The sequence below is a fragment of the Pseudomonas sp. NFACC42-2 genome (assembly GCF_900116055.1).
Taxonomy (GTDB): domain Bacteria; phylum Pseudomonadota; class Gammaproteobacteria; order Pseudomonadales; family Pseudomonadaceae; genus Aquipseudomonas; species Aquipseudomonas marginalis.
The window spans coordinates 1-57,671 of record NZ_FOZO01000024.1 but is presented as its reverse complement, the minus strand read 5'-3'; the positions used below and the strand labels follow the sequence as shown (position 1 = coordinate 57,671).

The window sequence follows — 57,671 nt, the reverse complement described above, 5'->3', positions numbered from 1 at the left end:
TCATGTATTTCTTCCTTGTGGGTAGCGGTGGGGCGGTTTCGAAAACGCTGGCGAAGGCCGATTCAGATTTTTGATGCGTCTGGGCATCGCCAGTGTGTCGGCAGTGGGTGGCATTGCATGAGGCATTGTGCCACTACCCTGATGCCTTGCGCGGTTTTGGGTGAGGGGCTTATAGTCCGGCCGTCGTCCAAATGGCGATCAGGTTTGGCGACCTGACAACAGAGTGCAAAAGCAATCCGCTTTCATGCAGGTGTTTTTGCACCCGCAAAGCCGTGCCTTTTATGGCGGCTGTGCGCGGGAGACCTTCGGGTCTGCCGGTTTACTCTGTTGCCGGTTCGCCAACCTGCGTACAGCTGCCACCCATTCGTTTGGCGACGATTGAGTGGTGGTCTCAACCACTTAACAGAGTGCCAATTATGAACCGATACATGCCCCTGACCGGCCACGACTGCACCGTCCCCGCCCTGCTCATCGACACCCAAGCCCCCCTCGACGTCCTCCACGACGCCGCCGTGCACCGCATCCAAGCCGTCACCCAACTCCTGGAAAACCTGGCCTTCCGCGATCAGCTCAGCAGCGATGCCGTGGTGCTGCAGGACTTTGCCCATCTGCTGGCGATTCCGCTGCGCGACGGCTGTGATTTGTTGGATGCGATCAGTCGCAGGCTGAACGCCAACCCGTCCTGAGTTAAACCGGGCGGCCCGTCCAGGCCGCCCTGCTCAGGCATTGATAACAATCGTCTTGGCCAACATATCGCCCAAGCGACGACGCAGGCCGAACAGTACAAAAAGACCGTCCAGCACACTGAACAGCAGCTTCGGAACATTGCGCAGGAACGACTGGAACAACGTGCAGTTCATGGGGTACGGATAACCCACCACGGCCGTGCGGCACACCCGCTTGCCCAGGCTCTGGCCATTGGGCAAGGCATCGCAAAACAGGTAGTACCCGAAGGCTGAAAACAGCAGCACATAGTGGAGGCCATCAAACAATGCCGGGCCTCCTGCAGAGCCCAGATAGAAATAGGCATAGTCCAGGTTTCGGTTCAAAAACAGCAGGAAAAGCACCACGGCCATATCGATGAAATAGCCGAGCAGGCGCTTGCCTGGGCTGGCGAGGTTCCAGGTGCCTGCGGCCGATACTGATTCGCTCATACCGTCATTTATCCAAAAGTCGAAGAGATGTCATCGAGGACGGCACACGTTGTACATGCCCGCTCGCGTCCATACGCGGTGGCTCTAACCTCACGGCGTTTGTGGCGGTTCTGAATGTGAACGGGCGCAGATTTGCTCCCACCCCTTCTCAATCGTGCCCGTGTACTTACCGCACGACGCGCCCTTTAGCTGAGCGTCCATAAAGTCCTGCTCCGGCCCGACCCACAGCAGGCCAACCAGATAGGCCACCCCGGCCGCAAACACCAGCAACGCCGATGTCCAAGTCAGCATGAATCGCAGCGTGGCGGCGGCGGTTCGAGACCGTTCAAACACACACGCGAACAACAACCCGATCCCACCCCAGACGAAACCCGCCGCGGCCGTGCCCAACCAAGACGAATCACGATCGAGGTAGGCCCAGGCCAGGATGAATGCGATGGCGCTGACGCACATCAGCAGCAGGCACAGCCACTGGGCGATCCGACAGCCGATACTCGAAAAGCTCATGGGAACGTCGTGCCGATACGCGCTCGTTCATTCGAGAACCAGATGCCGGTGACCTTGCCCACCACATCCTCAACCGCGACCTGCCCCATGAAGCGGCTGTCGTTGCTGACATCCCGGTTGTCGCCCAACAGGTACACATGCCCCGGCGCTACCTGGAGTGGCGCCAACTCAAGGGAGTAGTCCTTTTTGACGCGCTCAGCCGGTGCGTGAAACAAACCCAGGTTCTCACCGTTGCGGATCAGCTCGCCATGGACGATGGCCAGAGTGTCACCACCGATTCCCGCCACCCGTTTGACCGCCTCGGTGCCGTTCCAGCGATACACCACGATATCCCCCACTTTGGGCACGCCAGCCCGCAGGTCCGACATGATGTAGTCGCCAATCGACAACGTCGGCACCATCGACCCCGACGGAATGTAATAGTTTTTGAAGCCCAGCAACGGCACCCGAAAGACGTCGAGCGTCAGCACCAGGATCACCACCACACCGACGTAAAGAGCGTGGAAGCGTTTACGCGGCACATTGGGCGGACCGCTGTAGCGACGGGCCAACACGGCGGACACGATGGCAGAGGTCAGTTTGACCGTGATGACGAAAGCGAAGAATGCATACAGCCCAAGGGGCGTAGTGACCAACCCCAAGGCGCCCATCAGCGCGACCCCGCCGAGCAACAACGCTGCGACCCGGATACCCCACTGCGTACGGCCTACATACACCAGGCCCCAGCCGGGTATGAGGCAGGCCATCAGGAAGGCCTGGAGGGAGAATTTTGCGGGTTTCATTGATCATCCTTAATAATGCAAATGCTGGCGCCGCGCATATTACTGCTGGGCTCGCCAATCCACATAACCTTTAATCGCCGTTAACTGGCTAAGGATTGTGACGGTGGTGCCCTGATTTCCCTTTCTCCATAATCATTAATCAACTGTAAGCCATTATTCTTTTTTCTAAGAAATCGATAAAATTTTTCGCGTACACACTAGAAGCTTGATTAGAAAGATCAAGCCTATAAACAGGATACTCCCCATCATTAAGACCATCGTCCGTGCCTCTCCTTCCCACACAACCCATTTCGACCGTTAACGATTGACATATAAACGATATCACCACCATTTACACTGTCAAAATCCATTTCGTAAATACTATAAATCTCCTCCCCAGATATTTCCCCGCCAGAATAACACTTCAGCCACCATTTATAGCTATCAGGCAGTTTCAACCCAAGACGAGTTTCAGCTTTATAAATCCACTCATCAGCAATCTCGTCACCACAATCAGAAAACTCAACGAATTCCGACTCTCCAATAAGATTAATTATTCTCGAATAATCCACGCCTAATTACTCCCGCTCCGAGCCCGCAACGTCCAACAATCCGACTGAGAAGAGTTAAATTCTTTGGCCTGCTTTGTCAAAGTTTTTGCATTCAAATCCGTAGGAACTGAAACAGGAGAAATAGGGCTCAGACCATCATTAAAGCGTGGTCTGATTCCGATTTCGGGACCCCGATTTCGTGCCGAAGGTAAATTAAAAGCCATGCGAATTAAACTTATAAAACTATCCACTTCACCTCAAAATCAACTAACTGAGCCTGAAGACCTGCCTCACGCTCGAACCAATATTCAAACCCTTCAATATCACCTTTTTTCAAGTAAAGATAATACCCACCGGTATCGCCATCACGGTCGTCCGCAACAACAATTTCCCAGCCAGAATATTCGCCAGTGACAACAACACCCTTCCGAACGATAGACATATTCATATTTTAGTCTGCATAGGGAACATGATTGTTAGAAGCAGGGAAATAGAGGTCAAACCACCATTAATGTAACCGTGGTCTGCCCCCTATTTTCATTGACTAAATTCCAATACAAACCCCAACAAATAAATAACAAAAGACACGCACGCCAGTGATGCCCGCCCCACAGGGCTTGCATCTTTGCCTAAACCACCTGGACCTATAGAGATCCAGCCGCCTCTCAGATATGCAAACACAGCTTGCCCAAACCACAACTGAAGCATCAGAGCGCTGAAAAATGGCCTTGCATCGCCCCAAAAACGAAGAAAACAATTGAGTAACGCGGCGATCAACAACAATGCCCCCAATAGATACCGGTATTTGTACAAAGCCGACTTCATACTAATTTCCCTTGAAAGCACCAATATCCCTTTCGGCCAGTTCATCTCAGACTTTAGCAACACCCAGTGCATTGGATACTCTCGCAGCCTCACTGACAGGAATACCTTTACAGCGGCTGCGCCTCCCGTCGTGAATACTGCTATGCCACCCATGGCCGTTCCAACATCGGAGACTATCTTGGCATCGGCCGCTTTTATCCATTTCAACGTATTGGCATCAACCAGATCGATATTGGCACCCGATGAAATACACTCTGCCGTACCGCAGCAGAAATAGGGGGCAAACCGCCAATATACATTGGTGCACTAATCGTGGCCTGATCCCTATCCCAACATTAACCCCTTAAAATTTCAGAGACTTAAGCATAGCCGCATATAAAAATCACGAAAAACAATTTAAAAAAATGGATTTTTAAAGAGCATCAATAACTACAGTAATTACGCCCGCCACGCCACCAAGAAAATTTTCCCGCTTATTTGGAAGCTTTATAAAAATGTGGTCTGCCCCCCGACTTCTGATTTCTCGACCTATCAACTAGAAAAAGACACCGACGGGCGACTTTCCGTTAGTAAAGTGCCTCATTCAACAGCTCAAGCCATAAAGCGGAAGCATCCGCCTTAATTCCAAGATTCACTAAGCGCAAAGAAAACTCCTGCACGCCGGATTCTGGTTCTTCCTCATAATCCATTGAGACCTCATGCAAATTGCCCGCGACGATAATCAGTTGTTCAAAAGAGTCTGCCATTGGCCGCAAACTCAATTTATGACCAGAACTTATATCCAAGAAGTAGGCCCTGCTGTTATTACTGGAGTCTTTTCGCCCTAAACAAATAATATTGGCTTCCCAACGTGCAACCTCAACAATTTCGTTATCATTGTAAAATGTAAGCCATGGATTTTCAGGGCTTCTGTTTGCCTCTATCAGGACTGACGATAACTCGCGCCGCCCGTAAGGTACTGGCCATAAATTCAATTGGCCGATTGAAACGCCGAGCACTTGCACGCGCTCAAGCAACACCAGATAGTCATCAGGAAAATGTTGTCCATCCTCCCTCAGCGAGGACAAATAATTCTTTGAGTAACCAGGAGAACACAGCTTTATTTCTGAGGCAATGACGGAAAACCTAGCAGCCATTTTTTCGGAATATTTTATTAGTCCATCTAAATCATTAATCATCACGTGACCTATTGACCTGAATGTTCGGGATGCCAAATACCCCATCCCGGTTGCTTACTATGAACCGAGCTAGGGAGCGGAATCGCGTTTTTACCATAGTCCAAATGGTGGTGAATAATGGTTTCATCAAGAAAAGACTGATGTTCCGGAAATTTATCCACCCAATGCTGATCGACCACTGGAGACTGCTTTGCCTCAATACGGAGTAAGTTTTGTGGACTAAGGGTATCACCGTAGTTATTTTTCCACTCCGCCCAGAATTGTTTGGAGTTCCGAACGCCTCCATCCATCGTTTTTGGACCGGACGTAAATAAAGATGAGTCAATCGCCATCGGCCCTTGACCTTTAATGGGATCGATTCGAATGAAATAAGGGCTACCTACTACCTGAGGAGGAAGAAAAACACCTTCAGCACCAAGGCTACCCTTGGCGAAATTTGGGCCTGCTTGCAGAACGTTTCTATCAACCAGAATGCCGAGCTCTGCGTCGGGTATTGCCCCAACCACGCTCTCATTTTTGGGTATCGTCACCTTCGTGCTGCCAGCGACTGACTGTCCCTTAAACAAACTTGGCAACCCCGCAGCCGACGCGTTCAAAAGCCCAAGAAAAATGTTCTTGGTACCGTCACCCGCATCACCGTTGCTGGCCTGTACTCCACCATAAGTGATCTGCAATATCCCACTTTCAGCAGTCACCAACCGTATTGCCAAGCCTACCGACCCGCCCAATGCATACAAGGCAGGAGTGCCAACTGCAGCTTCTGCCTGATAGTTCTGTTCGAAGCGCCATATATGTTGCGCTTCGCGGTAAAGCTGTTCGTTTTCGCTAGGAGAGCGGTTCATCTGCGCCGACAGATCGCCGGGATAGAGCCGTTCCAGGGAAGCGTCTTTGATGGAATTCCCAGCTGCGTACGCCACATCGTTGCTTTGCCGCAGAGGACCGGGTCGCATAAGCGCGTAGATGCGACGAGCTGCCTCATCCTTCCCGTACGCCACAACGAGTGCGTTTGCGTAATCCGCGAGATACGCCTGCGCCGCGGCTTTATCGGCAGCCGACATCGAGTCTGGGTTGCGGCGCAGGCGCTCAACCAAAGCATCTGAAATCTGATCTTGTTGATCGAGCGCAATCAGCGTCTTTGCGTCCTCGGAGGTGTACTTGTTGCGTTTGATCGCATCGCGAGCCTTTTGAAGCAAAGATTCGTTGGCTGGACTCAAAAGGTTATTTTCAACCGCATTCTTCCCAACCTGCGCGGCTGCCACCGCATTCAGCGCGTCCTTGCCAACCAACGATCCGGAGAGTCCAGCCGCCAACGTCGATAGGCTGGAGATCGTCTGCTTTTGCTCTTGGGTCAAATTTTCGTTACTGACATCGCCATACAGCGTCTCTTTGATCAGCTGTGCGGTTTTCTCCGCCACCACGGCCCCGGCTGCTCCTGCCAGCGCGGAGTTACCACCGGCCCGCGCCAACACCGCACCCAACACTGCGTGAGCCATCAAGTTGGCGTTCGGGTCACCATCGGTCATCTTCTTGACCGTCTGCGCCAGATACGGCGCTGCCGCACCCGCCAACGCACCGCCCACGCTGCCGCCCATCGCCGCTTGCACCACGGCAGTCACCGCCTGGCTGGCCTTCTGGAAGCTGCTGCCAACGCCGTAATCCTGTTGGGCACGCTGGCTGACTTGTTCCGGTGTCGGGTTGGCGATACCGTCCTCAATCAGCTTCTGCCGCGTAGCTTTACTGACGTCGCTGTTTGGATCGTTGGCGGCCTTGATCCGCGCCGCAGCAATCGCATCGCCAATGCCCTTGGTCAACTCCATCGAACTCTTGATCAGATCCATGCGTTCCTGCATGGCCTTTTCATCAGGCTTGTCGAGACGCTGGTTGGCGTTGGCCGTGTCACGGTTAAGGCCGACCAGATCACCCGCACCCTCGGGGTTACGCACCACGATCGTGCCTTCGCTGACGGCACTGCGCGTGTAGCTGTGGTCCGAATCGTTCAGCGACATTCCATACAAGGCACCCGGCGTGAGGGTAGTCGCGCCGCCACTGTAGGAACCGGAGACGCTGACGCCGGCCGATTGGCTCTTGATCTCGCTCTTATTCTTGATGTCGCTGACAAGCAGTCGGTCGGTGAGCAGCAGGTTTTTGTCGGCCGTGGCTTCACTGGCAATCACCGCACCTTGCAGGGTGGTGTTTTTCGCCACATCGATGGTGTAGCCACCCTTACCGGCAAAGAAGCCGCTCTGGTCGGTCACCGCCTGGTAGTCGCTGTTCATCTTCGACGCCGCCAGGTTCGCGGACGCGGTTACTGGGGAGCCATAACAGATCGGCGGAATGCAGATGCTCGCACCGAAGCCCGCACTGTTCTGCTTGCTCTTGGACGTTTCGGTGTCTTGGCGCGACAGGATGTTGAGGTTGCCGCCGATGTTGGCATCGATACGGTCAGCGCGTACCTGCGCGCCGATCAGGCTGGTGTCCTGGCCGCTGCGCAGCACCAGCGAGCCGGTGTCCAGAGTGGTGTTGACCTGGGTAACCGAGCCACCCGAGCCAAGGTTTTTGGCGGTTTGTGCACCGAGGTCGATGGTGAAACCGTTTTGCTCGCCTATGTTGAAGCTGGCACCGATAGCGGTCCTGTTGCGTGAACCGTCGTTTTTGCAGTCGGTGGTGTTCTGTGCGCTTTGCATCAGGATGTTGTTTTTCGCGGACAGCAACGTGCTGTCGGCTTTCAACGTACTGCCGGTAATCGTCAAGTCACCCACAGTGCCCGGCGCATCGCCCGCGGCGATGATCGACAGTTTGCCCCCGGCGTTGAGGTTGCTCTGGTGAGAGGTCTGCGCCGTGTATTCGCTGCTGCTTTTGGTACGGGTGTTGGCCAGTTCGGTACCGATCTTGATCAGCGATCCGTTGCCGGCAGAGCCACCAGTCTTGTCCTTGAAGCCGGTACTTTGTTTAGCGAGATCGCCCGCCTGGTTATTCAGGTTGTACATCGACAGCGCCGCCTGGGCGATCTTCACGGCCTTGAGGCGTGGATCGTCGGAGCTGCGCGCCGCCTCGGCTGCGTCGCGGATGCTGTTGGCGGTGTCGACCACGGTGCCCGCAATCACTCGCCCAACCGCCAAGCTTCTTGAGCTGTCCTTACTGGTCTGACTGGCAGTCTCCATCCCTGAAGTAACGGTGACATTCGCCCCACCCAACTCCATGTTCTTGGTGCTCACCAGATCACTGGCCACCACCTTCAACTCACGCCCTGCCGTCAGCGACACATTGCCCGCACTCGATCCAATAGTGCTGCCGGTCAAGGTCATTTCATTGGCCGTGCCGTTGTGCTTCGAGCTGTTTATGTACAGCTTCTGGTTGCCGGTCATGTCATCCAGACCGAGCTTGTTACCGGTCAGCACGCCGGTGAGGTCGCGATTTTTTTCCTTGTGCATGTCGGTGCGGGCGAAGGTGTTCTGCGCCGCGTCGATGGTCAGGTCGCGGCCGGCCTGGACGGCGAGGTCGCCGGTGCTGACCAGGTTGGAACCGGTGACCGTGGCGTCGCGCTTGGCGGCGACGGTGACGGTTTCGCCGGAGACCATGCTGCCCAGGGCGGTGGTGCGTTTTTCGTCGACTTTGTCCTGGACTTTGCTCGACTTCAGGCCGCCCCAGCTGCTTTTGCTTTCCTTGCGTTCGTGGCGGGCGCTGTCGGCGTTGCTGACGGCGAGGATGTTCACGTCCTGGCCGGCGACCAGTTGGGTGGCGCCTTTTTCGGCAGTGACGGCACTGCCGGCCAGCAGCAGGTCTGCACCGGCGACGACGGTGCTGTTCGTCCCCGCGCTGACCAGGCTGCCGACGTTGTTCACGACGTCGGTTTCATCCAGGCGGAATTTCTTGCCCTGGGAGGTTTTCTTGGTCTTGCTGTAGAAGCTGTAGTCCTGGTCTTGCGCGGCTTTGAGCTCGAGGTTTTTACCCGAGACCAGGTAAGCCTCGTTGCCGGCATTGACCTGGCTGGCGACCAGTTGCAGGTTCTGCCCGGCGCTCAGGGTGGCGTCGCCGCCGGCCTTGATCACGCTGGACACTTGCTGCACGTGGTCTTCGATGCTCTTGACCTTTTTCGTGTTGGTCGTGGAGTGCTGCTCGTTGGCCGCCGCGATGGCGTTGAGGTCGCGGGTGGCAATCAGGTTGACGTCGCGTTTGGCATTGATCTGGCTGGCCACGGCGCTGATGTCGCGCCCGCCAATCACATGCAGGTCGCGGCCGGCCTCGACCACCGAGCCTTGCTGGGCGATGGTGGTGAAGCTGGAGCGGTTGCCGATGGCGCCGCTGTCGAGGCTTTTCGAGGCGGTGATGTTGACGTCGCCCACGGCTTTGACCGTGGTGTCGGCACCGCTCTTGAGCACGCCGCCGACGTTGTTGATGTTGCCGCCAGCCTGCATGGCCAGATCGTTGGCCGATTCGATGCGCGCGGCGCTGTCGACGAAGTCGCTGCGTTCGGTGCGGTAGCTGCTGGCGCTTTCGTGGGTGGTGACGCTGCGTTCGTTGAGCAGGTCGGCGCCGGCGGCGAGGTTGACGTTGCCCGCGCTGATCACACCGCCTGCGCGGTTGGTCAGATTGTTGCCGCTGAGCAGGTCGAGGCGACCACCGGCTTCCATCAACCCACTGTTGGTGAGGTTGCCGCCGACGTTCGCCAGCAGGCTGCCGGTAGCGCGCAAGGTGCCGGCGTTGTTGAGGTGGCTGCCGGTGATCAGGTTGACGTCAGTGCCGGAAATCAACGCGCCGTTGGGTGCCAGGCGGTTGCTGGCCTGGGCGAGGTACAGCACCGGCACCAGCACTTGTTGGCCGGCGACGGTGGCGTTTTCCAGCCACACGATGTCGTGGGTCAGGGCGGCGACTTGTTCGGCGGTGAGGCTCACGCCTACGGACAAATTCAGCGCGCTTTTGCTGCTGATGGCGTTGTCCATCAGGTGCTTGAACAGGTCGGCGTCGCTGGTCTGGCCATCGATGAAGCGCTGGCCGGTGCGGGCGAGCACGGCTTGCTGAATCAGGCGTTGTTCATAGAAGCCATCGCCCAGGCGACGTTGCGCGGTGTCGGGGTCGTAGCCGAGCTTGGTCAGCATGTAGTCCGAGCTCATGAACTGGCGCATGTCGGTGAGCAGCGGGTTGGTTTCGATCAAGTACTTGTGCGGGTTGGCCGCGAACTGGCTGGTGGGCAGCCCGGTTGCGCCATCGCGGTCGTTGAGGTGGAACAGGCCGTTCTGGCCGGTGGGCAGGTCGAAGCCGGGCAGGCCCAGCGGGTTGACCTGTTGCTGGGCAACGTCCGGCGGCAATTGCGGGTTGAGCGTGACCTGGGTCGAGTAACCCGGCGCTTTGGTGTTGGCGCCGCTGCCGACGTAGGTGTAGCCACCTTGCACGACGCTGTTGTCGATGCCGGCCTGGGCCTTCACGTCTACGCTGCCGCCGGCCTGGATGACGGCGGCGTAGCTCTGGTCGGGCACCATCAGTTGGGTGGTTTTGCGCAGGTCGGTCTTTTCGCTCTCCATTTTGCCGATGAACGCGGCCATGGCGGCTTCCACACCGTCCATGTTGTTGCCCGCCGAATAGCGCTGGGTGAAGGCCGCCGCCTCGCGGTTCCAGCCCCCCGGCTTGCGCTCGCGCTCGGAAGTGAAGATGCGGTCGTATTGGGTGTCGTGGGTCACCAGGCCGACGTTGCTCAGTTGGTCGACGCGCACGGTCATGGCGCCACCGGCAGCGATGCTACTGCTGCTGTTGAGCAGCTCGCCGCCGGTGAGCAGCATGTTGCCGCCCGAGGTAATGCTGGACGCTGCCGTGGCATCGCTGACGATGAAGTGATCACGCTGGGTAATCTGGAACGGCCGGTTCTGCTTGCCGCCTTCGCAGTCGCCACCGGTCACCCCGTCGATACAGGCGATGGGCGTGATGGAGGCGCTGTAGATGCCGGACTCGGTGGTGAGCACAGTACGGATGTTCTGGATCGTGCTGGCCGCCAGGATCAGGTTGCGCTCGCTCTCGATCGTCCCCGAGCTGTTGATGATGCTGGTGGCCAGGCCGCCCTGGCCGTCGCGGTCGACACGCAGGTTGCCCATGGCGTAGATCGCGGCGCCGAGGTTTTTCAGGCGGTCGACCTTGAGGTTCATATCGCCGCCGCTGAAGATCAGGCCGTGGTCGTTGAGCAGGTTGTCCACCGAAAGATCCAGGCTGCCCTGGCTGGCGACGCTGCCGCCCACGGCCCAGTCCTTGCCACTGCCGACCAGGGCGCGGGTGCCGAGCAGTTTGCCGGTGGCGGTCTGTTGCAGGTTATCGACGTTGACGGTCAGGCGCCCGGCCTGGATCGCGGTGCTGTTGGTCCAGTTGGCTTTATCGAGGATCAGGTCGCCATTGGTCACCAGGCTGCCGCCGACATCGTCGAGGCTGATGCCGCTGAGGTCGAGTGCACCCGTGCCCACGTGCAATACCTTGCCGCCGGTGTTCTGGAAGCGGGTGGCGGCGAGGCTCAATTGGTCGTTGGCGGTCTCGAGGCTACCGCTGTTGTTGAGCAGGCCGCCGATGGCGTAGCGGGTCTTGCCGGTGGTGCCGAGGGCGCGCATCTGGCCGCTGTTGGTGAGGCTGGCAGTGTCGACGTCGAGGGCGGTGGCGCTCTCGATCAGGCCACGGTTAACCAGGGCCCCCGTCAGGCTGACGTCGATCCGGTTGCCGGCGATCTCGCCGCCGCTATCCACATTCATACCGGTCAGGTGCACGCGATCCCGAGCAAACAGCGCGCCGCTGCCGTTGTTGAAATCCGTGGCGTCGATCTGCGCATCACCGGCTTTGGCGGCGATGCGGCCACCGTCGTTGTCGAGCGTACCGGCGGTGATGGTCACGCCGGACTTTTCACTGTGGATCAGGCCGTTGCCGCCGTTTTGCAGCAGGCCGCTGGTGGTCAGGGTCAGGCCATCGTTGGCGGCCAGGGTGCCGTTGTTGCGGTTGTCGATGCTGTTGGCGAACAGGGTCAGCAAACCTTGGCTGGCGAGCTTGCCTCCCTGGTTGTCAACGTGGGCGGCGCGCTGGATCAGCAACGGGCCGGCACTCGCCAGCTTGCCGTTGCGATTGATCAGGTCGCCGATCAGGTCCAGGGTGATTGCGCCGCCACCGGTGAGGCTGCCGGCGCTGTTGTCCAGGGTATCGCCGTGCAGAGTGAAGGCACCGGTGCTGTCGATGATGCCGCCCTGGCTGTTGTCCAGCAGGCCGCTGACGGTGAGGGTCTGCGTGCCGTCGCTGAGCAGGCGACCGTTGTTGCGGTTGTCGACGCTGGCGGCGGTGACGTTCAGTACCTGCTTGGCGTTCATGGTACCGCCCTGGTTGTCCAGGGTATTGGCGGTGGCGCCGAGCTCGCGATTGGCGATCACCGTGCCGGTATTGCTGATGTGCCGGGCCTCGAGCTTGACGTCGCCGACGGTGTTGCGCGTGTTATCAGCGTTGACCCCGGCCTCGACGATGCCGCTGTTGGTCAGTTGGCCGTTGCTGGTCAGTGTGATGCTGTCGCGGGCGGCGAGGGTCTTGCTGTTTTTCAGGGTGCCCTTGGTCTGTGCCTTGAGGGTGGTGCCCGCGTACACGGCGCCCTTGGTCTCCAGGCTCGCGGCCTTGATGTCCACCGCACCGCTGGCGGCGGCCTGGGCCATGCTCAGGTGGCCGTTGGCGTCGAGCTGAATATCGCCAGCACTGGCAGCGAGCGTGCCGTCGAGCTTCACGCCCACGCCGGCTTCGGTGCCCACCAGTTTGATCGCACCGGCATACATGCCGCCCAGGGCCGACGAGTCGATGGCCAGTTCCGGCTTGGTGCTGCCGTCGTCGGCGCGCGCGGTGGTTTTCAGGCTTTGGGCGTCGACGTCATTGCGTCCGGCAATCACGGTGAGCTGGCGCGCATTGATCTTGGCGTTGATCTTGGCCGAACGGGTAATGATCTCGAAGCGGTCGACGTTGCTGGCGTTCAAGCCCTGGCCGTCGATGGTCACCGCACCGCCGTCCACCTGGTAGCGATCCAGGCGCCCGGCCTGGTCAAGAATCGGCTTGCCGGTGGTCAGGGTGACGTTGGGGGTATTGATAAAGCCGCAACCGTTGCAGCTCACGCCATACGGGTTGGCCACGATGACCTTGGCGGACTGCCCCGCCACTTCGGTGTAGCCGCGCAACTGGCTGGGGCTGCCGCCGTTGACTTCGTTGAGGATGACATTCGCAGCGCCGCCCTTGAGGTTCGGGTTGCCGACGATGATCCCGCCCAGCTGCGTGCTCTGCACCATGCCCGTGGCGTTGTTGAGGATCACGCCGTTGGGACCGACGTTGTAGTCCTTGAACTGGTTATGGGACAGCCCGCTGCCATTGGGCGTGGCGATGTTCACCACCGGAACGCCGTTGCCCGCCTGCCCGAGGGTAGTGCCGGGGCCGCTGACCACAATGCCCTCGGCCTGGGCCAGCAGCGGCTGCCAGAACAACGCGTTGGCCAGGATCAGGGCCAGGCCGCGTTGGCTCAGGCTTTTCAGGGCAGTAACAGGGCGAACGTCCATATTCAAAATCTCAAGGCAGCGGTGTTGAATTACAGGAAGAAATCCAGGCGGAAATAGATCGGCGCTTCGCGCTCGGTCACGACGCCAGGCCTTTCCAGCGAATGGGCGAACGTCACGCTGGTGCTGACGTGCTTGCCACGGGCAAACAGCTCCAGGGAGTTACTCGATACCCGGCCGTGCTGGTCATCGTTGTAGCGATCGTTGCGAATCACACCCTGGTCGTAGCCGACGCTGGCGCCGTACTCGGCGAAGGCCGGGCGCATCCAGTCGAGGGTCACCGGGCGCGCCCAACGCACTTCGTTGCGCCAGTAGCCGCCGCTGTCGCCGTTCAACTGCTGGTCCTTGAAACCCCGCACCGAGTACGAGCCGCCAAGACTCATGCGTTGCGGCGCGTACAGCACGTCTTCACTGCGCTGCCCGGTGGCCAGGCTGGAAAAACTCAATGACTCGCCCCACAGCGTGAACGGCTGCAGGTAGCTCAGGGTGGCGGTGTATTTGCGGTAGCGCGGCGTGGGCGTGAGGTTGCCGCGGATACGGGTCTGCTCATCCTTTTGCGCATCGAAGGCACCGATACCGTTTTGCATGCCCACATCAAGGTTGACGAACGCGCTGCCAATACGGCGCCCGTGGCTGATACCCACCTGGAATTCGCTGAGGCGGTTGCTGCTGACGCCCAGGCGTGTGTCGTTGATGTAGTTGTTGGTGCGCAAATGAGTGAGGCCGACATTGACCGACGTCTTGCTCACGTCATCGCGATGCACCACGCGCTCGGCGCGCAGCTGGTGATTCTGGCTGTCGCCCCATTGCTTGTATTTGAAGTCATCGACGCTGCCCGGGGTGCGGTAATCGCTCTCACTGTAGGTGTAACTGAAGTTCCACCAGCCCCACGGCACGTTGTAGTAGAGCATGCTGTTTTTCGAGGTTTTCTGGTGGTCGCTGATGGCGTCGTGGCCGCCGCGCAGGATCAGTTGGTCGGCCAGGCCTAGTGGGCTGTCCCATTCCAGGCCAGCGCCCCACTGCTGTTCACCGGTGCTTTTCTGGCCGTCGTTGTTGCGCGACAGGCTGGCGCGCCAGGGTTTTTGCGGCTGGTTTTTGACCAGCACTTCGCTGCCGCCGATCTGGGTGCCGGGGGTCAGTTCCATTTGCGCCTGCTTGGAAGGCAGGCGGCTCAGTTGATCCACCAGTTGCTCGACCTCACGCAGATTGAGGGCCTCGCCGACCTTGCCGGGAAACGCCATGGCCAGCTCGCGGTCGGTGACCGTGCTGCCCTGGGCGCCCTTCAGGCCTTCGAGTTTGCCTTCGACCACCAGCACTTGCAGGTGGCCGCTGGAAAGGTCCTGTTGCGGCAGGTAGGCCCGGCTGGTGACGCGGCCCTTGGCAATGTAGTAATCGGTGATGACCTTGAGCAGTTCATTGAGCTGCGTAACGCCCAGGCATTGGCCGATATAGGGTTTGAGCAGGCGGTTACGGTCGGCAGCGGAAAGGCTGTCGGCGCCCTTGAGTTCGATGTCCTGGATGGGGAAGCAGCGGGTGTCAGCAGGCTGTGCCGGGGCCTGTGGCTGATTGCTCTTGCCGGGCAGGTCCTGGAGCTCTTCCAGGCGCCGACGCTGCTCTTCGAGAAGCCGGTTCTGGCGGTCGCGGATAAGGTCCTGATCCCCTGGCGTAGGGGCGGCCAAGGCACTGTTGCCGCTCAAATAAGCAAGCAGCAAAGTGCATAGCAAGTACCGAGTCCGTGGCAATAAAAAAGACATGTTCGGTCCGTCGAAAATCAGGGGCCGCGAAACTAACATCGAACTAGCAGTAACCCAAGAAACAGAGTCAATTGCATGCCCGTGCTAGTTATTCACGCAACATATTGATTAATAACAATAAAAATCATCAAAAAGATACACGGCCTGAAACTGGAAGTATTATTCCGACAGGCGGCAGCTGTTCTGATAGCGATTCGTCGGAGAACTTATAAGTTGCCATTATTTGGCCATCAAGTTCTTGCCGCGATAAGTTAGTACCGAAAAAAGCAGATAAGTTCGCGGGGGTTTTGTGAATTGGATCCCAATAATCGGGATCGGAAGGGTAAGAGCCCCATGTGGGGGGCGGTGCGACGATTCGACTTGCTCCCGATAGGGGGTGTCAGCCAAGTATTCATTAGCTGATCCACCGCAATCGGGGGCAAGCCCCCTCCCACATTGGATTGTGGTTTACACCACTAGCTGGCGTCTTTGTTCTGAGGCGCGCCAGGCACGAGGGTCAAGCCTGGTTTTTCCACGTCGCGGGAGACGTGGGCTTTGACTTCCGACACACCGCCGTCTTCGTCGTTGTGGATCACCAGTACGCCCGGGCGGCGCAGTTGCTCCAGGTCACCCTCGGCGAGGCTGAAGCTCTCGCTCAGGTTCTTGTCGGTGAGAGCCTTGGCTTCGGCGCGGCGCTGGGCGAACTTGCGCCCCTTGCGTTGCTGGTAGCGTGCCCAGGTGACCAGGATCACGGCGTTGAACAGTGCGATCCACAGGTAGATCTGCAAGGTATTGAGCGCCGCGAAAATCGGCGCCTCGATACGCGGGCCGCCGTGGGTTTCAAGCATCGAAGTGATCCCGCGCGCCAGCAGCCAGACCAGTCCGGCCCAGGCCATCAAGGTCAGGATCACGTCGATGATCCACATCACGGTACTTTGGCGAGTTCTGACCAGTTTCATGCTCACGCCTCCTCTTCAACAGGTTTGATACCGCGATCCGGGCTGACCCAGCGCGCGCGCTTCTGGTGCTGGTTGAACAGCACCTTGGGGAAACTGACCAGGGTGGTGAACAGGCTGACCAGCCAGAACACCATCGGGTACCACACGGTCCAGAACAGGGTTTTCCACAGGTCTTTCTCGTAGCGGCGGTCGATCAGGATGCTCACCGCGAATTGCACCAGGCACACCATCGCCAGCACCAGGCCGGTAAAGGCCGGCGGGACCAGGGAGTCCACCGTGATTGCCGGCGGCAGCACGATGAATTTGCCCAGGCCCCAGAAAATCACCGAGAGCAGGAAGGTGAAGGCCCAACCGGTGGACAGGCAGTATTCGAACAGCAGCGGCCACAGGTAGCGATGGCGCCATTGCCAGATGCCACGGATATTCTTGAACAGCACTTCGGCACCGCCCTGGGCCCAGCGCAGGCGCTGTTTCCACAGGCCGCCGACGGTTTCGGGCATCAGGATCCAGCACAGCGCGCGCGGCTCGTAGAAGATGCTCCAGTGATCGAGCTGCAGCTTCCAACTGACATCGATGTCCTCGGTGATCATGTCGGTGCTCCAGTAGTCGATGCGGTCCAGCGCCTTTTTACGGAACGCCACCACCACACCCGACACCGTGAAGATCCGCCCGAACACGCGCTGGGTGCGCTTGATCAAGCCGATGATCGAGGAGAATTCGCCCACCTGCACGCGGCCGATCAAGGTCGAGCGTGTGCGAATGCGTGGGTTGCCGGTGACGGCGCCCAGGCGCGGGTTGTCGAGCATCGGCGCGACCATGTAGGCCGCCGCGTTTTTATCCAGCAGCGCATCGCCGTCGATGCACACCAGATATTCGCTGCGCGAGGCCACCGCCCCCATGCGCAAGGCCACGGCCTTGCCCTGGTTCTGCGCCAGGTGCAGCACCCGCAGGCGCGGATGTTCCAGCGCCAGGGCGTCGAGGACGGCGGCGGTGTTGTCCTTGGAGCCGTCGTTGACCGCGATCACTTCGATGTTCGGGTACAGCTGGCCCAGCGCCGCATGAATGGTGTCGGCGGCGTTATCGCCCTCGTTGTAGCAAGGGATGATGATCGAGATCAGCGGGTTGCCGGCCAGGGTCGGTGCCGGAGTGTCTTCCTCCCAGGGCCAGTGGCGCTCCCAATGCAGCCAGAAGTACAAGCCACCGGCGATCCACAGCGCCGACATGAACAGCGGGTAGAAAAACACGAAGTCCATCAGGAACTGCCCGGTGACCAGGAAGATCAGGCCCAGGGGCACGCCTAATACCAGTGCCAGCACGAATAACGCCAGGATTCTGTCGAACATGGTCAAGGATTCCATTGGTTGGAAAGGGCCGGACGCACAGTCTTCAGGTCCGGGGAATTTTCCAGGAAGTTGTCCGGGTAGTAGCCAAAACTCGTGACACCCTGGCGCTTGAGCACACCCATCCATTCAGCCATCTGCACAGCGTCGATATCCGGCGCGGCCTTGGTGCGCCAGTCTTTGGCCTGCAGTTCGAATACGGTGCGGTCCATCGCGCCGGGACGCGCCTTGACCGTCGCCACCAGCTTCTCCAGCCAGGCATTGGAGGTCTTGTACTCCTGGCCTTCCATCAGCGGCATGGCCATCGGCGCGGTCCAGTCGTAGGTCTGGAGGAAATCATCGAGGTTCTGGGCGAACCAGGCCTCGCTCGCCGGGTTGAGCATCGGCTCGGCGAAGATATTGCGCGCGGTCTGCACCTGCGGCCCACCGATGGCGTGGACCTTGGCGGTCAGCTCTTTGGTGAAGTCGATCAAGTAGCGACTCTTGAAGCGCGTCCAGCGCTGCATCACGGCCGGGTCGGCGCGCAGGGCCTGGATGCTGCCCGGCAGGCCGTTGGCGGCATAGGCCTTGAGCGCGGCGGGGCTGGCGTCTTCGAAGTCCGAGAGCACTGCGTCGTCGTGGTACAGCACGCCGTCGATGGCATTGTTGCGCGCCAGGTCTTCATAGATCTCGCCAATGATCCTGCGCACCTGCGGGTCGAACGGCGACAGGCGTTTGTATTGGTCAGGGTCGGTGCCGACCTGGCCGGTTTCCGGGTCCCAACGCGTCACGCGGGGCAGCTTGGGATCGAGGGCAAAACTCAACACCGGCATCCACGCGTACACGGCGGCATGGGCACGGGTGTGCAACTGCCAGGAGACGCGGTTGAACAGGTCGGCGCGCACCGGCAAGTGACGGTTGGGGAAGTACAGTTCGTGCACCAGGCCATCCCCCTTGGGGTCGGCGAAGGCTTGCAGGAACACCGTACCGGCGCCCATGTCCACCACGCGCTGCACCAGTTGGTCGAGGTTGCGCGCCTGCTGGGCCGGGTCCGGGTCGTAGACGTTGTCCAGGTCCACATGCAACACCCGCAGCGGTGCCGGGGTTTGCACGGCGACGATGCTGTTGGCGAAATGCTCGCCGTCCGGGTCGGAGGCCACCAGGAAGCGGGGGCTGTTCATCAGATCACTGGAGCTGTCGAGGCCGTCTTCCAGGGTCAGGGCCATCTGGTAGCCCTGCTCGCCGACGATCGCCAGCGAGGTGCCCTTGGCGGCGCCGTACGGCCACACCCATACCCGTGGTTTCTTGCCGGTCACGGTTTGGATCTTGTTGGAGATCGCCGAGACATCCGCCCGCATCCGCGCCTGGAACTGGGCCTGGCTTTCATAACGGCCCGTGGCCGGGTCATAGCGCAGCGAGGTCGCCGCCGGCTCGAGGTTGCCCTGGGGGTTGGCGAGGATCCCGGTGTGGCTGGCATCGGTGTGCGCGGCGATTTCCACCAGGCCGGACTGGGACACTTCGCGGATCTGCTGCCAGGTGAGGAACTCGCCGCGCGGCCGTGGCGAGCCGGCGAAGTCCACCGGTTTGTTCATCGGCGTGTCGATCCAGTAGCCCACCGGCGCCAGCAAGGCCGGCCAGCGATAGGCGCGCAGGATCGGCATCACGCGGGTATAGAAGCTCGAATAGCCGTCATCGAAGCTGAGCATGATGGCTTTGGGCGGCAACGCGGGGCCGCCACGGCGGGCAGCCAGGATCTGGTCGACGCTGACCGCCTGGTAGCCGTTCTCCCGCAGCCAGGCCAACTGTTCGATCAATCGCTCGGTGCGTACCGCCACCACGGCCTGGTCAGGATCACGGTCCGACACGTCATGGTAGGCAATACCCAGGAAATGGTTTTTCGGCCACGCCGTCTCGTTGGCCGGTGTCGGCCGCTCGGCGGGTGGAGTGAAAGGCGCGGGTTGCTGGGCGCAGGCACTGGCCAGCAATACGCCCAGAACCAACAAGCAACGGCTGAGGAAGGTCATGGTCAGGCTCTTTTAGAAACGGTAAGTGAGGTCGACGAGCAGACGCAGATCGCGTTCGCGATCCCCGTCATAAGGTCGGCTGATCAGGCTCAGGTTGGCGCCGGCGTCCAGCACGTCGTTCCAGCGAAAGCGTTGGCCGTAGCCCACCAGACCGATGCCACCGGTGGAATAATCCCGCTGGCTATAGGTACCCGCACCGACCTGGAACTGCTGACTCCACTGGGTCTCGTAGCGGTGATAGAGCACATGGTTGATGTTGAGGACGGGCAGCACGGTGAAATCCGACTTCGGGTTGAAGTACACCGTGTCTTCCTTGCTGTTACGGCTGGCGCCGACTTCCAGGCCCAGGTCCACTTGTACTTTCGGCGAGCTGTAGAGGCCTTCGCGGCCGCTGAGCAAGGCTTCGAAGCGGTCGTTGCCATCGCTGAAATGGGAGGGGCTGAGGGTCAGTTTCCATTCGCGGCTTTCGTTGGCGCGCCAGCGGATAAAGCCGCTGCCACCGTTGGCCGTGACACCGTCATTCAAGGCCCGCAGCGGCGTGGTGCTCAGGAGGTAGCCCAGGCTGCCGCCGTATTGCCAGTTGTCGTTGATGTCACGGGCAATCGACACCGCGGCGCCTTGTTTGGCGCCATCGCCGTAGGAGTGGTTGGACACCTCGGCTTCAATGGTCATGTCGCGGGTACGCCGCTCCACGCCCACCACCTGCCAGCGATGCTGGCCCGTGCCTTCGCTGAAGTCGGCCTTGGCGTACCCGGCGCCGGCGAATACACGCCAGTCTTCGTCGATGGGCGGCGTGTAGATCCGACTCTCAATGCCCCAATCGCGGCTCCCCGCAACGGCGCCCGCGTCACTGTCATTGCCGCCGCCAAAGCTTTTGCCGGTATACGCCTCGACACGCAGTTCGGCCATGTCATGCACGTCGCGCAGGCGGCTCAGGCGCTGCACCTGGCGATTGTCCGGGTTGCGGGCGAGCACATCGTCGGTGAGCACGTCGAGCTGGCGCCACTCCTGCAGGTCCATGGCGGTGTAGGCCTGGCTCACTTCCAGGCCGATATCCCGTGGGGCCTGGGCTTCGGTTTCCTTCAGGATGCCTTCGGCACGCCGTGGCAGGTCGCGGGCGCGGTACATGTCAGCCTGGGCCAGGCGCAGGCCGACGTTGCCAGGGGCTTTCGCCACCAGCGCTTCGAGGCCGGCTTCGCTGCCCGGCAGGTCGCCGCCGTAGACGCCGGCCTGGGCCGACAGTTGCTGAGCGTCCATCCACGCGTCGTTGGGGTTGCCGATGGGCAAGCCCTTGAGTTCGACCCGCGGGTTCTGGCTGTTGGCGAGGCCCTTGGCGACCTCGTTGGCGTCCTCGGCTTTATCGCTTTCCTGCAAGGCGTAGAACAGCGCAGTGGTGTCTTCGACCCGATCATCGGGCTCGGCGTCGGGGGCGCTCAGGGCCTGGCGATACAGCGGCTCGGCTTTTTCCGGCTGGCGCTGGTCCAGGTAGGCCGCAGCCACCCAACGCACGGCGTAGGTCGGCAGTTGCACGCCTTCGGCCTTAAGCGTCTCGTATTCGCGGATCACCTCGGCGGTACGCGCCCGAGCCTTGAGTGCACCGAGACGGTCGATGCGCCAGCGCACCACGTCGTCATGGGCGCTGGCGTCCGGGGTCCAACGGGCGAGCAATTTGTCGTAATCCGCCAGGGCGCGGTCGGCAATCACGTAGCGTTCTTTTTCGCTGCGTGTGGCGAACTCGGCCATGCGCACACGCTCGGCAGCGAGGTCGCCTTCCAGGCGGCGCTGGGTCACCGGGTCCAGCAGGCCAGGACGCTGGGCCGACAGGCGCAACGCGGCTTCCGGCAGGCGGGCCTTTTGCAGGGCGACGATGTATTCGCGGGCGACGTCAGGCTTGTCGCCGGCGCGGATAAACGCCTGGTCGAACTCGAACAGCGCGTCGTAGTTCAAGCCGGCACGGGTCAGTGCATAACCCAGGGCCATGCGGCGATTGGGGTCATCGGGCTTGGCGGCGACCAATGCGCGGGTACGTTGTACCGCTTCGTCCGCCTTGCCGCCGTCGGCCTGGGTCAGGGCCAGGCCCAGTTGCAGGTCGATGTTATTCGGCTCACGCAGCAACGCCTGGCGATAGACCGCCTCGGCCTGGGCCCATTGCTTCTGGTTGCGATAGGTCCGCGCGACAGTGGCGAGCGCCTGGGTGCTGAGGTTGCGATGTTTACCCTGGGCCTCGTACACCTTCAGCACTTCGGCGTCCTGGCCGGCCCAACCGGCGATCACCACATGATCGCTGACCTGGCCTGGCGTCTGGCGCTCGGCGGACAGTTGGCGCAATTGAGTCAGGGCCGGGGTGAAGTTGCCGTTGCGCGCCTGAATGATCAGCGCGTCATAGGCCGGATCGGCCATGGCGAAGGCGGGCATCAGTAATTGGCTGCATAAGGCGGCCCCGACGAGCAGTCGCAACCGGCCTGATGCACTGAGTGGTAGGTTTCGCAACATATCGTGAGCTTCCTTACACACGGAAAGCTGTAACGATAGGTGGTCCTGAGCGAATTGCCGCAGGGTGCCGGCGTCCAATGACCCGGCCTAGCTTTCCTGTGTGAACTATCTCTCAGGAAAGTAGGAAAAAGACCAATCCGGAACAATTGTTCAGAATTGCGCGGCCCGCCTGAAATGTGAATGTGGGAGCGGACTTGCCTGCGATAACGGGGTGCCGGCCGACAGGTGCGTCGACTGTTTGACCCTTATCGCGGGCACTCCCGCTCCCACATTATTTATTTCCGGGCGATGGCGAAATCTTTACTGCGCGCCGCTGACCGCGCCGAACTTGGCCATCACAAACCCAATGAACTGCTCGACGGTCATTTTCTGGCCGTTGAAGGTCACTTCATTGTTGGCGTAGTGCAACTTGGACACCACATCGCTGCCGACCAGGGTCGCCAACTGAGTACCGACCGCCATGCCGCTGACCATCTCGGCGGCCATCTGGGACTGCTGCTCGATGGCTTTCGGGTCGGTCACGCCACCGAGTTGCGCCTGCAGGGCAGCCACGTCACCGATCATCGGCTTGGACAAGGTCAGGTTGGCATCCAGCAATGCAATCATCTGCTTGCCCAGCTCAACCGGCGGCAACTCCATGGAGGCCGGCTTGGCCAGGTCCACCAGCAGGTTGAACTTGCTTTCGCCATGGGTGGTTTTCAGCGACAGGTTTTCCACAGCGATCTGCGGCTTGGCGGCCAATACCTGGTTGACGTTCGCTTCGGCCAGGGCCTGCTCGGCTTCGGTCAATTGCAGCTCAGGCGCTGGCTGGCCCGCTGCGGCAGCGGCTTGCACCGGCTGCATCTTGTCCTGGTACAGCTTGGTCAACACCAGCATGGCCGGGATGTCGACGTTCTTCATGCTCAGGGCCATGGCCGCCGAACCCACGGGTTTGCCCTGGTAACCGATCTCGTCGATCTTGTAGTCGACACGGCCGGCCAGGTTGTTGTCCTTGGTTTCGCTGGAGTCTTTCTGCTCGAAGCCTTTGACCGTCAGCACGGCTTTCTGCGGGCCGAAGGTGAATGTGCTGTCGGTCAGCTCAACGGTGTTTTGCCCGGTGTAGAAGCCAAAGGTGGATTTTTCCAGGTTGCTGGCGATGGTCAGGCCAGCCAGTTCGGCCTCGAAGGCGTCGCCCTTGGCATCTACCGCTGCGATCTTGAGGCTGTTCATGAAGCCGTCGGCCTTGACCTTCTGGCCTTCGGCGGTGCTGTCGAAATTCATGTTGGCGCCGGAGAAGTTCACCGAAGACGTGTCGTCCTTGAACGCCAGGGGCAGCAATTCGATGTTGCCGTTGACCGAGCGGCTGTAGCCGATATTGGCCACGCCCTTGAGCGGCGACACGTCTTTGGCGGCGGCGAACCACTTCTCGGTGGTGGGGTTCTTTTCCAGTTCGTAGTGACTGGTGGCCATGACCGGCAGCCATTTGAGCGTCACCAGGCGCGAGAACGGCAGCGGGCCGTGTTCGATATGGTCGACGAAGAGCAATTCGGGATTGGGGTTTTCTTCGCCGAACACCGAGCCTTGGCCCTTCAGGCGGTAGTGCGCGGTGCTGCTGAACACGCCACGCTCCAGGGACACCAGCTCCAGGGCCACGGTGCCGTCGACGCCGGCCATGGAGGTCTGCAGTTCCTTGTTGGCGTTCTGGATCGCGGTTTGCAGCACCGGTTCCAGTTGTTTACCGGTGTACCAGGCGCCGCCTGCACTGACGACGCCTACGGCGACAACTAAACCCAAAAGAACGACTGCTGGCTTATTCATGAAGTGACCTGATCAAATCCTGTGAGAAGTGGGCTGTCTTCCTTGAACCCCGTAAGGGTTGGCTCAAGCCCGCCGAAAAATCCGGGAGAGGTTAGCATAGGCTCCGTAGCAGCGGTCGAGCACAGCGAGGCCGCGTTCGACTGCGAAGCAGTCGTAAAACCAGGCACCTTGGCTTATCAAAAACCGTGCGTGCTGGTTTTACGAGGACTTCGTCCTCGAACGCGGCCTCGTTCTACTCGACCACTGCTACGTCAGGAATACTCCAACTCGATCTCGTCGAGCTGGTGGTCAAAACTCTTCAGGCGCGCCGTCCAGGTGTACACCAGCACCTCAAACTCGCGGTGTATCACCGCATTGCCGGGCGTGTCGGACTTGGGGTCGCAGAAGTCCAGCTGGTAGCGCTCCCGGGCCATCTGCGTGGCGACGTCGGACAATTCCCGCGCATTATTCAGCCAATGCCGGCCATCGGCGACCTGCCGATCGAGGGCCACACACTGTTTTTTCAGGACTTCGAGGCTTTTTTCCAGGGGCGTGCCGGTAAGGTCGCCCATGACTTCCTGGAAGGTGCGCCCCGGCTGCCAATAGCTGCCCCAGAAATAGCGGTCGAACACGGTTTCGACCCGACGCAGGGCGACCTTGGTGTCCCAGATCGCTACGCGGGTCTTGCCTTGTTCGAGGAGTTTTTTCTTCACGCGCTGGTTCTGGTAGGACGCCCAGGCCACCACGCCGATGGACAGGGAGCCGATCACCAGGCAGGCGCTGTCGAGAAACACCATGGCCTTGTCGAGTTGATGGGCGAGCATGACGCCGTAGAAATACGCGGCCGATAACAACACCAGTGCGAAGAGCACGCACCAGAAAGCGGGAGCATAAGGGTTTTTCATTATTGGAATCCCCATGAGCAAACGCGAGCAGTGTCAGGCGAGTCGTCACGGCGACCCGCCTGTCCAAGCATAGCTATTCGCTCAGGGTTTGCCGGGCTGTGACGCTTGCGTTCGTCCGCTTTCCCAGCCGCCGCCCAGGGCCAGGAACAGATCGATCTGGCTCATGGCAACCTGGGTATTGGCCGCCGCCAGTTGCGCGCGCATCGCGGTGTAGGTGCGGGTGGCTTGCAGGTCGGCGAGGAACGATTCGCGGCCGGCCTGGAAGAAGCGGTGGGTCTGGTCTGCCGCCTCTTGGGCCGAGCGCTCGGCGTCCGCCAGCGCCTCGCGCCGTTGCAGCACGGCGGTGTATTGCGCCAGGCCGGTCTGGGTTTCGCGGATGGCGTTGAGGACCACCCCGTCGAAATGCGCCAGGGCGCCCTGGGTCGCGGCTTCGGCCTCGTGGATGCGTGCACGGGCGCCGTTGGTCGGCACCGTCCAACTGATCATCGGGCCGAAGCCCCAGCGGTTGGTCGCCGGCTGGCCGAGGTTGTCGAGCAGACCTACGGTGCCCACCGTGGCGCCGATGGCGATGTCCGGGTACAAGGCGCCGGTGGCCACGCCGATACGCGCGGTAGCAGCGGCCAGTTGGCGTTCGGCCTGGCGCACGTCGGGGCGACGCTTAAGCAGCGCCGCACCATCGCCCACCGGCAACAGCTGGGCGATGTGCGGCAGCTCGGCGCAGGTGCCGGTGCCCGCCGGCAGTTGGTCCACTGGCTTGGCCAGCAGCATCGACAGGCGGAACAGCCCGGCCTGGCGCGCCGCTTCGTAGCGCGGCATGTCGGCGCGCAGGGATTTGTATTGGGTTTGCGAGCGGGTGACCTGGGTTTCATCGCCACGGCCCGCGTCACGCAGGCGTTGGGTCAGTTTGGTGCTCTGGGCTTGCAGGTCGAGGGATTCGTTGGCAATCGCCAGTTCTTCGTTGGCCGCGCAGACCTGGGTGTAGGAGCGCACCACATCGGCCACCAGGGTGATGCGTGCGGTATCGGCGGCGGCCTGGGCCGCATCGGCGCTGGCCTGGGCGCTTTCGATGCCACGTTGCAAGGTGCCGAACAGGTCGAATTGATACGAGGTGGTAATGCCGACGCTGCCGATGTTATCCACCGGCACTTTGTCCGCCTGCAAAAACGCTTCGCCGGATTCCTGCAGGCGCTGCACCTCGGCCTTGGCGCCGGCACTCCAGCCGCCGGCGGATTCAGCCTGTTGGGTCTGATAACGGGCGCGCTGCAGGTTGGCTGCGGCCACCCGCAGGTCGGTGTTGGAGGCCATGGCCTGGCGCACCAGCTCGTCCAGGCGCGGGTCTTTGTACAGCTTCCACCAGTCCGCCGGCACCGGCGCCGACACCACGTCGCCGCCCTTGCCCGCCAGTTGCCCTTGCAGGTCAGCGCGGTTGACGGCAGACGTTTGCGGCAGCTGGTAATCCGGCCCCACCACTTGGCAGGCCGACAGCAACACCCCCAGCGCAGCGGTTGCCCACAGCCGCTTCATGGCCTGGCTCCCTCATTGGGTTTGTCGCCAATGATCGACACCGTGGCGGTACGCCCGGCGATCATGCGGAAGTCCGCCGGGACATCGTCAAAGGCAATACGCACCGGAATCCGCTGGGCCAGGCGCACCCAGCTGAACGCCGGGTTGACGTTGGGCAGCAGGTTCGAGCCGCTGCTGCGGTCACGGTCTTCGATACCGGCGACGATGCTCTGCACATGCCCGTGCAGGCGGGCGTTGTCGCCGATCACACGGATGTCGACGCCCATGCCGACGTGGATGCCGTCGAGCTTGGTCTCTTCGAAGTAGCCGTCGATATGGAAGGAATTGCTGTCCACCACCGACAGCACCGGCCGCCCGGCGGTGACGAACTCCTGGGTACGCGGTGCGCGGTCGTTGACGTAGCCGTCCACCGGGCTGCGGATTACCGAGCGATCGAGGTTGAGTTGGGCCGAATCCACCGTCACTTGCGCTTCGGCCAGGGCCGATTGGGCGCGGGCAACGCGGGACTGGCTTTCTTCCAGCTGCTCGCTGGGCACCAGGTTGCCGAGGCCACGGTTACGCTTGTACTCGCGGCTTGCCTGGGCCAGGGTTTCCTGGCGGTCGGCCACGGCGGCCTGGGCCTGGCGCAGGGCCAGCTTGAAGCGGTCTTGGTCGACGGCAAACAGTACCTGGCCCTTGGTCACCAGCTGGTTGTCGTGCACATCGACGCGCTGGATCAGCCCGGACACGTCCGGCGCGATCTGCACGATGTCGGCACGGATGTGACCGTCACGGGTCCAGGGCGCAAACATGTAGTACATGACCATGCGCCACACAACGACGACCGCGAAGCTCACGATCAACAACGTCAGGACTACACGGCCGATGGTCAAAAAAGGTTTTTTCATGTCATCAGGTATCGACTGAGTGAGTCCACCGCGCCCAGCAACAGCGCGTAGAGCCCCACATTGAACAATGCCCGGTGCCAGACCAGGCGATAGAAGTGAACGCGGGTCAACAGCCCGTGCACCACCAGAAACAACACGTACGTAATGCCCATCAGCACCAGCAGCGTGGGCAGGAACACCCCGCTGATATCCAGATCACCGATCATAAAGGCGCTCCATCGGGTAGCGGCGCTTCCATCTCCGTGCCGCCAATGAATTCCACACCCGGCAACAACGCCAGGCGCAGGCCGGCCAGCGCGTGCAGCAGGTGCAGGCGGGTATCGTCTTCGTCTTGCAGGCCCTGGCCGTTGAGGGCGCGGCGCGTGCGGTCGAGGGTCATCAGCAGACCGCTGGGCGCAGGCAAGCGTTCACCCGCCTTGAGGCAGGCCTTGAAGTAACCGCCCACGCCTTCCACCACTTGGTTGAGCAGCACCCGCGGCACGCCGAGGATGCGCGGCGAATAGGCCAGCAAGTCGAGCAGGTTGAGCGCCACGCGCAGGTCGCGCAGGGCGATGCCGGTGTCCTGGCCGATCATCGCCAGGCGCGGCAGGTGCTGCATCAGGCGGTCGAGCATCTGTGCGGCGAGGTGCCGGTGTTCGTTCAGGGTGGCGGGCTCGGTCAGGCCGACGATATCGCGCCAGCTGAAACGGGTCAGGCGCTTGGCCGCCAGTTCGGCGCCGAAGGGCCGGGCGATCAACGTCCACACAAAGGCGAACAGCAGGCCCACCGGCCCGGCCAGGTTGACGTTGGCGAAGTTGAGGAAGTCCGCGTCGTAGGCGCCCTGGATGCTGATGAACGACGAGGTGTTCACCAGCGTCAGCAGCATGCCCAGGTAAAAACGCGGCTGCACGGTCAGCGTGCCGATGCAGATGAACGGCACCGCGAACGCCAGTACCAGCATCGGGAAATCGTGCAGGTTAGGCAGGACCAGGAACAGGTAGAGGCTGGCGAACAGCACCGACATGGCGGTCCAGAAAAAGAACCGATAGATCTGCGGCGCCGGGTCGTCCATAGAAGCGAAAAAACTGCAGGCCACGGCTGCCAGGATCACCGCGCTGCCGCCATCGGTCCAGCCCAGCAGGATCCACAGCACCGACGCGACGATGATCGCGGTGACGGTGGAAAACGCCGAATAGAGCATCAGGCCATGGTCGAGGAACGGTGTGAGCCGGCCCAGGCGCCAGTGACGGTACACGGCACGCCAGGTGTCCTGGCTTTCGCACTGGATGGCGGCTTGCAGGCTGCGGCAGTCCTGCCACAGGTCGATCCACTCGCCCAGGCGGTAGAGGGCGTTGGAGAACAACAGCGTGTGGCGCTCGTCCAGCGCTTCGCCTTGGGGTTGCAGGGCGTCGACCTGGTCACGCAGGGCGCGCCAGCGTTCCAGCGGTGCGCTTTCGGTGGTGTTTTCCAGCCACTGCCGGGTAGCTTCCAGCAGCGGCGTCAGTTGCTCGAGAAACTGCGGCGCACGCTGTTCGACGGCATACAGCGCATCGTCGAGTTCCTCCACCAACGGCAGCAGGTGGATCATGCGCCCGCGCAGTTCCTTGGTATTGCGCACCGTCTGCGGCCGCGCGCCTTCGTGGGGCAACTGGCCGATCATCAATTCAAGGGTATTGAAGGTGGCGACCATGCCGCCGCGCAGGGCGCTGACTTCTTCCGGCTGCACATTGCGGGAAAGAAAACGCTGGCTGTAGACCTGGGCGTCGCTGAACCACTTGGCCACCGCGCCATCGAACACCGGCATCAGCCGCCGCGGCCAGAACATCGCGCCCACCACCGCCGCGACCGCAATGCCGAGGAAGATTTCCTCGGTCCGCGCCTCGGCCACATCCCACACCGCCAGCGGGTTATCCACCACCGGCAGGGCGATCAGCGGCAAGGTGTAGCCGGCGAGCATCAAGGCATAGTTGTTGGCGGTGCGCAGGTGCATGGAGAGGAACAGCAAGGTGCCCGTCCACAATGCGATCACCACCGCCAGGATGTACGGCGATTGCACGAACATCGGCACAAAAAACACCGCCGCCGCCGCCCCCATCAAGGTGCCGATGGCGCGGTACAACGCCTTGGAACTGGTAGGCCCGACAAACGGGCTGGAGACGATATACACCGTGGCCATCGCCCAGTACGGACGCGGCATTTGCATCAGCATGGCGATGTACAACGCGATCATCGACGCGGCGAAGGTACGAACCCCATAGAACCAGTCACGGGCGGGCGGAAAGCCGGTAAAAAATCCGTTCAAAGCGTCGCCGCCTCAAAGGCCCGCAGTACGCGCAGCGCGGCTTCCATGTCGGCGGTTGGAAGGTCCGCCAGCACTTCGCGGCGCAGGCGCACCAACTGTACCTCCACCGCCTGCACCAACTCGCGACCACGCTCGGTGAGGCTCAGGGCCTTGGCGCGGCGGTCGTGGATGTCTTCGGTACGGCACACATAGCCGTCATGGCACAGCCGGTCGAGCAGGCGCACCAGGGACGGGCTTTCCATCCCGGAGGCCTGGGCCACTTTGACCTGGTGCACCCCGTCGCCCAAGCGGCCGATCATCAACAGCGGCACGGCGCAGGCTTCGGAGATGCCATAGCTGACCAGCGTGCTCTGGCAGATTTTGCGCCAGTTACGGGCGCCCACCACCATGCTGCTGCTGAGGTTCATCTGGAGTTGTTCGAGGGATTGAGGCACTGGATAGTTCGCATACAGTTAGTTTGCTAACTATCAATATGGCCGAGGGATCGAATTGCGTCAAGTTTTGAAACAATTTAGCGGATGGGTGGAGCGATATCAGTGGCGACACCGCAGGACGAATGCTGGAGGGGGCTTGTTCCCGATAGCGGAGTGTCAATGAACCGATTCATTAGCTGATCCACCGCCATCGGGGGCAAGCCCCCTCCCACATTTGGGTCGGTGTCGGCTTCAGGATTGCTGTGCAGCCTGGCCATCCAGGCGGCGCTGTTTTTGGCCCACCATGTCCAGGCCATCGCGCGACCTCAGAAAAAATCACTCAGGCGATCAAAACCCAGATTTTTTTACTGCTCACCTTTTTTTTACAAAAACACGATTTTCAAAAGATTTTTTTACACCCCTCGCCCACCCCGCAACATCAGATTCAACTCATCCACCACCTCCGCCCAATCCGCATCGTCCAAGATTTCCTCACGCAAAAATGCTTTCTGGCTGTCTGTCCAGAAAAACGCCTCTGCCAACTTCAAATCCGGCTTGAGTGGCGAGTGGGCGGTCACAAACTGATCAATACTGACCGGGTCATCCGGCAGCCCAAGCTGTTTGAACAGTGACGGCAAACTGTGCACGGGCGATTCCATGACGGGCTCCTGAAAAAAGGTATTTAACCGAGTCTAGCGGCAGCCCTCGGGTTGTGGTGGCGGCACGTTGCACAACACGAACAAACGCGCCCTGGCACCACCACCGTCCTGGCGACTGAGTTCGCGCCAGCCCTGGGGCAGTGGCGCGAAATCGTCCGGCACTTCGTTGCTGCTGATCAGCCATACGCGGCGGGTGTCGGCGGGCAGTGCCGACAGACGGTCAAGGTAAATGCGCCCGCCGTCCTGGTCCACCAGGGTGCCGAAGCCGTAGGCGTTGGGCCGGGTCGGCGTGCCATCGGGCTTGGGCGGGGTGTAGAGCTGCAGTTGGGCGTCGGTCTGGTCGTAATACACATAGCTGAGGTACCACATCATGTCGCTGAGGACGATGCGATCGTCTTCCTGGTAATTGCGATTGACGAACTCCACCGGCACGTTGAATTGGTCGTGCTCATCCACCGTGAAGTTGTTTTTGAGGCCCACCAGCTCCACGCCGACAAACAGCACGAACAGCGCCGCCCCCAGCAGCGACCAGCGCGCAGGCAGGCGGTCGATAGCCATGGCGACAAGGATCGGCAAACCCAAGGCGTACACCGTAAGGTAGCGCTCGATGAACACCGGGGAGATAAACGACACCCCGTAGACCAGCAACAGCGGCAGCAGGAAAAACAGCGCCAGCAGGCAAGCGGGCCGATGGCGTTCGCGGTCTCGCGCGGCAGTCATCACGACCACGGCCATCAGTAACAGCGGGACAAACCAGAACAGCGGTGGCCAGAAGCCGATACCTTCATCCTGTAACACGAACTGCCAGATCATCGAAGGCAGGGAAAACAGGCTGACCGGTTCTTCCCAGCCTATGTCCCCGCCTACCTTGAGTTGTTCGACGTGCTGCACCAGGTCCAGCAGGTTCGGCAGCCACGGTACGTACAACAGCACAATCGCGGCATTGGCTACCCACCAGGCCGGGCGTGCGATCAGCCGTCGGCCTCGCGGCTGCGCCTGCCACAGCACCCCCAGGTAAGCCCAATGCACCAGCACGCACAGGGCGGTGAAGTAATGGGTGTAGAACCCGGCGCTCATCAACGCCACATACATGGCCAGGTAGCGCAGCCGCTCGGGCTGGCGCAGCCAGTACACCAGCGCCAGCGTGGCCCCCAGCAGCCACACGCCCAGCAGCGAATACATGCGCACTTCCTGGCTGTAGCGCACCGCCGTGGGCAGCAGCGCCAGCAGGATCCCCGCCAGCACGGCAGCACGCCGGGTAGACAGTTGCCGTGTCAGCCAGACACCCAGGCCCACCGCAACCACGCCGGGGATGGCACTCATGCCACGAATCGACCAGATACTGTCGCCGAACAGCTCGATCCAACCGCGCAGCATGAAGAAGTACAACGGCGGGTGCACATCGTGAGCGGCGTGAAACCACAGGTCGGCAGCGGCGTATTCACTGAGCAGCAGGCTGGAGCCCTCGTCGCCCCAGATCGCCGCCGATGTCAGGCGGTAAAACCGCAGGGCCATGGCCAGTCCCAGGATCGGCACCCACCACAGTCGGCTCAGCCAACCGACGCGTTCCCACGTCAGACGATTGAATGCGGGCAACGCCCCGACCTTTTCGTTTTGCTCTACCACAGACCGGCGCACCTCGATTCCCCCGCTGTTGCCTTGAGTGCCTCAGCGCAAACACCGCCACTCTAGGACAAAAGCACCCGGTTCGCTTCTGGAATCGGACAAATCAGCAATTTGTGTAGGGCTTCACCGAAGCGCCCGCAGGAACACGCTATGATTGCCGCCCTCCAAGGACCCAGGATCAAGGACACGTCATGCGTATCGGTTTTCTCTCCCCCCTGGCACTGGCCCTGCTGGCCGGTATTTCCCAGCAGGCCCAGGCCAGTTCCGACGATTCGTGCTACCCCGATTGGCGTGTCTCGCGTGACAGCCTCGACCCTTGCAACAACGTGCCGTTCCTGAGCCCGGGCAATGACAGCCGGGCCAACCTGCGCTTGTTGCTGGCGGACAAAAAAGCCGCGCCGTTGGCGCCCAGGGCGTTGAGCGAAGATGACCTGGCCCAGGGATTCGGCCCGGTGCCGTTCCCGGTGTATCGCCTGGCCGCTGCCTCCAGTGCAGAGACCGAGCCCGACTCGAACGATTCGCCTACCGCTGAGCTGGACACCCTGCTGACGCCTCTGGGCATCAAGCGCGAGGCGTACAAAACCGCTGGCGAAGCCTTCCTCAATGGCGAAGGCAGCCGCTGCCGCAGCAACGACGATGACAGCGCCACGGCGTTTATCCGCCAGGTGGTCAAGGCCGACATGCCGGCGGCCGAGCGCGCGCTGCTGGCGAAGGCGCGGCTGCAACTGCTCACCACCTGCACCTGGGATGGCCCGGTGATCGCCGAGGCGCAGCAGATCCAGTCAGCCGACGGCCAACTGTTTCGCACCTACCTGCAAGCCGCCGCCGATTTCTACAGCGGCCGCTTCGCCGAGGCCGCGCAAGGCTTTGCTGGCGTCGGCAGTGCCCAGTCGCCGTGGCTGAAGGAAACCGCGCTGTACATGACCGCCCGCACAGCGCTCAACCAGGCCCAGGCCGACACCTATGACGAAGACGGCGTACCGCACCTGGACCGTGTGGATAAACCCGCATTGGCCATGGCCGAGCAGGGCTTCAAGGCCTACCTGAAGACTTATCCACAGGGCGAATACGCGGCCTCGGCCCACGGCCTGCTGCGCCGGGTGTACTGGCTGGCCGACGACAACACCCAGCTCGCCGACGCGTTCGCCTGGGCACTGACGGCCACCGACGAGCAGCGCAATGTGTCTGAGGATCAGCTGGTAGAAGAAGCTGACCTCAAGCTGTTGATGGTCAACAGCGATACCGTCAAGACCCCGATGATTCAGCTCGTCAGCGACCTGATGGTGATGCGCGGCGGCAACCAGCCAGCCCTCAGCCGCGCCGACCTCGAGAAGCAAAAGGCCGCGTTCGCCAGCGAGCCAGAGTTCTATGACTACCTGCTGGCCGTGTGCGCGCTGTACATCGAGCATCAACCGGACGCCGCCTTGAAGCAGTTGCCGCAGAACGTGCCGTCGAACCTGAACTACTTCGCCTTCAGCCAGCAGACCCTGCGCGCCCTGGCCCTGGAAGCCAAGCAGGACTGGAAAGGCGCCGAAGCGCTGTGGCTGCAACTGTTGCCGCTGGCAAAACTGCCGCTGCAACGCGACCAGCTGGAGCTGGCACTGGCCATGAACTACGAGCGTAGCGGCCAGTTGGCCAAGGTGTTCGCCAGCGATTCGCCGATCGGTGCCAGACAAGTGCGCTACATCCTGCTGCGCAACATCGCCGGGCCTGAACTGCTGCGCCAGCAGATCGCCCAGGCGAGCGATCCGCTGGAACGCCAGACCGCGCAATTCGTGCTGCTCTACAAAGACCTGCTGCACGGCCAGTTCGCCACCTTCGCCGAGGACCTCAAGCAACTGCCGGCCCAGGCCCCCGAGGACAAGCTGGGCACCAGCCTGGGTTATGTCTACAGCGCCAGCCAGACGCTTAAGCTGTTCCAGTGGAACGGCGACAAGGCCGAGTCCGGCTACGCCTGCCCGAGCATCGCGCAAACCGCAGCGACCTTGCAGACCGACGCGAAGAACCCCCAGGCCTTGAACTGCTTCGGCGAATTCATCCTGCGCAACGGCCTGGACGGCATGCCTCTGGAGCAGGCCCGCGCCGCCGGCAGCCTGGGCAGCACCGCCTCGGACTTCAAGGGTGAAACCTTCTCGCGGCTCGACGGTTACCAACAGGTCATCGGCAACGCCAAGGCGCCGAAAAACGACAAGGCCTACGCCCTGTTCCGCGCCATCAACTGCTACGCGCCGGCCGGCTACAACAGCTGCGGCGGCAAGGACGTCGAACCTGCCGTGCGCAAAGCCTGGTTCCGCCAACTGAAAAGTGGTTTCGCCGACACCCAGTGGGGCAAATCGCTGCAGTACTACTGGTGAAGCACCTGTGGCTGGGCATGCTGTTGCTGGCAAGCCCGGCATTCGGTGCCGTCGATGCCCGCGACTACGACGCCTTCTGGCTGTGGAGCGGCGTCACGCCTCAGCCGGTACTCAAGCAGGCCAAGACCCTGTACATCCTCCAGGGCCAGATCAACGCCACCCGCCGCGCGCCCCAGCGCGGCGTGCAGCTGATCGCCCAAGGCATCAGCGTGCCGCGCCTCACCCGCGGCGACGTCTGGGTGGTCTACCGCGCCCACACCCTGCGCTGGCCCGAACAGGTCTACACCCAACTGCTCGGCCAGGTACAACGCTGGCGCGACGCAGGCAACCCGGTGGTCGGCATCCAGATCGACTTCGATGCTCGCACCCAATACCTGCACGAATACGCCGACTTCCTGCGCGACCTGCGCCAACGCCTGCCGGCCGATCTGAAACTGAGCATCACCGGCCTGATGGACTGGAGCAGCAACGCCGACCCCACCGCCATCGCCCAGCTCAAAGACGTGGTGGATGAGGTGGTGGTGCAGACCTATCAAGGGCGCCAGAGCATCCCGGATTACGCGGCGTATTTGCCACGGATGAACCGGATGGGGCTGCCGTTCAAGATCGGTTTGATTCAGGGTGGAGAGTGGGAGGAGCCGGGGTATTTGCAGGGGAGTGAGTGGTTTCGGGGGTATGTGGTGTTTTTACGCAATCCTTGATGGATGCTTGCTCGCGAAAACCTGAGATTGCCGCGAGCATTCAGAAAGACCCGCGTCATCGTTAACGTTTTTCGCGAGCAAGCTCGCTCCTACATTGGAAGGTGGTTACCAGTCATAGGTCAGGCTGGACACCACCGTACGCCCTTCCCCGTAGTAACAATCCAGGTCGCTGGTGCACTGCGAGACATAGGTCTTGTTGGTGAGATTCTGCACGTTCATCGCCAGTTTCACGCCTTTGAGCTTGAGCGGCGAGGCGCCCAGGTCGTAGTTCAGGCTGGCGTCGTAGACGCTGTACGACGGCACGCTGAACGCGCCTTCGTAGTAGTCGCCCAGGCTTTGGCGCGCGTAGCGCACGCCCAGGCCGGCGCCGAGGCCGGAGAGCGGGGTGTCTCCCTGTACGGTGTAGTTGACCCACATCGACGCCGTGAGCGGCGAGATGCCAGCGGGGTGGCGGCCTTGGCGACCTTCTTCGTCCTTGGTGTACTTGATGTCGTTGCGCGCGGCCGAGGCGATGATCTCCCAGGCGTCGCTGAGGGCGGCCTTGGCTTCCAGCTCTACGCCGCGGGAACGCATGGCGCCGCTCTGGGTGCTGAAGGTGTCGTTGGGGTTGGTGGTGAGCACGTTTTCCTGGTCGAGCTGGTAGACCGCGACCTGCACGAAACTCTTCTGGCCCGGCGGCTGGTACTTCATGCCCACTTCGTATTGCTTGCCGGTGGAGGGGTCGAACGGTTTGCGCTGGGCGTCGGTGCCGGTCAGCGGCAGGAACGATTCGGAATAGCTGACAAAAGGCGCCAGGCCGTTATCGAACAGGTACACCAGGCCCGCACGGCCGGTGAAGGCCTCGTCCTTGCTGGCAAAGCGCGTGCCTTGCAGCGGCTCCTTGTTCACCACGCTGGCCCAGTCATAACGCCCACCAAGCACCAGGGCCCACTTATCCAGTTTGATCTGGTCCTGCACATACAGGCCGGTCTGGCTCAGGGTGCGGTCCCAGCGGTACGGTTGGCCGAAATTCAGGCGCTGGCCGTAGACCGGCTTGAACAGGTCGATCACCGGCGGGTTGCGGTCATACAGGCCATGGAACAGCGAGCCGGAGTGGTAGTAATCCAGGCCGACGATCACCGTATGGGACAACGCACCGGTGTCGAATTCGGCCTGGGCGATGCTGTCCACGCCAAACACTTTGTTGTTTTGCGCCCAGTCCACGCCGAAGCGCTGCAGATAGCGTTGGTCCTGCACACCGGTGGCCGGGTTGGCGACGAAGCGGTAGCCGTGCAGCGGTGCGGTGTAGCGGTCGTCCACCTCGGCGTAGCGCGCGTTCTGCTTGAGGGTCCAGGTATCGTTGAGGCGATGGGAAATCTCGTAGCCCAGCACGTACTGCTCGCGGTTGTACTGGTTGACGCCGGGCTCGCCGATAAACACATCGCGCTTGATCTTGCCGTTGGGGTTGGCCCACAAGGTGCCGGACGCCGGCAACCCTTGGGCCTCGGGCACGCCCTTGTCCTTCTGGTATTGGGCGAACAGCGTCACACGGGTGTCGTCGTTGGGGCGCCAGGTGAGGCTGGGGGCGATGAACTGGCGTTTGTTCTCGACGTAGTTGATCTCGTCCTGACCGTCGTTGGCCAGGCCGGTGAGGCGGTAGAGGAATTGCCCCTGTTCATCCAGCGGGCCGCTGAGGTCGATGGCCGCACTCTTGTGCTCGTAGGTGCCGGCTTCCAGCACCACCTGGTGCACCGGGGTTTCGCTGGGGCGCTTGCTGACCATATTGACGAGACCGCCCGGCTGGTTCTGCCCGTACAGCACCGAGGCCGGGCCCTTGAGCACTTCGATGCGCTCCAGGGAGTAGGGCTCGATCTGCAGCGCTCCACCCGTGCTGCCGCCGCCGTAGGGCAGGTGCAAACCGTCAAGGTACAAGGGCGTGGGGGTGAAGCCGCGCGAGGTGGGTTCGTCGAATAACTTGACCCGGTCGGCAAAGCCACCGGCGGTCATGCCCGGGGTGTAGAGCAACGCCTGGGTGACACTCTGGGCGCCGCGTGCCTTGATTTCGGCGGCGGTGATCACGTTGATGGTCTGGGGGATTTCCACCAATGCCGAATCGGTCTTGCTGCCGGACGCACTGCGCGTGGCGACAAGGCCGTCCACCGGGCCCCAGGCGCTTTCCTCGGCCTGCTGGGCGCTGATCTGAGTCGCGCCGAGCTGCAACGGCCCGGCGGATGACATCGCCTGTAACGACCAACCGCCCTGGGCCTGCACCGCCACCAGGCCGCTGCCCGCCAGCAGCCGCTCCAGGCCGGACCCGACGCCATAACTTCCCTGCAGGCCTGTGGTGCGCTTGCCTTGGGTAAGGGAGGCATCGACCGACAACAAGATGCCCGACGCACTGGCGAACTGGTTCAAGGCCTGATCGAGACTGCCCGCCGGAATGTTGTAGGCACGCAGCGCTTCGGTGCTGTCTTCGGCATGCACCTGGGTCGGCAGCAGCGGCACCGTCGCCAGCAGGCTGACAAACAGGCCACCGCGCAAGGCGCGGGCCAAGGGTTGGATTGGGTGGTGCGGCATTGCAGGACTCCCCGTGAGAACGCTTCTTGATTGGCTTTCAAGAGGTATCCCGAACGGGGCGCGCAAACCGACAAGCATCGATAAAAAAATTTTCAGGCCCGCGCCTTGATGGTCACCCAGTAGCGCGTCACCGACTGCACCTGCACCGGCAGCGAACGCTCCAGGGCCGCAAGGATCGCGTCGGTATCGTTCAACGGGAACACCCCCGTCAGCAGCAGGCCAGACACCGCCTGATCACAACGCAACAGGCCTGGACGATAGCGGCTCAGTTGCGCGACAAACTCGCCCAATGGCTGGCGCTCGGCGATCAGCCGATGCGCGGTCCAACTGCTGGCATTGGCACTTACCGCAGGCAAGGCCGAGCTTTGGCGCGAGTTGAACCACAGGCTGTCGCCGGCATTCATCTGCACCGCAGGGCCCTGCAACGGGGTGACCCGCACGCGGCCTTCATACAGGTCGACTCGGCTGCCGTCGGGCAGTTCGCACACGGCAAAACGGGTGCCCAGCGCCTGCACATCACCGGCCGGGGTTTCGACAATCAAAGGGCGCACCGGGTCGTGGCCGCTGGTCAACAGGATCTCGCCACGGATCAGGCGAATGCGCCGCTCGCTGGCGCTGAAACGCAGGTCCACTGCACTGTCGCTGTTGAGGTCCAGGCGCGTGCCGTCGCTGAGGGTCACGTGGCGAATCTCGCCGGTGGTGGTGCGGTAGTCGGCAAAGGCTGCCTGCCAGGGTTCGCTGCGCTGCACCAGGTAGCCGCTGCCGCCCGCCACCAGCAGCAGGCCGAGCAGTTTCAACGCGGCGCGGCGCTGGGTGTCCGGGGTGTCGCGCAACACCGCACGGGCGCTGTCCACGGGCACGCTGCCAAGGGTTTGTTGCAGGTGCTGCAGACGTTGCCAGGCGCGGCGGTGTTCCGGATCCGCCGCCTGCCATTGCACAAACGCCTGGCGTTGCTCGTCTTGCAGCTCGCCGCTCCAGTGCAGCATCAGCCATTCGCTGGCTTGCTCGACAATGGCCGGGGCGATGGGGGCGTCGGGCCTCATTCTGCGTACACCACCTGATAGCAGGCGATGATCGCGCGGGTCATGTACTTCTGCACCGAACTGACCGTGACGCCCAGGCGCTCGGCGATCTGCGCGTAGCTCAGGCCTTCGAACTGCGAGAGCAGGAACGCGCGGCGTACGTTGTCGGGCATGCGGTCGAGCATGGCGTCGATCTGCATCAGGGTTTCGAGAATCAGCGCACGGGTTTCCAGGCTCGGCGACTCGGGCTCGGGCAGGTGCGCGATGCTTTCCAGGTAGGCGCGCTCGATACGCAGGCGGCGCCATTGGTCGATCACCAGGTTGCGCGCGATCTGCACCAGGTAGCTGCGGCTTTCCTTGTCACCGGGGTAGCGACCGGAGACCAGCAGGCGCAGGAAGGTGTCCTGCGCCACATCGGCGGCGTGTTCGCGGTCGCCCAGGCGCTTGCGCAGCCAGCCTTGCAGCCAGCCGTGATGGTCGCGGTACAGGAGGTGAAGCTGTTGCTGGCCGTCAGTCGCGGTGTCCATGAAAAGCTCAGATACATTATTGAGAGCAATTATCATTACACCTTGTTTCGCGGCTGGCAAAACTCTTTGTGGTTCAGCGCTCGGCGGTTTGCAGCGGATACACCGATTCCCACCCCCCGCCCAATGCCTTGTACAGGCCGACCATGGCCAACGACACGCCGGTAGAACTCTCTACCCACTGCTCCTGCGTGGCCAGCAGCGCGCTCTGCACGGTGAGCACGTTAACGAAATCCACCACGCCTTCAACGTATTGGTGCTGCGCGGTGGTCAGGGCGATCTGGTTCTGGCGCACGGCTTCGGCGAGGCTGTCGCGACGCAGTTGGCTGGCGTTGTAGCGGGTCAGTTGGTCGTCGATTTCATGCCAGGCACGCAGCACCGTTTGCTGGTAGGCCAGGGCCGCTTCCTGTTGCTGGGCTTCGCGCAGGTCCAGCATGCCTTGCAGGCGGCCGCCGTTGAACAGTGGCAGGCTCACTTGCGGGCCGAAGGCAAACGCGCGGGAGCCCCAGGAGCCGAAATCCGACAGTTGCATGGCCTGGGAGCCGAGGTTGCCGGACAAGGTGATGCGCGGGTAAAAATCGCCCTTGGCCACGCCGATGCTGGCGGTGGCGGCGTGCAGGCGCGCTTCCGCCTGGCGGATATCCGGACGGCGTTCGGCGAGTTCCGACGGCAGGCCGATGGCGACCTGGCGCTGGGTCTGCGGTACGGCGGCGTCCTTGGACAATTGCGCGTGCAGGGCCTGGGGTGGCTCGCCCATCAACAGGCTGAGGGCGTTGATCAACTGGTCCTGGCGTTGCTGCAGATCCGGCAGGCGCGCTTCGATGGCGGCGACCTGGGCGGCGGCTTCGGCGACGTCCAGGTCGGTGGCCACGCCGTCAGCCAGGCGCAGTTGCGAGAGCTTGAGGCTGTGGCGGGCGACGTCGAGGTTTTGCTCGGTCACCGCGCGGGTATTTTGCACGCCACGCAGTTGGATGTAGTCCTGGGCGGTCTCGGCCAGTACCGACAACAGCACGGCGCGGCGGTCGTTTTCCGCCACTTGCAGGGTGGCGTCGGCGGCTTCGGTTTCGCGTTTGACCCGCCCCCAGAAGTCCAGCTCCCAGGACGCCGAGAAGCCCGCGTCCCACTGGTTGAACGCGGAACGGCCGTTTTCGCCGGAGGGGTCGTTCAAGCCTTTGCCGCTGTTGCGTTTGCGCTGGTAGGCACCCGTGGCGTCGACAGTGGGATAGCGCTCGGCGGTGGTCACCTGGCGCACGGCGCGGCTTTGTTGCAGACGGCTGCTGGCCAGTTTCAGGTCGAGGTTATCGGTGAGCGCGCGGCGCGTGAGGGCCGACAGTTGCTCGTCGTGGAACACGTCCCACCAGCGCTCTTGCAGCGGCTCGCTGACCGCGCGGCTGGCGGCTTGTCGGCCCTGAGGTTCGCTCCATTGCGTGGCTTGCGAAGTGTGTGGGCGCTGAAAGTCCGGGCCGACGGTACAGGCGCTCAGGCTGATAACGCTCAGGGTGAGCCAGGCAAGGTGTCTCATTGCTGGGCCACCTCACGCTGCGGCGCGACCGGCTGGGTGTCGACGCTGGCCTCGACCGACATACCGACCCGCAGGCGCTCGGTCAGCGGTTGGTTGGGTTCGAGGACGATCTTCACCGGGATACGCTGCACCACCTTGGTGAAGTTGCCGGTCGCGTTATCCGGTTTGACCGATGCAAAGGTCACACCCGTGGCGGGCGCGAGGCTCTCCAGGTGGCCGTTGAGCAACTCCCCGTCGAGGCTGTCGACCCGCACCTGCACGGCCTGGCCGGCGTGCATATGGGAAAGCTGGGTTTCCTGGAAGTTGGCGACCACGTAGGCCTCGGCCAACGGCACCACCGCGAGGATCTTGCTGCCCGGGGTCACATAGGCACCGACCCGCACCGCACGCTCACCGACCATGCCATCCACCGGCGCGACGATGCGCGTGTAGGACAGCTGATAACTGGCCATTTCCAACGCGGCCTGGGCACGCTTGAGTCCACCTTCGGCCGCATCGCGCTGGGCAGTGAGGATTTCCACCTGCTTGCGCTCGGCCGCCAGCACCGCCGTGGCGTTAGCCAGGCGCGCGGTGGCCTGGTCAATGCGGGTCTTGGCTTGCTGGGCGTTCTGCACGGTACCCGCGCCCACGCCGGCGAGGTGGTTGTAGCGGTTCAGCTCGTGTTCGGCGAAGGCCACTTCGGCGCGGTCTGCCGCCACGGTGGCCTGGGCCTGGGCGATCACCGAGGTTTGGCGCTCCAGGGTCGCGGTGGCGTTTTTCAGCTGGGCCTGGGCGACCAGGGTGTCGGCGTCGGCGGCCTGGGCGGCGGCGCGAAAATCGCGGTCGTCGATCAGCGCCAGCAGTTGGCCGGCCTTGACGCGCTGGTTGTCTTCCACCAGCACTTCCTTGATAAAGCCCGCCACACGTGGCGCCACCAGGGTGAAATCGGCGGCGACGAAGGCGTCGTTGGTGGCCTGGCGCTTGTTGCCCAACAGGCCGGGCGCGACCAGGTACACCAGCACGCCGACGGCAAACACGGCGATAACGGAGACGGCGATTTTGTCTTTGCGTTTCATGGGAAGTCCTTGTGGCTAGGTCGGTGCGCGAGGCGGAAAAATCCGCGTGGGCATCCAGAAAATCAGCAGGATCAACGCCACCGCGACAGCGGCCATGACGTAATAGAGATCCGAAGAAGTCAGCACCACGGCCTGCTCGTGCAGGCGGTGGGCCAGGCCCGGCGCATCGCCGTCGGCCAGGGGCGAGTTACCCAGGCGGTCCACCAGCATGGTCGAATGAAAGTGCTGGCGCTGGGTGGTCAGCGCATCCAGCACGCCGGTGGCAATCACGGCGGCCAGGCCTTTGACGGTGTTGAACCAGGCCGAGGCGAACGGCCCATCCGCCGGTTGAATGCTGCCGGTGGAGAGCATCAGCAGCGGCAACACCGCCATGGGCTGCCCGAAGATTTGCAGCAGGTACAGGCCGTAAAAATCGTCGCGAATCCATGCCGAGGTCAGGTGCGCACTGCCCACGCAACACAGCACCAACATCCCCAGCCCGATCCCCAGGACCCAGCGGCAATCGACCCAGCGCAGGTTGCACAACGCCGCCACCAGCGGCAGCGCGATCAATTGCGGCAGCGCCATCAGCAGCATCACCGGCGCGGTTTGCAATGGGCGATAACCCTGGACCTGAGCGAGGAAACTCGAGGGGATGATGATCACCGAGGTCAGCACCATCAGCACGCCTGCCAGCACGATCAGGGCAAACGCCAGGTTGCGCAGGCCGAGCATCTGCAATTTGAAAAACGGCATCGGGTGCGACCATTCATTGAGCATGAACAGCACCAGCAGCACACTGCCGCCGCATAGCAGGAAGGTGATCAGGCCCGACTCGAACCAGTCCAGGCGATTGCCCTGCAGAATGCCGATCACCAGCATGCAGATCGCCGGAAACCCCAGCAGCAGGCCGCGCCAGTTGAACTGCTTGAAGCGCTCCAGGCGCAGCGGGTCTTGCGGCAAACCGTAGGCCACGGCGGCCATGGCCAGCAGGCACGGCCCGACGATCTGCCAGAACGCCCACTGCCAACCGACGTATTCGGTCCACAGTGCCGCCAACGGCGTGCCAAGGCTCGGCCCGAACGTGGCGGTAAGTGCGTAGCCAGCCAGGCCATACAGCTTGACGTTGGCCGGCAGGAAGCGCAGCGCCACGGTCATCAGCATCGGCGGCAAGGCACCGCCGGCCAGACCTTGCACGGTACGCAGCAGCAGCAGGCTTTGGTAGTTCGGCGCAAACGGGCACAGGATCCCGAGCACGGTGAACAGGCCGATGGCGCACAGGGTGAAGCGCCGCAGGGAAAACGTCACCGAACACCAGGGCGCAAAAGCCATGGCCGACACGGAGGTGGCCGTGTACGCGGCCACCAGCCAGGTGCCTTCGTCAAAGCCGATGTACAGCGCGCCGCGAATATCCGCGAGGGCCACCTTGGTGACCATCTCGTTGAGGCCGGACACCAGCACCGCGAGCAACACGCCGACCAGGCCGATGATGATGCGCGGGCCGAATACAGGCGGGGTGATGGCGGTGGGTCTGGCTGCGGCCGCAAGGGTGGGGGCAGCGAGGGAAGTCATGAACAGGCAGCTCGGGATTAGAAATACCCGAGCAGTTTAATCAGGCACATGCATGACAAAAAGTTACTTATTGGCAGCTTATAACTGCACGAAACACAATCCTGAATCCGTCAAAAATCCCATGTGGGAGGGGACTTGCTCTCTCCCACATTTTGACCGTGCATGGCTTGTAGATCAGGTGGGTTGGGCTTCCAGCCAGGTGGCGTGGCAACTTTCGCGCATGGTTTCGCGCAGCCACTTATGAGCCGGATCTTTGTCGAAGCGCGGGTGCCAGGATTGAGCCAATACCAACGTCGGCAGCGAGATCGGCAACGCAAACGCGCGCAGTGGCAGCTTCAAGCGGTTGGCGCTCAACAGGGCTTCCTTGGGCACCGGCAGAATCAGGTCGGAATCGGGCAACATGAACATCGCACCGTGAAAACCCGGCGCAATCATCGCCACCCGCCGCTCCAGGCCCTGGGCATTCAACGCGGTATCGATCGGCCCACGGGCGATGCCACGCCGCGAGATACTGATATGGGAATAGCTGGCGAAGCGCGCGGCGGTGATCTCGTCGTCAAACAACGGGTGGTCCTCCCGCGCAAGGCCCACGAAGGTGGTGGAAAACAGGTTCTGCACCTTCACTTCCGGGGTGACCGGCATGGTGTTGCTCACGCGCAGGTCCAGCCGCCCTTCGCGCAGGGCTTCATCATCGGTGTCGCCTTCAGGCACGAAACACAGCTCGCACAGTGGCGCCATGCGCTCCATTGTGTCGAACAGCCGACCGCCATACACGCCGATGAAAAAGTCATTGGCGCGCACACTGAAGCGACGGCGCAAGGTGCTCAAATCAACCTGATCCGCCGAGCGAAACAGCAACGCCGCCTGCTCCACCACGTTGCGCACCTGGCCTTGCAGCTGCAGGGCCTTGGGCGTCGGCACCAGGCCGCGACCGGCGCGCACCAGGATCGGGTCGCCTACCGCTTCGCGAATACGTGTGAGGGTACGGCTCATGGCCGCCGGGCTGAGGTTCATCCGCCGCGCGGCGCCCACCACGCTGCCCTCATCGAGCAGGGCGTCGAGGGCGACCAACAGGTTCATGTCGGGTAGTTGCATGCCAAGCACTCGTGGTCAGTCGGGAGTGAGCTGGCCGCAATCGTAGCAGGCTGGGTGCATCAGCGCTGCATGCCCCACCGTTTCACGGTGAGCCGCTCGAAGGTGTCGAACACCAGGTTTTCTACCAACAGGCCGATCAGGATCACCACCGCCAGGCCGGCGAATACCTTGTCGGTGTACAGCTCGTTGCGGTTCTGGAAGATGTACCAGCCCAGGCCGCCCTTGCCGCTGGTCGCACCGAATACCAGCTCGGCGGCGATCAGGGTGCGCCAGGCGAAGGCCCAGCCGATTTTCAGCCCGGCGAGGATCGACGGCAGTGCCGCCGGGATCAGGATGAACAGCACGAAACGCATGCCCTTGAGGCCATAGTTGCGACCGGCCATGCGCAGGGTTTCGGACACACCGAGAAACCCGGAATATGTGTTGAGCGCCAGCGCCCACAACACCGAATGCACCAGCACGAAAATCAGGCTGTTCTGGCCCAGGCCGAACCACAGCAGCGCCAGCGGCAATAAGGCGATGGCCGGCAGTGGGTTGAACATCGAGGTCAGGGTGCTCAGCAGGTCACGGCCCAGTTGCGTCGACACCGCCAGGGTGGTCAGGGCAAACGCCAGCACGATGCCGATCAGGTAGCCCTTGATCAGTACCACCAGCGAGATGCTCACCTTGCCCAGCAGTTCGCCACTGAGCAGGCCGTCATAGAGCGCGTGAAAGGTCTGCAGGAAGCTCGGCAGCAGCAGGTCGTTGTTCTGGTAGCGCGCGACGGCTTCCCAAAGGATCGCGAGCACGATCAGGATCAGGCCCTTGCGCAGCCAGCCTTGCTGCCACAGGCGTTGGCGCAGGGGCAGTTCGCGTTCCACGGGGACGCTGAGCAGCGGCTCAAGGTTGATTTCGTATTCCTGGCGCATTGGGTTGTCCCCTTAGTAAGCGATGCGGATGTCGGCGAAACCCAACTCACGTTCGGCCTCGGGCGCTTCATCGAACAACAGCCGATGAATCCGCCGCGCCGACGCCTGGAACTCCACGCCACCGAGGCTGTGCAGGTCGTATTGATGGCTGTGGATTTCCGCGCGCACACGCCCCGGATGCGGCGACAGCAGCAGGATGCGATTACCCACCACCAGCGCCTCTTCGATGGAGTGGGTGACGAACAGCAGGGTGAAGCGCACTTCTTCCCAGAGCAGCAGCAATTCTTCCTGCATCTTGCGCCGGGTCAGGGCGTCGAGGGCGGCGAAGGGTTCGTCCATCAGCAGGATCTTCGGCTGCATGGCCAGGGCGCGGGCGATGGCGACGCGGGCTTTCATGCCGCCGGAAAGGGTGTGCGGGTAAGCGTCGGCAAAGGCGCTGAGGCCGACCTTGTCGAGGTAGTGCAGCGCCCGTTCTTCGGCTTCGCGACGCGGTAAGGTCTTCGACGCCAGCAGCGGAAACATCACGTTCTGCTTGACGGTTTTCCACGGCGGCAGCTGGTCGAATTCCTGGAACACCACGATGCGGTCCGGGCCCGGCTGTTCGACCTTTTGCCCCAGCAGGCGGATCTCGCCTTCGCAGGGCTTGATGAACCCGGCAATGGACTTGAGCAGCGTGGATTTGCCGCAACCCGATGGGCCGAGCAACACGTAGCGATCCGCCGGGTCGATCTCGAAGCTGACTTGGTGCGTGGCGCGCACCACGCGCTCGGGGGTGCGGTATTCCAGGCTGACGTTATCCACCGCCAGCAATGGTGCGGCGGTGTGCAGGTTGCTGGCCGTGTGGCCTTGCAAGGGCGCGTTCATCTCAACTTCCTTGCAGGGGCTTGGCATCCTGGAAGAAGTAGTCCTTCCACGATTCAGGCTTGTTTTTGATGGCGCCGACGCGGTAGAGGAATTCCGCCAGCGGGTAGGTGTTTTTTGGCGTGACGCTGAATTCGAACTGCGGGTTGTCGATGATTTTCAGCAATTCGGCGCGGTCGATCTTGGCTTTGGTGACGCGAATGTAAGTGTCGGCCGCCGCGCCTTTATCGTTCTGGGCGAATTGCGCGGCTTCGGTCAACGCGTCGACAAATGCCTTGTAGGTCTTCGGGTTGTCGTTGCGGAATTTTTCGGTGGCGAACAGTACCGTTGGCGAGTTCGGCCCCAGCAGGTCGTAGGTGTTCAGCACCACATGCACGTTCGGGTTGGCCAGGGCCTGGTCCTGGAACGGCGGGTTGGAGAAGTGCCCGGTCAGTTCGGTGCCGCCGGCGATCAGGGCAGCGGTGGCATCCGGGTGCGGGACGGCGACGGTGTACTTGTCGAGGCGATTGAATTCCTTGTCGCCCCATTGCTTGGCGGCGGCGTATTGCAGGAAGCGCGACTGTACCGACACGCCCACCGCCGGCACGGCGATACGGTCTTTGTCGGTGAAGTCGGCAATGGTCTTGACCTTGGGATTGTTACTTACCAGGTAGTAGGGGAAGTTGCCCAGGGAGGCCACGGCCTTGACGTTCTGCTTGCCATGGGTGCGGTCCCAGATGGTCAGCAGCGGGCCGACGCCGGCACCGGCGATATCGATCGAGCCGGAGAGCAGTGCGTCGTTGACCGCTGCGCCGCCGGACAGCTGGGTCCAATCGACCTTGATGTCGAGACCTTCCTGCTTGCCGTATTTTTCGATCAGGTTCTGGTCGCGCACTACGTTAAGCAGCAAGTAGACGATACCGAACTGTTCGGCGATGCGGATCTCGCCTTCGGCCTGCGCAGCCGTCGGCGCCACCAGGCTGCCGGCCAACAGGCTGATACCGAGGCCGACGGTCGTGGCCAGCCGTGCAAATGGGGTTTTCCTGGACATGCTCATGCTCCGAATCAGAAAGGCGCGTCGCCCTGGATGGTGGTGCGAAACAGTTTGCGGCGCAGATGGCTCGGGCAACCGGCGGCCAGGTGGATCAGCGAGCGGTTATCCCAGAACACCAGGTCGTGGGGCTGCCATTGGTGGCGGTAGATGTTGTGCGGCAGCACACTGTAGGCGTAGAGCTGGGCCAGCAGGTCGCGGCTTTCGTCTTCCGGCAGGCCGACGATGCGGGTGGTGAAGCCTTCACTGACGAACAGTGCCTTGCGGCCGTTTTCCGGGTGGGTGCGCACGATGGGGTGAACCACTTCCGCGACTTGGGCAAGCTGCTCGGGCGTCAACGTCGGGCGCCAGTTGCCTTCGAATTTGGTTTCGCTGTAGCGCGCGGTATAGGAGTGTGCAGCACTGCGGCCTTCAACAGCTTTGCGCAGGTGCTCGGGCAGTTGGTCCCAGGCTTTGTGCATGTCGGCAAACAGGGTATCGCCGCCTTCGGACGGCAGCTCCTGGGCGTGAAGCATCGAGCCCAGGCTCGGCAACTCTTTATAGGACAGGTCCGAGTGCCAGAATTTGCCTGCGTCACCCAGGCCGATGGATTGGCCGTTTTCGATGATGTTGGAGACGATCAGGATCTCCGGGTGGTTGGCCAGCAGGAACTGCTTGAGCACGTGGATCTGCAGGACGCCAAAGCGGCGGCTGAAAGCGATCTGTTGTTCGGGGGTGATGCGTTGGTCGCGGAACACCACGACGTGGTGATCCAGATGCGCGCGATGAATACGGGCGAAATCCTGGTCGTTGACTGGCCGGGACAAATCCAGGCCAACAATCTCGGCACCGACGCTGCCGGGCAGTGGTCGAATCTCGAACGTTTGGGCGGTAAGGGTCGCTGTTGGAACAGTAGAGGTGGCGGACATGAGTTCACTCCCGGTCAGACAGGAGAGTGACTTTATAGGCATAAGAACGGTAATTTAAATACCGTTAGAGAATATATATATGCGGTAATGTCGCAATAAGTCAGCGGCGTGTCAGACCTGGCAAAACCCGTGCGTGGGCCACCAGAGTCGCGCGTTGAAACGCTTACAAGCCGAAACCGTACTCGTTTGACAAGCCTATGGACAGCCTCTAGTGTGCATTGGATCCAATTAGCCACCACTATTTTAATAAGGAGGATAGCGTAACCGTGACGCAGAAGCCGAACCCGTTGAACAGCATCAAGATCACCGGCCCTATTCCCGCCCATCTTGCTCGCTCCGTGATTGAAGAAACCTTGCGCAATGCCATCCTTGATGGCCGCTTGCCCTGCGGTACCGCCATGCGTCAGCAGGAGCTGGCCAGCCTGTTCGGGGTCAGCCGCATGCCGGTGCGTGAAGCCTTGCGCCAGTTGGAGGCCCAGTCACTGCTGCATGTGGTCACCCACAAGGGCGCCGTGGTTGCACCGTTGATCGAAGACAATTCGGCTGAGACCTATGAGCTGCGAATGTTGCTGGAGTCTGAAGCCCTGCGTTTGTCGATTCCCTTGCTGACCGAAGCCGATATCACCGAGGCAGACACGCTCATCTGTGCCCTGGAACAGGAAAAAGACTACACCGAGATTGGCCGTCTCAATCGCCTGTTCCACATGACCCTGTATGGCAAGGCCCCCAACCAGCGGCTGCTTAAGCTGGTGGAGCACGGGCTGAATGAGGAGGAGCGCTTCCTGCGTTTCAACCTCGAGGCGATGGGGCTGGGCGAGACTTCCCAGGAAGACCACCGTGAACTGCTGAACCTGGTGGCACAAAAGAAGGTCGAGGAAAGCATCCTGACGCTGCGTAATCACTTGATGCGCGGGATGGAAGTGATCACAACCTATCTCGATAATCTCGACGCCGCCGCAAAGAAGACGCTCTAACAAGGCGTAAGGTCGCTCGGCTTGCCCGTCGAGCACTGCGGGGTTCCCTACCTGGCCAAGTAGCGCCCCGCGCAGAAGAAACTTCCCACTCTTATAAAGTAAGTTGCCGACAGCTTATATTATTTAGAAAAACATCTAATGCATTCATATACTGGCCAACTTGTTTAACCCGCTTATCATCTTTCATTACTAAATCAGTCACTTAATTCGACCGTGCAGTCCCACTTGCGTGAGCGCGCGTGCGCGCAAAGCCTGGTTTACATCTTTTTTATCTTCTTGCGGCATACAAAAGCCCAACGTTGTTTTAGCGGCGACGCAATAATTTATAGGCATCAACCATGTACCCACCTTTACTGGAACAAAGAAAACGGCTGTTGTGCAGCCATCCGTTATTTCTGGAAATAACTTCGCTGGAAAAGTTACGACTGTTCATGGAGAACCATGTATTCGCTGTCTGGGACTTCATGACGCTCACCAAACGCCTGCAGCAGGACCTGACCTGCACACGGCTGCCCTGGCTGCCACCGGCCGATCCTCAAGCCGCACGCCTGATCAATGAGATAGTGCTGGGCGAAGAATCAGACTCTCACCCCAGGCAAGGCCATTGCAGCCACTTCGAGTGGTACCTGGAAGCCATGGTCGAAGTCGGCGCCAGCACCTCGGCGATACACCGTTTCATTGCACTGCAGCACCAAGGCGTGGAAGCAAGCACTGCCCTGCGCATGGCCGAGGTTCCTGCTGGCGCAGCGCGCTTCGTCAGTGACACGCTGCGCATGGCGCTGGAAGCCCCTACCCATTGCGTAGCAGCCGCATTCCTTCATGGGCGTGAGCGCGTCATCCCAAGTATGTTCGAACACCTCCTGCAGCCCGACACGCTCATCCATCGCCAGGCATCCGCCTTGTGTGGTTACTTCGAGCGCCACATTGAGGTGGACACTGAGCATCATGGGCGAGCAGCAGAGCAGTTGCTCGAACGCCTGGTGGGTGCCGACCCGACTTATCCGCAGCAGGCCCACGACGCAGCCCTTGCCGCCGTAGAAAGCCGTATCACGTTCTGGGACGAGGTGCGCGCCGCGCTGCACGAGGTGCACCCATGAATACCGCCGGATACACCACCATCGCCGACGACTGGGAACGCCGCGCCACCATCCGAACCCGCCCTCGCCGCCTGTTGGAAGACGACGACAAGCTGATCTACCCACTGTGCCGTCAGCCCTTGGTACTCAACTCGACCTTCATGGAACATTGCTCGCAATGGCGCGACTTCGTGCTGGTGCAAAGCTTCTATAAGTTCATCCACGATGTGGTGATTTTCGAAACCGAAATCGTCGACAAGGCCGCGCGCAGCATTGCCAAGAATCGCTTCTCGGTGCCCTTCCCGCTTGCCTGTCGCGTTGATGCGATGACGGTTGTGGTAGACGAGGACTACCACGCCTTGGTGGCCCTGGATTTCATGCAACAGACTGTCGCAATGACGGGCATACAACCGATTGACCTGCCCGGGCATATCGAACTGAGTCGCGCGCTGCCGGCGGCGCAGGCGCAGGCTCCGGAACACCTGAGCGATGCTGTGGAGCTGATTGGCGTAGCCATCGCCGAAAACACCGTGACCCACGATGTCGCAGCGTTTTCCAAGGACCGCAGTGTCAAGGCCTCCATAAGAGGCTTGATGGACGACCACCTGTTTGACGAAGGTCGCCACGCGCAGTTCTGGACGCGGCTGGTGCGCATCTACTGGCAAGCCGCGAGCCCGGAGGACCGTGACAGCATCGCTCACGTACTGCCGACATTCCTAGCGCATTACCTGACCAACGACCTGCAGAAAAACTTCGACCTGCGCCTGATCGAACACCTGGACATCAGCGAGCGCCTGCGCGGTGTGCTGCGCGATGAAATATCAGCGCTGACGTTCCCCATCACCCGCCAGCACCCGTTGATGGCCAATATCATGGGCTTCCTGCAACACAGCGGCTTGCTGCAAACGCCGAGTGTGGGACAAGTGCTGAACGACTACCTGTCGGTGTCGCCATGAGGTGCTTGACCATCGGCTGGTGCGGCACAAGCAAGGTACTGGGCGAAATCAGGCCAATGCTGGAACAGTACGGCCATGTTTCAGGGGATGAGGCCACCGACCTGTGGATTGAAGACGGCAGCCTGCCGTTGCCGGATGACGTGGGCGAAACCACCTGTATAAGTCTGCGCCTGGGGATTAGCACGTTGAGCGACGGTGGGTTGCCTGCGCTGCAAGTGCGCGCCTATGACCATGACCGACGCTTGTTCGCCGTGCTGGACATCGCCGAGGAGCCCAGTGGCAACGGCCAGCGATTGCGTCAGCAGGCAACAACCGCGCTGGTGGATTGGGTCGCACTGCTGGTCAGTGGCTTCTCACGTGACCCCGAGTCTCTGTCTACGAGCGCGATTGCCACTGACTGGCCCGAGCACGGCCTGCACGGGCTTGAGCCGTTGGCATTTATGCATCGATTCAATCGTACGGCAAACCCTGCCCTGATCCAGGAAGCCCAGGTACCGGTGATCGAACGGGTGCAGGCCAGCCTTGACCTGTTCGCCGATCGGCCGGCGCTGAACATTGCGGGGCACACCGTGACCTACCGCCAACTGCACCTACAGGCCATGGCGATTCAGCTGCGATTGCGCCCGCTGCTGGAGGCGCTTGAGGCGCCACCGGTGATCGCTGTATGCCTGGAAAAATCCATGGCGTTGTATGCCAGCATTCTTGCCGTACTGGGCAGTGGCGCGGTGTACCTGCCACTGGGGCCTGATCAACCCACACAACGCCATCGGGCCATGCTCGAAAACGCCGGGGCCCGCGTATTGCTGGATGCCGGCCAACATCCATTACGGGAGCGTTTCATTTCACTGGATGTCAGCACAGTCGAGCCGCACAACGCCAACTCCCCGTCCTCGCTGATGCACGATCGCCCCTGCTCGGATATGCCGTGCATGGTGCTCTATACATCGGGCAGTACGGGCCAGCCCAAGGGTGTGCTGCTCAGCCAAGCTAACCTGGCGCATTTCACGACCTGGTTCGGGTCCTGCATGACGCAGGATGAACGGAGCCGCGTCCTGCAGTTTTCGCCCTTGGGTTTCGACTCGTCATTGATCGAAATCTTCCCCGCCCTGATTGCCGGCGCCGAGTTGATCGTGCCCAGTGAGGAACAGCGACGCGACCCTGGCCAACTGTTGGAATTGCTCCGCCGACAGCGTGTCACTCATGCCTTCCTGCCGCCTGCGCTGCTCAATATCCTGCCGCCGGATTCCCCCCTGGGCGTGACGCATCTGCTCACCGGTGGCGATGCCTGCGAACCCCATGTAATCGAGCGGCTGGCAGGACAGTGCCAGTTGCACAACCTCTATGGTCCCACCGAAACCACAGTATTGATTACGCACCGGACGTTCGCCCCCGACGACAATAATCGCAATGTCGGCCACCCCATCGCCAATAGCCAGGTGCTGATCCTCGATGACGATCTGCAACCGGTGGATGAGCAGGTGATGGGCGAGCTATACATCGTCGGGCCCGGAGTAAGCCTGGGATATGTGAATGCGTCGCCGCAGGCTGACAGCCCGTTCGTCGAACTGCTGGTGCCGGGCGGCCAAACGCTGCGGGCCTACCGCAGCGGTGACTTGGCGCAGTGGACCGCCGAAGGGATTGTGCTGGGTGGGCGTCGCGACGACCAGGTAAAGATCCGCGGTTTTCGGGTCGACCCCCGGGAGATTGAACAATGCCTGCGCAGCAGCAGGCTGTATCGCGAGCTGGCCGTGGTGATCGACCATGAAAGCAGGATCTGCGCCTTTGTCGCCCAGCCTGAACCCAACGCTACCCTGGTGGCCTTGCAGCAGCATGCACGCCAGTGGCTACCGGACTACATGCAACCTGGTTTCTGGGTGGAACTGCCAGCCATGCCGCACAGCGACAACGGCAAGGTCGACCGCAAGGGGCTGCTGTCGCGCCCCTTCCTCCCCCTTTTACAGGCCACTCCCCGCGCCACGCGCACGCCGCTTCAAGCGCGATTGAGCGACCTTTGGGGTGAACTGCTGGGCTTGCCCGCCAGCCAGTTGCCCATCAATGAAAGCTTCTTTGCACTGGGCGGCCATTCGATTTTGCTGTCGACGCTGTTGTTGCGCGTTCGCGAGCAATTTGGCCGTAGTTTCGCGTTGAGCCATTTCATTGAAGTACCGACTATTCGTACGCTCGCAACGCTGATGGAGGAGGGTGAACTGCCAGACGCATCCTCTGCCCAAGCGGCCATCGACGCTCAACGGGAGTGGGAAATCAATCCGTTGCAAGGGGACCGCGCAGGCAATCCGCACAAGGTGATCGTGACGGGGGCCAACAGTTTCGTCGGCGTCCATATTGTCGAGGCGTTGTTGAACGCCGGTGCCACCGAGGTGGCGTGCCTGGTGCGTGACTTGCCGGGGAGTCCTGCGATGGCTCGTTTTACCCAGGCGTTGCGTGACTACCAACTGGAACATCTGGACTTGAGCCGGGTGCGAGTTTTCGCCGCCGATGTCAGCCTGCCGCGATTGGGTTTGGCCTGTGACGCGTATGACGTACTCGCCGCAGACTTTGGCGCGCTGGTGCACAACGCAGCACGGGTCAACCACGTGATGGACTACGCCTCACTGGCCAGGGACAACGTCGACCCTATATTCGAATGCCTGCGCCTGTGCGAAACCCGCTGCAAGAAAGTCTTCAACTTTGTTTCGACGTTGTCGGCCGCCAGCAGCATCGGCACGACGGGGCATGTGCTCGAAGCTCCGGCGGCAGCCACCCTGCCGCTGTACATCCGAAATGGCTATAACCTGTCCAAGTGGGTCGCCGAGCGAGTCCTGGGGCGTGCAATCGAGCAAGGGGCCTGGGTGAACATCCATCGCCCTGGAAATATCAGCTTCAACAGCCGTAACGGTGTCTGCCAGCCACAGAAAAATCGCCTGATGCTGATGCTCAAGGGCTCGCTGCAGTTGGGCATGCTGCCGAGGTTGGACTTGAATTTCGACCTGATGCCCGTGGACTTTCTGGCTCGCTTCATTGCGTTCCACTGCAATCGCTTTCAAGCCGATAGAAGCGTATTCAACCTGCATAACCCACAACCACTGAGCTGGGAGCACTACCTGGATGCATTCAAGCGGGCGGGCCACCGGTTCGAGCGGGTCAGTACTGCGCATTGGCAGCAGGCACTGCGAACGGTAAGCCAGGACAATGCGATGTTTGGTGTACTCGGGTTTTACCTTGATCGACTGGATGAAGACATCGGTGACACCTCGATGATCCTCCATCACAACGCGCAACGCGGCGTTCAGCAGATGGGTGAGCAATACCCCGAAAAAGACCCGGCACTGCTGAGTAAAGGCTGCAACTACCTCAAGGCCATCGGCTTTCTTTGAACCGCTTCAGGACAACTTCATGAAACCGCTGCAACCCGATACGTTAATTCATAACCCGAACGGCCAGCCGATAGTGTCCTCTGTCGTGATCGACTGCCATGCCAATCGTCTATGGAACATGGTGGGGCAGTTTGCAGGCTTCGATGCGTTCATCCCTTCCTTGACGCATATCGAAATGATCGGCACCGGAGTGGGCGCTTTACGCACGAAATTTTTCCGCGATGGCAACCGCGTCGTAGAACAACTCAATAGCCGGGATGAGCAAGCGATGCACATGACCTGGACCACGATCTACAACACCCTGGGCGTGGCCAGGTTGTGGGCCGCAATCAAAGTGGAAGCGCTTGGAGCACACTGCTCCAAGGTAACCTGGACCATCATTGCCGACCCCCTGGAGACGGCACAGGAAGGATTTGAACAGTTTGTACAAGGCTTCGCAGACAGCGCGCTGGACAATGTTCGCCGCTTGCTGGGTAAGCAGTAGGAGCGAAACGGCTCGCTCCTACTCGTACACTCAGTGGCTCAGATCTTGAAGCTGTCGACCAGCTGCTTCAACCGATTGGCCTGTTGCGACAACGCATCGCAGTCTTTCAGGGTTTCGTTGAGGTTGGTCACACCCTGCTGGTTCAGCAGGTTGATCTGGTTGATATCGACGTTGAGGGTTTCCACCACCGCAGTTTGCTCCTCGGTGGCCGCAGCGACGGACTGGTTCATGCCGTCGATCTCGACAATTCGCTGCGTTACGCTGACCAGGCGCTCACCGGCCTGGTTGGCCACCTGGACACTTTCCTCGCTGGAGGTCTGGCTGGCATTCATGGTGGTCACTGCTTCACGCGACCCCACTTGCAGCGAAGTGATCATTTTATGAATCTCCTCAGCCGACTCCTGGGTACGGTGAGCCAGGTTACGCACCTCGTCGGCGACCACGGCAAACCCACGTCCGGCTTCCCCGGCGCGTGCTGCTTCAATCGCAGCGTTCAGTGCCAACAAGTTGGTTTGCTGGGAGATGCCTTTGATCACATCAAGGATGTGGCCGATATTGTCGGTGCTGGCGTTCAGGGTTTCGATCTGAGTGCAGGACAGGCTGATTTTCTGCGACAGCTCCGACATTGCCAGGATGGTTTGCTCGACCACTTTACGCCCATCATCGGCCTGCTCGCTGGCACCGCTGGCGTGCTGTGAAGCATCGGCGGCGTTACGCGCGATTTCCTGAGTGGCAGCCCCCAGTTCGTTGATTGCGGCGGCCACGCTGTTGGTGCGTGCGCTTTGCTCATCAGAGCCGATGATCGAGGCGTTGGATGACGCCATCACACGCTGAGACAGATCATGCACCTGACGTGTTGCAGAAGACACTTCGGAAATCGAGGCGTGGATACGCTCCACGAACCGGTTGAACGCGCTGCCCACTTCACCGAACTCGTCTTTACTGGTGACCGTCAAGCGGCGGGTCAGGTCGCCCTCACCTTGGGCAATGTCCTGCATGGCAATGCCCATGGTGGTCAGGGGCCGCAGTAACACTTGAATCAACAGGCTCAAGAGCACGGCAATCGCGACTACGGCGATCAGCATGGCGATCAATGCAGACGTACGGAATTTGCCCAACGGCGCGTAGGCTTTGTCTTTATCAATCGACAGGCCGATATACCAATCTGCACCGGGCAAGCCACTGATAGGTGTGAACGACAGGATGCGATCCTGGCCCTTGAGAACTACGTCCTGATTAACTTTCTCAATACGGACGTTAGTGCCTGGGTAGATGTCCTTGAGATTTTTCATCACCTGGTCTTCGTCAGGACTTACGATGACTTGGCCGTCGCCGCTGACCAGAAACGCATGGCCGATGCCGCCGAAGTCCACCGAATTGATGATTTTCACCAGGGTTTGCAGGCTCAGGTCTCCGCCGACCACGCCGAGCAACTCACCGTTCTTTTTCACCGGCATAGCGATAGTCACGATCTGCCCACCCACGGCGGCCATATAGGGCGGCGTGAGCATGGGTTTATCGGCAACCACGGCTTGCTTGTACCAAGGACGCTGACGAGGATCGTAGCCGTCAGGCATTTTTGCGTCCGGGCGCTGGGTGAACACACCGTTGGTTTGGCCAACGTAGGTGAACTGGAAGTTCGAGGTGAACGCCGGTTGATCGACCAACCCTGGAAGATCAGCAGCACTACCCTGATGGGCAACGTTTTGCGTCAGACTTTCGAGCACCAGTATTCGACCGCTAAGCCAGTTCTGCACACTACTCGCGGTGAGCTCACCGGACTGCTGGATAGACGACTCCAGATTCTGTTTGATGGTGCTGCGCTGCAGGTAATCGTTGTAAAGCGTGAATAACGCGAAGGCCAGAACCACAACGCCTGACGCAGCCAACAGAATTTTATGACTGAATTTGAGATTCATTTCATCGACTTCTTTTTGCCAAATGGGGGTGAGCGTGCCGAGAGGAACATTCCATGTAACGGTATAGGCGGCGTCTCGGGCCGCTCTATTTCGGTGCACGCATGGCTCATCAGGCTTTCGGCCAAGCTGGAGGAAAGCTTAGGGAATTGTGGGATGAATCGCCCTTTTACGTAGGAAACCGACCAAAGGTTGTCGTACAAGATTTAGAAGTAAAAAATTCTTTCCTACTACCTGTGTGGTGCTCTTGAAGCAGGTCAGTGCCATGAACATGATTTTGGAGTTGGGTAGGTGTAGTTGCTGCTCGCTTACAGAGTTCATAAACCCTCTAAACGACAAAACCCCTGTCTACATGAGCAGACAGGGGTTCTGGAATTTGATCTTGACGATGACCTACTCTCACATGGGGAAACCCCACACTACCATCGGCGATGCATCGTTTCACTGCTGAGTTCGGGATGGGATCAGGTGGTTCCAATGCTCTATGGTCGTCAAGAAATTCTGTGTACCGGAGCGTTGCTTTAGCAACGTGCCGATGAAATTCATGGACTTCTACATAAACGAAACCCCTGTCTGCGTTAGCAAACAGGGGTTTCGGAATTTAATCTTGACGATGACCTACTCTCACATGGGGAAACCCCACACTACCATCGGCGATGCATCGTTTCACTGCTGAGTTCGGGATGGGATCA

At 61.1% G+C, this 57,671-nt stretch carries 42 protein-coding genes and 2 rRNA genes; 8 read left to right on the top strand and 36 right to left on the bottom strand.

The window, feature by feature from the left end; genetic code table 11:
* The first annotated feature begins 428 nt into the window (after window positions 1-428).
* Window positions 429-686 carry a hypothetical protein gene (locus BM416_RS26890; RefSeq protein ID WP_065948568.1) on the top strand — a complete coding sequence of 86 codons (258 nt, stop codon included), beginning with the start codon at window positions 429-431 and terminating at the stop codon, window positions 684-686.
* Between the two features lie 33 nt (window positions 687-719).
* On the opposite strand, the gene BM416_RS26885 is transcribed toward BM416_RS26890, so the two are convergent.
* From BM416_RS26885 to BM416_RS26780, 22 genes are all read right to left on the bottom strand, one after another.
* Window positions 720-1,154 (bottom strand): RDD family protein, encoded by a 435-nt coding sequence (locus tag BM416_RS26885; protein WP_092490030.1) that lies wholly within the window; start codon window positions 1,152-1,154, stop codon window positions 720-722.
* A gap of 90 nt (window positions 1,155-1,244) precedes the next feature.
* Window positions 1,245-1,661 (bottom strand): hypothetical protein, encoded by a 417-nt coding sequence (locus tag BM416_RS26880; protein WP_092490029.1) that lies wholly within the window; start codon window positions 1,659-1,661, stop codon window positions 1,245-1,247.
* Window positions 1,658-2,443 carry a signal peptidase I gene (gene lepB / locus BM416_RS26875; RefSeq protein WP_092490028.1) on the bottom strand — a complete coding sequence of 262 codons (786 nt, stop codon included), beginning with the start codon at window positions 2,441-2,443 and terminating at the stop codon, window positions 1,658-1,660. The genes BM416_RS26880 and lepB overlap by 4 nt, the downstream gene beginning before the upstream one ends.
* 248 nt (window positions 2,444-2,691) lie before the next feature.
* Entirely contained in the window at window positions 2,692-2,994 is a 303-nt protein-coding gene (locus BM416_RS26870; RefSeq protein ID WP_371856073.1) for an SMI1/KNR4 family protein, read from the bottom strand.
* A gap of 214 nt (window positions 2,995-3,208) precedes the next feature.
* Window positions 3,209-3,421 carry a hypothetical protein gene (locus BM416_RS26865; RefSeq protein ID WP_218190231.1) on the bottom strand — a complete coding sequence of 71 codons (213 nt, stop codon included), beginning with the start codon at window positions 3,419-3,421 and terminating at the stop codon, window positions 3,209-3,211.
* An 89-nt stretch (window positions 3,422-3,510) separates the two neighbouring features.
* Window positions 3,511-4,005 (bottom strand): hypothetical protein, encoded by a 495-nt coding sequence (locus BM416_RS26860; RefSeq protein WP_139237781.1) that lies wholly within the window; start codon window positions 4,003-4,005, stop codon window positions 3,511-3,513.
* A 359-nt stretch (window positions 4,006-4,364) separates the two neighbouring features.
* The gene (locus BM416_RS30495) at window positions 4,365-4,979 is read right to left on the bottom strand and encodes a hypothetical protein (RefSeq protein ID WP_139237780.1); all 615 of its coding nucleotides are present in this window, start codon (window positions 4,977-4,979) and stop codon (window positions 4,365-4,367) included.
* Window positions 4,980-4,984: 5 nt separating this feature from the next.
* On the bottom strand, window positions 4,985-13,516 hold the full coding sequence (locus BM416_RS26850; protein ID WP_092490025.1) for a two-partner secretion domain-containing protein: 8,532 nt from the start codon (window positions 13,514-13,516) through the stop codon (window positions 4,985-4,987).
* Window positions 13,517-13,545: 29 nt separating this feature from the next.
* Window positions 13,546-15,267 carry a ShlB/FhaC/HecB family hemolysin secretion/activation protein gene (locus BM416_RS26845; RefSeq protein ID WP_074848304.1) on the bottom strand — a complete coding sequence of 574 codons (1,722 nt, stop codon included), beginning with the start codon at window positions 15,265-15,267 and terminating at the stop codon, window positions 13,546-13,548.
* 455 nt (window positions 15,268-15,722) lie between these two features.
* Window positions 15,723-16,205 carry a poly-beta-1,6-N-acetyl-D-glucosamine biosynthesis protein PgaD gene (gene pgaD, locus BM416_RS26840; protein ID WP_092490024.1) on the bottom strand — a complete coding sequence of 161 codons (483 nt, stop codon included), beginning with the start codon at window positions 16,203-16,205 and terminating at the stop codon, window positions 15,723-15,725.
* Between the two features lie 2 nt (window positions 16,206-16,207).
* Window positions 16,208-17,548 carry a poly-beta-1,6-N-acetyl-D-glucosamine synthase gene (pgaC, locus tag BM416_RS26835; protein WP_027608081.1) on the bottom strand — a complete coding sequence of 447 codons (1,341 nt, stop codon included), beginning with the start codon at window positions 17,546-17,548 and terminating at the stop codon, window positions 16,208-16,210.
* Between the two features lie 2 nt (window positions 17,549-17,550).
* Window positions 17,551-19,548, bottom strand: coding sequence for a poly-beta-1,6-N-acetyl-D-glucosamine N-deacetylase PgaB (gene pgaB / locus BM416_RS26830; RefSeq protein ID WP_092490023.1), 1,998 nt, complete (start codon window positions 19,546-19,548; stop codon window positions 17,551-17,553).
* A 12-nt stretch (window positions 19,549-19,560) separates the two neighbouring features.
* A complete protein-coding gene (pgaA, locus tag BM416_RS26825; protein ID WP_092490022.1) occupies window positions 19,561-22,041 on the bottom strand; it encodes a poly-beta-1,6 N-acetyl-D-glucosamine export porin PgaA in 2,481 nt (826 codons plus the stop codon).
* A gap of 300 nt (window positions 22,042-22,341) precedes the next feature.
* Window positions 22,342-23,838: a YdgA family protein gene (locus BM416_RS26820; RefSeq protein WP_092490021.1), complete on the bottom strand. Its 1,497-nt coding sequence runs from the start codon at window positions 23,836-23,838 to the stop codon at window positions 22,342-22,344.
* A gap of 251 nt (window positions 23,839-24,089) precedes the next feature.
* A complete protein-coding gene (locus BM416_RS26815) occupies window positions 24,090-24,722 on the bottom strand; it encodes a hypothetical protein (protein ID WP_027608077.1) in 633 nt (210 codons plus the stop codon).
* An 81-nt stretch (window positions 24,723-24,803) separates the two neighbouring features.
* Complete coding sequence (locus BM416_RS26810) at window positions 24,804-26,246, bottom strand: efflux transporter outer membrane subunit (RefSeq protein ID WP_092490020.1); 1,443 nt, start codon at window positions 26,244-26,246, stop codon at window positions 24,804-24,806.
* Window positions 26,243-27,133, bottom strand: a complete 891-nt coding sequence (locus tag BM416_RS26805) for an efflux RND transporter periplasmic adaptor subunit (RefSeq protein WP_092490019.1) — start codon at window positions 27,131-27,133, stop codon at window positions 26,243-26,245. The genes BM416_RS26810 and BM416_RS26805 overlap by 4 nt, the downstream gene beginning before the upstream one ends.
* Window positions 27,130-27,339, bottom strand: coding sequence for a DUF1656 domain-containing protein (locus BM416_RS26800; RefSeq protein WP_012721577.1), 210 nt, complete (start codon window positions 27,337-27,339; stop codon window positions 27,130-27,132). Before BM416_RS26800 ends, BM416_RS26805 begins: the two co-directional genes overlap by 4 nt.
* Window positions 27,336-29,414: an FUSC family protein gene (locus BM416_RS26795; RefSeq protein ID WP_092490018.1), complete on the bottom strand. Its 2,079-nt coding sequence runs from the start codon at window positions 29,412-29,414 to the stop codon at window positions 27,336-27,338. The genes BM416_RS26800 and BM416_RS26795 overlap by 4 nt, the downstream gene beginning before the upstream one ends.
* Window positions 29,411-29,821 carry a MarR family winged helix-turn-helix transcriptional regulator gene (locus tag BM416_RS26790; RefSeq protein WP_065941015.1) on the bottom strand — a complete coding sequence of 137 codons (411 nt, stop codon included), beginning with the start codon at window positions 29,819-29,821 and terminating at the stop codon, window positions 29,411-29,413. Before BM416_RS26790 ends, BM416_RS26795 begins: the two co-directional genes overlap by 4 nt.
* Window positions 29,822-30,240: 419 nt before the next feature.
* Entirely contained in the window at window positions 30,241-30,486 is a 246-nt protein-coding gene (locus tag BM416_RS26785) for a DUF2789 domain-containing protein (RefSeq protein WP_092490017.1), read from the bottom strand.
* 33 nt (window positions 30,487-30,519) lie between these two features.
* A complete protein-coding gene (locus tag BM416_RS26780; protein WP_092490016.1) occupies window positions 30,520-32,124 on the bottom strand; it encodes a glycosyltransferase family 39 protein in 1,605 nt (534 codons plus the stop codon).
* A 179-nt stretch (window positions 32,125-32,303) separates the two neighbouring features.
* Between BM416_RS26780 and BM416_RS26775 the strand changes: the two genes are divergently transcribed.
* Window positions 32,304-34,466, top strand: a complete 2,163-nt coding sequence (locus tag BM416_RS26775) for a PA5441 family protein (RefSeq protein ID WP_092490015.1) — start codon at window positions 32,304-32,306, stop codon at window positions 34,464-34,466.
* Complete coding sequence (locus tag BM416_RS26770; RefSeq protein ID WP_092490014.1) at window positions 34,463-35,167, top strand: DUF3142 domain-containing protein; 705 nt, start codon at window positions 34,463-34,465, stop codon at window positions 35,165-35,167. The genes BM416_RS26775 and BM416_RS26770 overlap by 4 nt, the downstream gene beginning before the upstream one ends.
* Window positions 35,168-35,272: 105 nt before the next feature.
* Here the strand turns inward: BM416_RS26770 and BM416_RS26765 are convergent, their stop codons facing one another.
* The 11 genes from BM416_RS26765 to BM416_RS26715 form a co-directional block, all read right to left on the bottom strand.
* Window positions 35,273-37,723, bottom strand: a complete 2,451-nt coding sequence (locus tag BM416_RS26765) for a TonB-dependent siderophore receptor (protein WP_092490013.1) — start codon at window positions 37,721-37,723, stop codon at window positions 35,273-35,275.
* A 92-nt stretch (window positions 37,724-37,815) separates the two neighbouring features.
* Window positions 37,816-38,766: a FecR domain-containing protein gene (locus BM416_RS26760; RefSeq protein WP_092490012.1), complete on the bottom strand. Its 951-nt coding sequence runs from the start codon at window positions 38,764-38,766 to the stop codon at window positions 37,816-37,818.
* Window positions 38,763-39,272: a sigma-70 family RNA polymerase sigma factor gene (locus BM416_RS26755; protein WP_092490011.1), complete on the bottom strand. Its 510-nt coding sequence runs from the start codon at window positions 39,270-39,272 to the stop codon at window positions 38,763-38,765. Before BM416_RS26755 ends, BM416_RS26760 begins: the two co-directional genes overlap by 4 nt.
* Window positions 39,273-39,345: 73 nt before the next feature.
* Window positions 39,346-40,791, bottom strand: a complete 1,446-nt coding sequence (locus BM416_RS26750) for an efflux transporter outer membrane subunit (protein WP_092490010.1) — start codon at window positions 40,789-40,791, stop codon at window positions 39,346-39,348.
* Window positions 40,788-41,846, bottom strand: a complete 1,059-nt coding sequence (locus tag BM416_RS26745) for an HlyD family secretion protein (RefSeq protein ID WP_092358600.1) — start codon at window positions 41,844-41,846, stop codon at window positions 40,788-40,790. The genes BM416_RS26750 and BM416_RS26745 overlap by 4 nt, the downstream gene beginning before the upstream one ends.
* Before the next feature lie 15 nt (window positions 41,847-41,861).
* Entirely contained in the window at window positions 41,862-43,397 is a 1,536-nt protein-coding gene (locus BM416_RS26740; protein ID WP_092490009.1) for an MFS transporter, read from the bottom strand.
* 174 nt (window positions 43,398-43,571) lie between these two features.
* On the bottom strand, window positions 43,572-44,492 hold the full coding sequence (locus BM416_RS26735; RefSeq protein ID WP_027608061.1) for a LysR family transcriptional regulator: 921 nt from the start codon (window positions 44,490-44,492) through the stop codon (window positions 43,572-43,574).
* A gap of 59 nt (window positions 44,493-44,551) precedes the next feature.
* The gene (locus BM416_RS26730; protein WP_065940996.1) at window positions 44,552-45,400 is read right to left on the bottom strand and encodes an ABC transporter permease; all 849 of its coding nucleotides are present in this window, start codon (window positions 45,398-45,400) and stop codon (window positions 44,552-44,554) included.
* A gap of 12 nt (window positions 45,401-45,412) precedes the next feature.
* Window positions 45,413-46,264, bottom strand: a complete 852-nt coding sequence (locus BM416_RS26725; protein WP_092490008.1) for an ABC transporter ATP-binding protein — start codon at window positions 46,262-46,264, stop codon at window positions 45,413-45,415.
* 1 nt (window position 46,265) lies between these two features.
* Window positions 46,266-47,291 (bottom strand): ABC transporter substrate-binding protein, encoded by a 1,026-nt coding sequence (locus BM416_RS26720; RefSeq protein ID WP_092490007.1) that lies wholly within the window; start codon window positions 47,289-47,291, stop codon window positions 46,266-46,268.
* Between the two features lie 14 nt (window positions 47,292-47,305).
* On the bottom strand, window positions 47,306-48,199 hold the full coding sequence (locus tag BM416_RS26715) for a TauD/TfdA dioxygenase family protein (protein WP_092490006.1): 894 nt from the start codon (window positions 48,197-48,199) through the stop codon (window positions 47,306-47,308).
* Between the two features lie 266 nt (window positions 48,200-48,465).
* On the opposite strand from BM416_RS26715, the gene BM416_RS26710 reads away from it, so the two are divergent.
* The 5 genes from BM416_RS26710 (at window position 48,466) to BM416_RS26690 (ending at window position 55,063) form a co-directional block, all read left to right on the top strand.
* Window positions 48,466-49,173 carry a GntR family transcriptional regulator gene (locus BM416_RS26710; RefSeq protein ID WP_092490005.1) on the top strand — a complete coding sequence of 236 codons (708 nt, stop codon included), beginning with the start codon at window positions 48,466-48,468 and terminating at the stop codon, window positions 49,171-49,173.
* A 338-nt stretch (window positions 49,174-49,511) separates the two neighbouring features.
* Complete coding sequence (locus tag BM416_RS26705) at window positions 49,512-50,270, top strand: DUF3050 domain-containing protein (RefSeq protein ID WP_092490004.1); 759 nt, start codon at window positions 49,512-49,514, stop codon at window positions 50,268-50,270.
* The gene (locus BM416_RS26700) at window positions 50,267-51,205 is read left to right on the top strand and encodes a diiron oxygenase (RefSeq protein WP_092490003.1); all 939 of its coding nucleotides are present in this window, start codon (window positions 50,267-50,269) and stop codon (window positions 51,203-51,205) included. The genes BM416_RS26705 and BM416_RS26700 overlap by 4 nt, the downstream gene beginning before the upstream one ends.
* On the top strand, window positions 51,202-54,579 hold the full coding sequence (locus BM416_RS26695; RefSeq protein WP_092490002.1) for an amino acid adenylation domain-containing protein: 3,378 nt from the start codon (window positions 51,202-51,204) through the stop codon (window positions 54,577-54,579). The genes BM416_RS26700 and BM416_RS26695 overlap by 4 nt, the downstream gene beginning before the upstream one ends.
* A 19-nt stretch (window positions 54,580-54,598) precedes the next feature.
* Entirely contained in the window at window positions 54,599-55,063 is a 465-nt protein-coding gene (locus BM416_RS26690; protein ID WP_065940988.1) for an SRPBCC family protein, read from the top strand.
* 38 nt (window positions 55,064-55,101) lie between these two features.
* Here BM416_RS26690 and BM416_RS26685 read toward each other — a convergent pair whose 3' ends face one another.
* The 3 genes from BM416_RS26685 to rrf (BM416_RS26675) form a co-directional block, all read right to left on the bottom strand.
* Complete coding sequence (locus BM416_RS26685) at window positions 55,102-56,982, bottom strand: methyl-accepting chemotaxis protein (protein ID WP_092490001.1); 1,881 nt, start codon at window positions 56,980-56,982, stop codon at window positions 55,102-55,104.
* A 377-nt stretch (window positions 56,983-57,359) separates the two neighbouring features.
* Window positions 57,360-57,475: ribosomal RNA gene (rrf, locus tag BM416_RS26680) — 5S ribosomal RNA — on the bottom strand.
* A gap of 109 nt (window positions 57,476-57,584) precedes the next feature.
* Window positions 57,585-57,671 (bottom strand): 5S ribosomal RNA (rrf, locus tag BM416_RS26675); the annotation flags it as partial.

Bases quoted from the DNA above. Each gene is read 5' to 3' on its own strand.
- BM416_RS26890 (WP_065948568.1), top strand. From the start codon at position 429: ATGCCCCTGACCGGCCACGACTGCACCGTCCCCGCCCTGCTCATCGAC.
- BM416_RS26885 (WP_092490030.1), bottom strand. From the start codon at position 1,154: ATGAGCGAATCAGTATCGGCCGCAGGCACCTGGAACCTCGCCAGCCCA.
- BM416_RS26880 (WP_092490029.1), bottom strand. From the start codon at position 1,661: ATGAGCTTTTCGAGTATCGGCTGTCGGATCGCCCAGTGGCTGTGCCTG.
- lepB (WP_092490028.1), bottom strand. From the start codon at position 2,443: ATGAAACCCGCAAAATTCTCCCTCCAGGCCTTCCTGATGGCCTGCCTC.
- BM416_RS26865 (WP_218190231.1), bottom strand. From the start codon at position 3,421: ATGAATATGTCTATCGTTCGGAAGGGTGTTGTTGTCACTGGCGAATAT.
- BM416_RS26850 (WP_092490025.1), bottom strand. From the start codon at position 13,516: ATGGACGTTCGCCCTGTTACTGCCCTGAAAAGCCTGAGCCAACGCGGC.
- BM416_RS26845 (WP_074848304.1), bottom strand. From the start codon at position 15,267: ATGTCTTTTTTATTGCCACGGACTCGGTACTTGCTATGCACTTTGCTG.
- pgaD (WP_092490024.1), bottom strand. From the start codon at position 16,205: ATGAAACTGGTCAGAACTCGCCAAAGTACCGTGATGTGGATCATCGAC.
- pgaC (WP_027608081.1), bottom strand. From the start codon at position 17,548: ATGTTCGACAGAATCCTGGCGTTATTCGTGCTGGCACTGGTATTAGGC.
- pgaB (WP_092490023.1), bottom strand. From the start codon at position 19,548: ATGACCTTCCTCAGCCGTTGCTTGTTGGTTCTGGGCGTATTGCTGGCC.
- pgaA (WP_092490022.1), bottom strand. From the start codon at position 22,041: ATGTTGCGAAACCTACCACTCAGTGCATCAGGCCGGTTGCGACTGCTC.
- BM416_RS26820 (WP_092490021.1), bottom strand. From the start codon at position 23,838: ATGAATAAGCCAGCAGTCGTTCTTTTGGGTTTAGTTGTCGCCGTAGGC.
- BM416_RS26815 (WP_027608077.1), bottom strand. From the start codon at position 24,722: ATGAAAAACCCTTATGCTCCCGCTTTCTGGTGCGTGCTCTTCGCACTG.
- BM416_RS26810 (WP_092490020.1), bottom strand. From the start codon at position 26,246: ATGAAGCGGCTGTGGGCAACCGCTGCGCTGGGGGTGTTGCTGTCGGCC.
- BM416_RS26805 (WP_092490019.1), bottom strand. From the start codon at position 27,133: ATGAAAAAACCTTTTTTGACCATCGGCCGTGTAGTCCTGACGTTGTTG.
- BM416_RS26800 (WP_012721577.1), bottom strand. From the start codon at position 27,339: ATGATCGGTGATCTGGATATCAGCGGGGTGTTCCTGCCCACGCTGCTG.
- BM416_RS26790 (WP_065941015.1), bottom strand. From the start codon at position 29,821: ATGAACCTCAGCAGCAGCATGGTGGTGGGCGCCCGTAACTGGCGCAAA.
- BM416_RS26785 (WP_092490017.1), bottom strand. From the start codon at position 30,486: ATGGAATCGCCCGTGCACAGTTTGCCGTCACTGTTCAAACAGCTTGGG.
- BM416_RS26775 (WP_092490015.1), top strand. From the start codon at position 32,304: ATGCGTATCGGTTTTCTCTCCCCCCTGGCACTGGCCCTGCTGGCCGGT.
- BM416_RS26765 (WP_092490013.1), bottom strand. From the start codon at position 37,723: ATGCCGCACCACCCAATCCAACCCTTGGCCCGCGCCTTGCGCGGTGGC.
- BM416_RS26760 (WP_092490012.1), bottom strand. From the start codon at position 38,766: ATGAGGCCCGACGCCCCCATCGCCCCGGCCATTGTCGAGCAAGCCAGC.
- BM416_RS26755 (WP_092490011.1), bottom strand. From the start codon at position 39,272: ATGGACACCGCGACTGACGGCCAGCAACAGCTTCACCTCCTGTACCGC.
- BM416_RS26750 (WP_092490010.1), bottom strand. From the start codon at position 40,791: ATGAGACACCTTGCCTGGCTCACCCTGAGCGTTATCAGCCTGAGCGCC.
- BM416_RS26745 (WP_092358600.1), bottom strand. From the start codon at position 41,846: ATGAAACGCAAAGACAAAATCGCCGTCTCCGTTATCGCCGTGTTTGCC.
- BM416_RS26740 (WP_092490009.1), bottom strand. From the start codon at position 43,397: ATGACTTCCCTCGCTGCCCCCACCCTTGCGGCCGCAGCCAGACCCACC.
- BM416_RS26735 (WP_027608061.1), bottom strand. From the start codon at position 44,492: ATGCAACTACCCGACATGAACCTGTTGGTCGCCCTCGACGCCCTGCTC.
- BM416_RS26730 (WP_065940996.1), bottom strand. From the start codon at position 45,400: ATGCGCCAGGAATACGAAATCAACCTTGAGCCGCTGCTCAGCGTCCCC.
- BM416_RS26725 (WP_092490008.1), bottom strand. From the start codon at position 46,264: ATGAACGCGCCCTTGCAAGGCCACACGGCCAGCAACCTGCACACCGCC.
- BM416_RS26720 (WP_092490007.1), bottom strand. From the start codon at position 47,291: ATGTCCAGGAAAACCCCATTTGCACGGCTGGCCACGACCGTCGGCCTC.
- BM416_RS26715 (WP_092490006.1), bottom strand. From the start codon at position 48,199: ATGTCCGCCACCTCTACTGTTCCAACAGCGACCCTTACCGCCCAAACG.
- BM416_RS26705 (WP_092490004.1), top strand. From the start codon at position 49,512: ATGTACCCACCTTTACTGGAACAAAGAAAACGGCTGTTGTGCAGCCAT.
- BM416_RS26700 (WP_092490003.1), top strand. From the start codon at position 50,267: ATGAATACCGCCGGATACACCACCATCGCCGACGACTGGGAACGCCGC.
- BM416_RS26695 (WP_092490002.1), top strand. From the start codon at position 51,202: ATGAGGTGCTTGACCATCGGCTGGTGCGGCACAAGCAAGGTACTGGGC.
- BM416_RS26690 (WP_065940988.1), top strand. From the start codon at position 54,599: ATGAAACCGCTGCAACCCGATACGTTAATTCATAACCCGAACGGCCAG.
- BM416_RS26685 (WP_092490001.1), bottom strand. From the start codon at position 56,982: ATGAATCTCAAATTCAGTCATAAAATTCTGTTGGCTGCGTCAGGCGTT.